Annotated in this window: 51 protein-coding genes and 1 pseudogene (2 of these 52 cut by a window edge); 30 read left to right on the forward strand and 22 right to left on the reverse strand. The window is 73.7% G+C overall.

Features of this window, described 5'->3' with window-relative positions:
* The 3 genes in view from IF01_RS44155 to IF01_RS0122020 are tightly spaced (at most 49 nt apart) and all read left to right on the forward strand, a layout consistent with a single transcriptional unit that may run on beyond the window.
* Positions 1-1,889 carry the 3' portion of a glycoside hydrolase family 36 protein gene (locus tag IF01_RS44155; protein WP_051755869.1) on the forward strand. 79 nt of this gene lie to the left of the window's left edge, so 1,889 of the gene's 1,968 nt are visible here — the last part of the coding sequence; the start codon falls outside the window, past its left edge; it ends in the stop codon at positions 1,887-1,889.
* 49 nt (positions 1,890-1,938) lie between these two features.
* Positions 1,939-2,958, forward strand: a complete 1,020-nt coding sequence (locus IF01_RS0122015) for a LacI family DNA-binding transcriptional regulator (RefSeq protein WP_030395207.1) — start codon at positions 1,939-1,941, stop codon at positions 2,956-2,958.
* A gap of 43 nt (positions 2,959-3,001) precedes the next feature.
* Entirely contained in the window at positions 3,002-5,422 is a 2,421-nt protein-coding gene (locus IF01_RS0122020; protein WP_051755870.1) for an RICIN domain-containing protein, read from the forward strand.
* A gap of 198 nt (positions 5,423-5,620) precedes the next feature.
* Here IF01_RS0122020 and IF01_RS0122025 read toward each other — a convergent pair whose 3' ends face one another.
* Positions 5,621-6,190: a TetR/AcrR family transcriptional regulator gene (locus IF01_RS0122025; protein WP_030395209.1), complete on the reverse strand. Its 570-nt coding sequence runs from the start codon at positions 6,188-6,190 to the stop codon at positions 5,621-5,623.
* A 71-nt stretch (positions 6,191-6,261) separates the two neighbouring features.
* On the opposite strand from IF01_RS0122025, the gene IF01_RS0122030 reads away from it, so the two are divergent.
* The 3 genes from IF01_RS0122030 to IF01_RS0122040 all read left to right on the forward strand — a co-directional run bounded on the left by IF01_RS0122030 (position 6,262) and on the right by IF01_RS0122040 (position 8,804).
* Complete coding sequence (locus IF01_RS0122030) at positions 6,262-6,747, forward strand: FBP domain-containing protein (RefSeq protein WP_030395210.1); 486 nt, start codon at positions 6,262-6,264, stop codon at positions 6,745-6,747.
* 227 nt (positions 6,748-6,974) lie between these two features.
* On the forward strand, positions 6,975-8,231 hold the full coding sequence (locus IF01_RS0122035; protein WP_030395211.1) for a tetratricopeptide repeat protein: 1,257 nt from the start codon (positions 6,975-6,977) through the stop codon (positions 8,229-8,231).
* A 78-nt stretch (positions 8,232-8,309) separates the two neighbouring features.
* Positions 8,310-8,804 carry a hypothetical protein gene (locus tag IF01_RS0122040; RefSeq protein WP_030395212.1) on the forward strand — a complete coding sequence of 165 codons (495 nt, stop codon included), beginning with the start codon at positions 8,310-8,312 and terminating at the stop codon, positions 8,802-8,804.
* A 61-nt stretch (positions 8,805-8,865) separates the two neighbouring features.
* On the opposite strand, the gene IF01_RS0122045 is transcribed toward IF01_RS0122040, so the two are convergent.
* A complete protein-coding gene (locus IF01_RS0122045; protein ID WP_078880183.1) occupies positions 8,866-10,185 on the reverse strand; it encodes a YncE family protein in 1,320 nt (439 codons plus the stop codon).
* 239 nt (positions 10,186-10,424) lie between these two features.
* Here IF01_RS0122045 and IF01_RS0122050 point away from each other — a divergent pair, with 239 nt between their 5' ends.
* Positions 10,425-11,090 carry a hypothetical protein gene (locus IF01_RS0122050; protein WP_030395214.1) on the forward strand — a complete coding sequence of 222 codons (666 nt, stop codon included), beginning with the start codon at positions 10,425-10,427 and terminating at the stop codon, positions 11,088-11,090.
* 97 nt (positions 11,091-11,187) lie between these two features.
* On the opposite strand, the gene IF01_RS0122055 is transcribed toward IF01_RS0122050, so the two are convergent.
* The 3 genes from IF01_RS0122055 to IF01_RS48400 form a co-directional block, all read right to left on the reverse strand.
* Positions 11,188-12,168: a hypothetical protein gene (locus tag IF01_RS0122055; protein WP_030395215.1), complete on the reverse strand. Its 981-nt coding sequence runs from the start codon at positions 12,166-12,168 to the stop codon at positions 11,188-11,190.
* A gap of 149 nt (positions 12,169-12,317) precedes the next feature.
* On the reverse strand, positions 12,318-12,740 hold the full coding sequence (locus IF01_RS0122060) for a hypothetical protein (RefSeq protein ID WP_030395216.1): 423 nt from the start codon (positions 12,738-12,740) through the stop codon (positions 12,318-12,320).
* A 162-nt stretch (positions 12,741-12,902) separates the two neighbouring features.
* Entirely contained in the window at positions 12,903-13,184 is a 282-nt protein-coding gene (locus IF01_RS48400) for a hypothetical protein (RefSeq protein ID WP_157855308.1), read from the reverse strand.
* A 32-nt stretch (positions 13,185-13,216) separates the two neighbouring features.
* On the opposite strand from IF01_RS48400, the gene IF01_RS0122065 reads away from it, so the two are divergent.
* Entirely contained in the window at positions 13,217-13,573 is a 357-nt protein-coding gene (locus IF01_RS0122065) for a VOC family protein (protein WP_030395217.1), read from the forward strand.
* 125 nt (positions 13,574-13,698) lie between these two features.
* Here IF01_RS0122065 and IF01_RS0122070 read toward each other — a convergent pair whose 3' ends face one another.
* The 3 genes and pseudogenes from IF01_RS0122070 to IF01_RS0122080 all read right to left on the reverse strand — a co-directional run bounded on the left by IF01_RS0122070 (position 13,699) and on the right by IF01_RS0122080 (position 16,929).
* Entirely contained in the window at positions 13,699-14,769 is a 1,071-nt protein-coding gene (locus tag IF01_RS0122070; protein ID WP_078880184.1) for a methyltransferase, read from the reverse strand.
* A 165-nt stretch (positions 14,770-14,934) separates the two neighbouring features.
* Positions 14,935-15,390: pseudogene (locus IF01_RS0122075) on the reverse strand (GDSL-type esterase/lipase family protein); the annotation flags it as partial.
* Positions 15,391-15,471: 81 nt separating this feature from the next.
* Positions 15,472-16,929 (reverse strand): MDR family MFS transporter, encoded by a 1,458-nt coding sequence (locus IF01_RS0122080; RefSeq protein ID WP_244215590.1) that lies wholly within the window; start codon positions 16,927-16,929, stop codon positions 15,472-15,474.
* A gap of 196 nt (positions 16,930-17,125) precedes the next feature.
* Between IF01_RS0122080 and IF01_RS0122085 the strand changes: the two genes are divergently transcribed.
* Both IF01_RS0122085 and IF01_RS0122090 read left to right on the forward strand, forming a co-directional pair.
* Positions 17,126-17,698, forward strand: a complete 573-nt coding sequence (locus IF01_RS0122085) for a TetR/AcrR family transcriptional regulator (RefSeq protein WP_030395221.1) — start codon at positions 17,126-17,128, stop codon at positions 17,696-17,698.
* A 141-nt stretch (positions 17,699-17,839) separates the two neighbouring features.
* Positions 17,840-18,274 (forward strand): VOC family protein, encoded by a 435-nt coding sequence (locus IF01_RS0122090; RefSeq protein WP_030395222.1) that lies wholly within the window; start codon positions 17,840-17,842, stop codon positions 18,272-18,274.
* Positions 18,275-18,357: 83 nt separating this feature from the next.
* Here IF01_RS0122090 and cspE read toward each other — a convergent pair whose 3' ends face one another.
* Positions 18,358-18,570: a transcription antiterminator/RNA stability regulator CspE gene (cspE, locus tag IF01_RS0122095; protein WP_030395223.1), complete on the reverse strand. Its 213-nt coding sequence runs from the start codon at positions 18,568-18,570 to the stop codon at positions 18,358-18,360.
* Positions 18,571-18,841: 271 nt separating this feature from the next.
* Between cspE and IF01_RS0122100 the strand changes: the two genes are divergently transcribed.
* Positions 18,842-19,336, forward strand: coding sequence for a DUF4232 domain-containing protein (locus IF01_RS0122100; protein ID WP_030395224.1), 495 nt, complete (start codon positions 18,842-18,844; stop codon positions 19,334-19,336).
* Positions 19,337-19,458: 122 nt separating this feature from the next.
* The gene (ligA, locus tag IF01_RS0122105) at positions 19,459-21,528 is read left to right on the forward strand and encodes an NAD-dependent DNA ligase LigA (protein ID WP_030395225.1); all 2,070 of its coding nucleotides are present in this window, start codon (positions 19,459-19,461) and stop codon (positions 21,526-21,528) included.
* Positions 21,529-21,537: 9 nt separating this feature from the next.
* On the opposite strand, the gene IF01_RS0122110 is transcribed toward ligA, so the two are convergent.
* The 3 genes from IF01_RS0122110 to IF01_RS0122120 all read right to left on the reverse strand — a co-directional run bounded on the left by IF01_RS0122110 (position 21,538) and on the right by IF01_RS0122120 (position 27,473).
* Entirely contained in the window at positions 21,538-22,440 is a 903-nt protein-coding gene (locus tag IF01_RS0122110; RefSeq protein ID WP_037780646.1) for a phosphatidylinositol-specific phospholipase C, read from the reverse strand.
* A gap of 248 nt (positions 22,441-22,688) precedes the next feature.
* The gene (locus tag IF01_RS46940) at positions 22,689-24,941 is read right to left on the reverse strand and encodes a glycoside hydrolase domain-containing protein (RefSeq protein ID WP_051755877.1); all 2,253 of its coding nucleotides are present in this window, start codon (positions 24,939-24,941) and stop codon (positions 22,689-22,691) included.
* A gap of 339 nt (positions 24,942-25,280) precedes the next feature.
* Complete coding sequence (locus IF01_RS0122120) at positions 25,281-27,473, reverse strand: protease pro-enzyme activation domain-containing protein (RefSeq protein ID WP_051755879.1); 2,193 nt, start codon at positions 27,471-27,473, stop codon at positions 25,281-25,283.
* A 174-nt stretch (positions 27,474-27,647) separates the two neighbouring features.
* Here IF01_RS0122120 and IF01_RS0122125 point away from each other — a divergent pair, with 174 nt between their 5' ends.
* Entirely contained in the window at positions 27,648-28,529 is an 882-nt protein-coding gene (locus IF01_RS0122125) for a class I SAM-dependent methyltransferase (protein ID WP_078880185.1), read from the forward strand.
* Between the two features lie 107 nt (positions 28,530-28,636).
* Entirely contained in the window at positions 28,637-29,422 is a 786-nt protein-coding gene (locus IF01_RS0122130; protein ID WP_030395230.1) for a VOC family protein, read from the forward strand.
* Positions 29,423-29,484: 62 nt separating this feature from the next.
* On the opposite strand, the gene IF01_RS0122135 is transcribed toward IF01_RS0122130, so the two are convergent.
* The 4 genes from IF01_RS0122135 to IF01_RS0122150 all read right to left on the reverse strand — a co-directional run bounded on the left by IF01_RS0122135 (position 29,485) and on the right by IF01_RS0122150 (position 32,287).
* Entirely contained in the window at positions 29,485-30,021 is a 537-nt protein-coding gene (locus tag IF01_RS0122135; protein ID WP_030395231.1) for a hypothetical protein, read from the reverse strand.
* A 41-nt stretch (positions 30,022-30,062) separates the two neighbouring features.
* Positions 30,063-30,863: a class I SAM-dependent methyltransferase gene (locus tag IF01_RS0122140; RefSeq protein ID WP_051755881.1), complete on the reverse strand. Its 801-nt coding sequence runs from the start codon at positions 30,861-30,863 to the stop codon at positions 30,063-30,065.
* Positions 30,864-30,985: 122 nt separating this feature from the next.
* A complete protein-coding gene (locus IF01_RS0122145) occupies positions 30,986-31,546 on the reverse strand; it encodes an RICIN domain-containing protein (RefSeq protein ID WP_030395233.1) in 561 nt (186 codons plus the stop codon).
* 81 nt (positions 31,547-31,627) lie between these two features.
* Positions 31,628-32,287: a hypothetical protein gene (locus tag IF01_RS0122150; RefSeq protein WP_030395234.1), complete on the reverse strand. Its 660-nt coding sequence runs from the start codon at positions 32,285-32,287 to the stop codon at positions 31,628-31,630.
* Between the two features lie 395 nt (positions 32,288-32,682).
* Between IF01_RS0122150 and IF01_RS0122155 the strand changes: the two genes are divergently transcribed.
* The 4 genes from IF01_RS0122155 (at position 32,683) to IF01_RS0122175 (ending at position 37,473) form a co-directional block, all read left to right on the forward strand.
* Positions 32,683-35,601, forward strand: a complete 2,919-nt coding sequence (locus IF01_RS0122155; protein ID WP_051755883.1) for an AfsR/SARP family transcriptional regulator — start codon at positions 32,683-32,685, stop codon at positions 35,599-35,601.
* A gap of 71 nt (positions 35,602-35,672) precedes the next feature.
* Positions 35,673-36,323: a suppressor of fused domain protein gene (locus IF01_RS0122160; RefSeq protein ID WP_078880192.1), complete on the forward strand. Its 651-nt coding sequence runs from the start codon at positions 35,673-35,675 to the stop codon at positions 36,321-36,323.
* On the forward strand, positions 36,302-36,739 hold the full coding sequence (locus tag IF01_RS0122165; RefSeq protein WP_051740253.1) for a VOC family protein: 438 nt from the start codon (positions 36,302-36,304) through the stop codon (positions 36,737-36,739). The genes IF01_RS0122160 and IF01_RS0122165 overlap by 22 nt, the downstream gene beginning before the upstream one ends.
* Before the next feature lie 434 nt (positions 36,740-37,173).
* Positions 37,174-37,473: a DUF4193 domain-containing protein gene (locus IF01_RS0122175; RefSeq protein ID WP_030395238.1), complete on the forward strand. Its 300-nt coding sequence runs from the start codon at positions 37,174-37,176 to the stop codon at positions 37,471-37,473.
* Between the two features lie 75 nt (positions 37,474-37,548).
* Here the strand turns inward: IF01_RS0122175 and IF01_RS0122180 are convergent, their stop codons facing one another.
* Positions 37,549-38,298 (reverse strand): FadR/GntR family transcriptional regulator, encoded by a 750-nt coding sequence (locus IF01_RS0122180; RefSeq protein ID WP_233290013.1) that lies wholly within the window; start codon positions 38,296-38,298, stop codon positions 37,549-37,551.
* A gap of 225 nt (positions 38,299-38,523) precedes the next feature.
* Here IF01_RS0122180 and IF01_RS0122185 point away from each other — a divergent pair, with 225 nt between their 5' ends.
* Genes IF01_RS0122185 through IF01_RS0122205 form a run of 5 tightly spaced genes read left to right on the forward strand, consistent with a single transcriptional unit; the run spans position 38,524 to position 44,414 of the window.
* Positions 38,524-40,146 (forward strand): amino acid permease, encoded by a 1,623-nt coding sequence (locus tag IF01_RS0122185; protein WP_369826042.1) that lies wholly within the window; start codon positions 38,524-38,526, stop codon positions 40,144-40,146.
* Positions 40,143-41,501 carry a glutamine synthetase family protein gene (locus IF01_RS0122190; RefSeq protein WP_030395241.1) on the forward strand — a complete coding sequence of 453 codons (1,359 nt, stop codon included), beginning with the start codon at positions 40,143-40,145 and terminating at the stop codon, positions 41,499-41,501. The genes IF01_RS0122185 and IF01_RS0122190 overlap by 4 nt, the downstream gene beginning before the upstream one ends.
* The gene (locus IF01_RS0122195) at positions 41,498-42,271 is read left to right on the forward strand and encodes a gamma-glutamyl-gamma-aminobutyrate hydrolase family protein (RefSeq protein ID WP_233290012.1); all 774 of its coding nucleotides are present in this window, start codon (positions 41,498-41,500) and stop codon (positions 42,269-42,271) included. The genes IF01_RS0122190 and IF01_RS0122195 overlap by 4 nt, the downstream gene beginning before the upstream one ends.
* Positions 42,268-43,641, forward strand: a complete 1,374-nt coding sequence (locus IF01_RS0122200) for an aldehyde dehydrogenase family protein (protein WP_030395243.1) — start codon at positions 42,268-42,270, stop codon at positions 43,639-43,641. The genes IF01_RS0122195 and IF01_RS0122200 overlap by 4 nt, the downstream gene beginning before the upstream one ends.
* 5 nt (positions 43,642-43,646) lie before the next feature.
* On the forward strand, positions 43,647-44,414 hold the full coding sequence (locus tag IF01_RS0122205) for a 3-oxoacyl-ACP reductase (protein ID WP_030395244.1): 768 nt from the start codon (positions 43,647-43,649) through the stop codon (positions 44,412-44,414).
* Positions 44,415-44,585: 171 nt separating this feature from the next.
* Here the strand turns inward: IF01_RS0122205 and IF01_RS0122210 are convergent, their stop codons facing one another.
* Complete coding sequence (locus tag IF01_RS0122210; protein WP_030395245.1) at positions 44,586-44,954, reverse strand: gamma-glutamylcyclotransferase family protein; 369 nt, start codon at positions 44,952-44,954, stop codon at positions 44,586-44,588.
* A gap of 263 nt (positions 44,955-45,217) precedes the next feature.
* On the opposite strand from IF01_RS0122210, the gene IF01_RS0122215 reads away from it, so the two are divergent.
* The 3 genes from IF01_RS0122215 to IF01_RS0122225 all read left to right on the forward strand — a co-directional run bounded on the left by IF01_RS0122215 (position 45,218) and on the right by IF01_RS0122225 (position 47,660).
* Entirely contained in the window at positions 45,218-45,994 is a 777-nt protein-coding gene (locus tag IF01_RS0122215) for a class I SAM-dependent methyltransferase (RefSeq protein ID WP_030395246.1), read from the forward strand.
* A gap of 139 nt (positions 45,995-46,133) precedes the next feature.
* The gene (locus tag IF01_RS0122220; protein WP_030395247.1) at positions 46,134-46,820 is read left to right on the forward strand and encodes a M24 family metallopeptidase; all 687 of its coding nucleotides are present in this window, start codon (positions 46,134-46,136) and stop codon (positions 46,818-46,820) included.
* A gap of 51 nt (positions 46,821-46,871) precedes the next feature.
* Positions 46,872-47,660 carry an HAD hydrolase family protein gene (locus tag IF01_RS0122225; RefSeq protein ID WP_037780648.1) on the forward strand — a complete coding sequence of 263 codons (789 nt, stop codon included), beginning with the start codon at positions 46,872-46,874 and terminating at the stop codon, positions 47,658-47,660.
* 28 nt (positions 47,661-47,688) lie between these two features.
* Here IF01_RS0122225 and IF01_RS0122230 read toward each other — a convergent pair whose 3' ends face one another.
* The 3 genes from IF01_RS0122230 to IF01_RS0122240 all read right to left on the reverse strand — a co-directional run bounded on the left by IF01_RS0122230 (position 47,689) and on the right by IF01_RS0122240 (position 50,258).
* Positions 47,689-48,135, reverse strand: a complete 447-nt coding sequence (locus IF01_RS0122230) for a hypothetical protein (protein ID WP_030395249.1) — start codon at positions 48,133-48,135, stop codon at positions 47,689-47,691.
* A gap of 370 nt (positions 48,136-48,505) precedes the next feature.
* Positions 48,506-49,405 (reverse strand): GNAT family N-acetyltransferase, encoded by a 900-nt coding sequence (locus tag IF01_RS0122235; RefSeq protein ID WP_030395250.1) that lies wholly within the window; start codon positions 49,403-49,405, stop codon positions 48,506-48,508.
* A gap of 202 nt (positions 49,406-49,607) precedes the next feature.
* A complete protein-coding gene (locus tag IF01_RS0122240) occupies positions 49,608-50,258 on the reverse strand; it encodes a nitroreductase family protein (RefSeq protein ID WP_030395251.1) in 651 nt (216 codons plus the stop codon).
* A gap of 106 nt (positions 50,259-50,364) precedes the next feature.
* On the opposite strand from IF01_RS0122240, the gene IF01_RS0122245 reads away from it, so the two are divergent.
* Together IF01_RS0122245 and IF01_RS0122250 are read left to right on the forward strand one after the other, a co-directional pair.
* Positions 50,365-51,048: an IclR family transcriptional regulator gene (locus tag IF01_RS0122245; protein ID WP_030395252.1), complete on the forward strand. Its 684-nt coding sequence runs from the start codon at positions 50,365-50,367 to the stop codon at positions 51,046-51,048.
* A gap of 162 nt (positions 51,049-51,210) precedes the next feature.
* Complete coding sequence (locus IF01_RS0122250) at positions 51,211-52,308, forward strand: baeRF3 domain-containing protein (RefSeq protein WP_030395253.1); 1,098 nt, start codon at positions 51,211-51,213, stop codon at positions 52,306-52,308.
* Between the two features lie 95 nt (positions 52,309-52,403).
* On the opposite strand, the gene IF01_RS0122255 is transcribed toward IF01_RS0122250, so the two are convergent.
* Positions 52,404-53,768 (reverse strand): MFS transporter, encoded by a 1,365-nt coding sequence (locus IF01_RS0122255; protein WP_063764271.1) that lies wholly within the window; start codon positions 53,766-53,768, stop codon positions 52,404-52,406.
* A gap of 26 nt (positions 53,769-53,794) precedes the next feature.
* Between IF01_RS0122255 and IF01_RS0122260 the strand changes: the two genes are divergently transcribed.
* Together IF01_RS0122260 and IF01_RS45755 are read left to right on the forward strand one after the other, a co-directional pair.
* Positions 53,795-54,322 (forward strand): CGNR zinc finger domain-containing protein, encoded by a 528-nt coding sequence (locus IF01_RS0122260; protein ID WP_030395255.1) that lies wholly within the window; start codon positions 53,795-53,797, stop codon positions 54,320-54,322.
* Between the two features lie 265 nt (positions 54,323-54,587).
* Positions 54,588-55,917, forward strand: the 5' portion of a protein-coding gene (locus IF01_RS45755; protein WP_078880188.1) for a dihydrofolate reductase family protein. The gene runs 209 nt beyond the window's last position; 1,330 of the gene's 1,539 nt are visible here — the first part of the coding sequence; its start codon is at positions 54,588-54,590; its stop codon lies off the right edge, out of view.

The following is a 55,917-nucleotide window of genomic DNA, read 5'->3' on the forward strand; positions in this document are numbered from 1 at the left end:
CCGACACCCCCGGCACCGCCGGTACCACTCCCGACCCGACCCCGACCCCGACCCCGACCCGAGAGAGGCCCGCCGTGCAGACCGGCTCCATCGACCTCGCCGCGCTGCCCACCTTCACCCCGGACCAGTGGGAGGGCGGCACGCACGAACTGCTGTTGCTCGGCGCCCGGATCACCGTCCAGGCCGAGCCCGGCACCGTCGACACGGCCCACGCGGCCGACGACACCGCCTGGGACAGCGCCGGGATCACCGCCACCGCCGACACCGAGGTGACCGTCCGCCTGGACGTCCCGCTCGGCGACGCGGCCGGCTACTGGCACCCCAACGCCGGCTGGGAGCGCACCCTGCCCGCCGACTGGTCGCCCTGGCGCCCGGTCTCCCTGGTGGACTCCGCCCCGGTGGGCTGCCTGTACGACACCGCCGGGCGCACCATGCTCGCCTTCGCCGCCGACCGCACCGTCCGGCAGACCGCCGTGCGCTTCGGGGTCAGCGAGGAGCACAAGCGCTTCGGCGTCTGGTTGCGCTTCCCGCTCGCTGCGGGGGAGACCGTCCGGCTGCGGCTCGCCGCGCCCGGCGCGAGCCTGGCCGCCGCCCTGCGCGACCTGCGGGAGTGGTTCGCCGCCCTGCCCGGCGGCACCCCGATGCCCACGCCCGACTTCGGCCGCACCCCGGTCTACTCCACCTGGTACGCCTTCGCCCAGGACGTCACCGCCGCCGGCGTCGAGCGGGAGGCCGCGCTCGCGGCCGAACTCGGCTGCGGGCAGCTGTTCCTGGACGACGGCTGGCAGCTGCACGGCGACGGCCGGGGCTACGCCGGCTGCGGCGACTGGACCGCCGACCCGGTCAAGTTCCCCGACCTGCGCGCCCACGTCGAGACCGTCCGGGCGGCCGGGCTGCGCTACACCGCCTGGATCGCCCCGCTGCTGCTCGGCGAGCGCGCCGAGGCCCACCGCACCTGGGCCCGGTTCGCCCCGCACTACGTGCACCGGCTGGACTGCCGCATCCTCGACCCGCGCCACGCCGAGGTTCGCGAGCACGTCGTCCGGGTCTGCCGCGACGCCGTCGACGACTACGGCCTGGACGGGCTGAAGATCGACTTCCTGGACGAGGCCGTGGCCTACGGCGCGGCCCCCGCGCCCGAGGACGCCGGCCCGGGCTTCGTCGCCGACGTCGGCGAGGCGATGGCCCTGCTGCTCGGCCTGCTGCGCGAGGAGCTCAGGGAACTGCGCGGCGACGAGTTCGTGATCGAGCTGCGCCAGCGCTACACCGGCCCGGCCATGACCGCCTACGGCAACCTGCTGCGCGCGATCGACTGCCCGGCCGACGCCGTCGCCAACCGGGTCCGCACCCTGGACATCGCCATGCTCGCCCCCGGCGGCGCCGTCCACTCCGACATGCTGATGTGGGACCCGCAGGGCGCGCCCGAGGTGCTCGCCCGGCAGGTCCACGGCGCGCTCCACTCGGTGCCGCAGATCTCCGCCCGGCTCACCGAACTCCCCGCGCCGCACCGGGAGGCGCTGGCGTTCTGGCTGGCCGCCTGGCGCCGGCTCGCACCCGCCCTGACCGGCGGCCACTACGAGCCCGGCCGTCCGGACGAGCTGTACCCGCAGGTCACCGCCCGGCACGGGGAGCAGTGGGTGGTCACCGCCTACGACGAGCGGCCGGTCACCCTGCCCACCGGCCCCTGGCAGGCCCTCACCCTGGTGAACGCCTCGACCACCGGCCGCCTGCTGCTGGAGGTCGAGGGACCCGCCCGCCGGGTCCGGATCGAGCCCTACGACGCGGCCGGCCGCCCCGGCTCCGAGCTGCTGCTCGACCTCGCGGAGGGCCTGCACTCGGTCGCCGTCCCGGCCGGCGGCCTGTGCGACGTCACCGAGGCCACGGGATGACATAGTTACGGCCGACCGGCCAAACGATCAACGCATTGGGGGCAGGGAAATGGAGCACGAGAAAATCGGGATCACCGAAGTCGCGCAGCACGCCGGTGTCAGCGTGGCCACCGTCAGTCGAGTGCTCAACCGCAAGGCCGGCGTGTCGCAGAAGACCCGTCAGCTGGTCGAGCGCGCCATGGAGGAGGTCGGCTACGAGCGCGGCGCCGCCTCCGGCGGCATCGTCGGGGTGATCACCCCGGGGCTGTCGATCCCGATCTTCGGCGTGATGGCGGAGCGGATCGGCCTCGCGCTGGCCCCGCACGGCCTGCGGGCCGTGGTCTGCCCCGCGCTGCCGGGCGGCGTGCAGGAGCGCGACTTCCTGAAGTCCCTGCTGGACCTCGGTGCCAGCGGGATAGTGTTCTGCTCCGCCAGCAACACCCTGGAGAACTTCGACCCCGAGGTCCTCCAACTGCTGGAACACCGCCCCGTCCCCTATGTCTGCATCAACGGCCGGTTCGAGGACAGCTCCTCCGTCGCCTTCTCCACCGACGACGCCTACGCGGCCGAACTGTCGGTGCGCCATCTGCACGGCCTCGGCCACCGCCGGATCGCGATGGCGGCCGGCCCGGTCGGCAACCGCCCCACCGACCGGAGGGTGGCCGGCTACCGGGCCGCGATGACGGCGCTCGGCCTCGGCGAGGACGAGCAGCTCGTGGTGCACCAGACCTACTCGGTCGAGGGCGGCCAGTTCGCCGCCGAGCAGCTGCTCGCCCAGGGCGTCACCGGAGTCATCGCCGCCAGCGACCAGATGGCGCTCGGCGCGATCCGGGCGATCCGCCGGCAGGGGCTGTCCGTCCCCGAGGACATCTCCGTGATCGGCTACGACGACGGCCCGCTCATGGAGTTCACCGATCCCCCACTGACCACGGTGCGCCAGCCCGTCGACCGGCTGGCCGCCGAGGTCGCCCGGGCCCTGGTCGGCCTGCTCTCGGGCCACCAGGTCCCGGTCGGCGAACTGATGTTCCAGCCGGAGGTGGTCGTGCGCGGCACGACCGCCCCCTACCACCCCCGACGGCCGCCGGCCTGAGGCCGCCGGGGGCGCCCCTTCCACAACGATGTCGGAGGATACGTTGCCCCACCCCGTTCCCCGCCGCAGCGCGCGGCGCGTCCACGCCCACCTGGGCCTGGTCTCCCTCGCCGCGAGCGCCCTGACCCTGCTCCCCGCCGGCGCGGCCCGTGCCGCCGGCGAGCCGGTGGCCGCCGGAGCCGCCTACACCGTCGCCTCCGTTGCCGGCGGCCAGTGCCTGGGCGGCCTGTGGGCCGCCGGCACCGACCGCACCCCGGTCGTGCAGCAGCCCTGCCAGGGCGTCCTGGGCCAGCGCTGGCAGTTCACCCTCAACGGCCGCGGCGGTTACCGGATAGCCGACCGCTCCGCCCCGCAGTCCTGTCTCAACGTCGAGGGCGCCTCCACCGCCCCCGGCGCCGCGCTGATCGAGTACGCCTGCGACGACTCGGCCAACGAGCAGTTCACCCTGGAGAGCGCGGCCGACGGCGCCTTCCTGGTCCACCCCGCCAACAGCGCGCTCTGCCTCGACCTGCCGAACGGCGCCCCCACGCCGAACGCGCGGATCCAGCAGTACACGTGCCACGGCGGCGTCAACCAGCAGTGGCTGCTGACCCGGGCCGACCCGCTGGCCTTCGGCGACCCGGGCCTCGAACAGAACGGCAGCGGCTGGACGTTCGGCGCCCACACCGGCACCGCCGGGAACAACGCGCACCGCGGCTCGCGGGCCGCGTACCTGGACGCCGGCACCGGCTACCGGATCAGCCGGAGCACCACCGCGCCGCAGGCCGGCGGCTACGACATCGGCGCCTGGATCGCCTCCGGTGCGGCCGGAGGCACCCTGACCGTGCAGGTCAACGGCACCACCGCAGGCACCGTGACGATCCCCTCGCAGCGCGTCTACGCCCAGTACACGGTGTCCGGCGTGCGGGTGGCGGCGGGCGACACCGTCACCGTGGCCGTCGACTCGGCGCCCGGCGGCTGGGTCAACGTCGACGACGTCACCGTGGCCCCCGCCGCCCCCAACGCGCCGCGGATCACCTCCTCCGACGCCACCGTCACGGCGATGTTCGAGTGGGCCCGGGCCAAGGCCAACTCCTTCAGCTCCCAGCCCGGCGCCACCGGCGCCCTCAACGCGGACGAGGGCAACAGCGGAGGCCGCGGCCAGGGCGTCTACGCCGCCTCCTACTGGGCCGGCTACCCGTACCGCTCCGGCTTCTACTCGCGGGACTTCGCCCACCAGGTGGTCGGCGCCCACCTGCTCGGCCTCGACGGCGCCACCAAGACGATGCTCCGCTCCTTCGCCTCCTCGGCGGCCGGCGCCCCGGACCACATGCCGTACTGGGCGGTCAACTTCGACGCGAAGACCCCGCTGTCGATCGACTACCGCAGCCCGACCTCGTTCGTCCGCGAGCTGCCCGCCGCCTTCGAGCTCGCCCAGAAGATCAACGAGGCGTACAGCTGGACCGGTGACACCGACTACCTGAACGACCCGGCGATGTCCGGCTTCGTCGCGAGCACCGTCGGCCCGTACATCACCGGCCACACCGGCCCGATCGACAACGGCGGCGTCCCCGTCGCCCAGGCCACCAGCGGCGACATCTTCAAGGGCGTCGCCAGCTACAACGAGAACGGTGCCACGCTCGCCGAGTCCGGCGACGCCATCGCCTCCCAGTACCGGGCCTACCTGTCCGCCGCCGCGCTGGCCACCGCCAAGGGCGACACCGCCGCGGCCGCCGGGCTGAACGACAGGGCCGCCACCCTGAAGTCCTACTTCAACTCCACCTGGAGCGTGGACCCGAGGAACCCCGGGCGGGTGGTGCGCGCCTACGACGTCAACGGCACCGCGTACAGCGACTGGGGCAAGGAGAACTCCTGGTTCGTCCCGCTCAAGGGGATCATGGACCCGGGTGCCCGGCAGAACGACTACCTGGCCTGGATCGACGCCCAGGCCTCCGGCAGCGGCGCGCCCGAGAACCTGGAGGCCGCCACCTACCTGCCCGACGTCTTCTTCGCCCACAACCAGCCCGCGAACGGCTGGAAGTGGATGCGCTACGTCTACGACCGGGCCGGCGCCCTCCACAGCACCGGGCGCTTCCTCAACGGCGACTACCCCGAGATCGCCTTCACCCTGCTCGGCCAGACCGTCCAGGGCCTGCTGGGCGTCCAGCCCGACGCCGCCGGCCGGGCGCTGACCACCGCCTCCGGCCTGCCCGCCGACATGGGCTGGCTGCAGCTCAGCTCCGTCCCCGTCGGCACCGGCACGGTGACCCTGCGCCACGACGGCGGCACCCGGTCGACGCTGACCAACACCTCCGCCGCCGGGAACCTGACCTGGACCGCCCGGTTCACCGGCGCCCACAGCGGCATCACGGTCGACGGCGCCGCGCAGACCGCCCGCACCGTCACGGTCGACGGGACCGTGTACACCTACGCCACCGTCACCGTCCCGGCCGGTCGGACCTCGGTCGTCGAGGTCACCGGCTGACAGACCCCCGGCCGGGGCGCGGGATTCCCCCACGCCCGCGCCCCGGCCGGGCCCCCGCGGCCCGTACCCGCCGCCTCGGAGCGGAGCGGGGGCGGGCCCGCGGACGACAGGGCTCCACCGGCCTGCGCCGGGTGGAGCCCGTCGTCGTTACCCTGCCTCGGTTCGGTTCGGCTCGCCTCGCCTCGCCTAGGGTCGCGGTCAGGCGGCGGGCCAGGCCCGCAGCAGCGCGTCCAGCGCGTCCAGGATCCGGGTCCAGCTGTCCTCGGCCGTGCGGGGGGTGTGCTGGAACCCGCCGGAGCGTTCGAGGGCGACATAGCCGTGGAAGGTGCTGCCGAGCAGCCGGACGGCGTCCGTCTCGTCGGGCTCGGCGAGCCGGTAGCCGCGCAGGATGGCCCGGGTCATCTGCGAGTGCCGGACGGCCGCGCTGGCGCGGGCCGTCTCCGGGTCGAGGTCCAGCTGCGCGGCGGCGTAGCGGCCGGGGTGCTCGTGCGCGTAGTCCCGGTAGGCGTTGGCGAAGGCGGTCAGGGCGTCCTTGCCGGCCCGGCCCGCCAGCGCGGCGGCGGCACGGTCGGCGAGTTCCTCCAGGGCCAGCAGGGCGATCCTGGTCTTGAGGTCCTGGGAGTTCTTGACGTGGGAGTAGAGGCTCGCGTCCTTGACGCCGAAGCGCCGCGCGAGCGCGGAAACGGTCACCTTGTCGAAGCCGACCTCGTCGGCGAGTTCCGCCCCCGCCGCCGTCAGGCGCTCGGTGTTCAGTCCCACGCGTGCCATGCCCGTCCTCTCGCTCACCTGGGGCAATAATACATTTGCCTAGGACGCCTAGGTAATTTACGTTGCTTCCTATGAAGCCATTGACCGAACCCGAGATCCGCGCCGCCTTCGTCAACTGCACCAAGGGTGAGGCCTCGCGCCTGAACGTCCCCCGCGACCTGGCCGAGCAGCCCTGGGACGACCTGGACTTCCTCGGCTGGCGCGACCCGCAGGCCCCCGACCGGGCCTACCTCGCCGCCGTGCTCGACGGCCGCCCGGTCGCGGTCGCGCTGCGCTCCTCCGGCGCCGCCTCCTGGCAGGCCCGCCGCAGCCTCTGCTCGCTGTGCGTCACCACGCACACCGGGGGCGTCTCGCTGCTGGTGGCGCCCCGCGCCGGGAAGGCCGGCAAGCAGGGCAACTCCGTCGGCGCGTACATGTGCGCCGACCTCGCCTGCTCGCTGTACGTCCGCGGCAAGAAGGAGGTCGGCACCAAGCTGCACGAGTCGCTCACGCTGGAGGAGAAGATCGAGCGCACGGTCGCCAACCTCGCCGCCTTCGTCGCCAAGGTGATGGCGTGACCCTCCCCGGCGCCGTCGCCGGGGTGGCGGCGTGACGCTCCCCGCCGCCGCCCCCGCCGGTGCGCGCCGGTGGCCGGAGTCGGCCGTTCGACGGTACGGGGGCGGCCCGGCCGGGCATACTGAGGAGACCGCCGGGCCCGCCCGGCGGTGATCCGACGAACCGTCAGTTCCCCTCAGCGAGCGGCGGTTCGAGTACCCGGCGGCCGCTCCCGAACCCAGGGAGGGCCATGTCCGAGGAGATACCGGGCGCCGAGCAGCCGCCACCGCAGGACGGACCGTCCGACGCCGTCGCCGGATCCTCCGACCACGTCGCACCGTCCGGCACCGCCCAGGCCGCCTTCGAACGGTGCGCCCGGCTGGTGCTCGCCGGCCGCTACGAGGAAGCCCTGACGGCGACCGAGGAGACGGCCGCGCTCCTCCGCGGGCACACCGCCGGCAGCCGCCCCGCGAACCGGGAGGCGGCGGCCGCACTCGCCTACGTCCTGGTGCTCCGCTGCGAGGCGCTGGCCAAACTCGGCCGCTGGGACGAGTGCCTGCGCACCGCCTCCGAGGCGGTCGACCTGGGGCGCGGACAGGCCGTGACCGCGCCGTTCACCGCCCCGCTCGGCGCCACCCTGCTCGGCCTCGGCACCGCGCTGTGGGGCCTCGGGCGCCCGCAGGAGGCGGTCGCCGTGACCCGGGAGTCCGTCGACCTGCACCGGCAGCTCGCCCGCGCCGACCACGCCTTCCGGCCGCAGCTCGCCAACGCGCTCAGCCAGCTCGGTGTGGTGCTGTCCCGGCTCGGTCGGCACGCCGAGGCCCTGGACGTCACCAAGGAATCGGTGACCCTCTACCGCCGGCTGGTCGCGGTGGACCAGGCCGTCCACACCCACGGACTCGCCCAGGCGGTCAACAACCTGGCCCGCCGCCAGTCGGCGCGCAACCAGCACCGCCGGGCGCTCAGGAGCATCCAGGAGGCCGTGGCGCTCTACCGCCGGCTGGCCGCGGCCAATCCGGCGGTCCACCGCCGGGACCTCGCGATGGCGCTGGGCAACGCGGCCCGGATGCACAACGGCCGGGCCGAGTCGCTGGCCGCCGTGGCGGAGGCGGTCGCCATCCTGGAGGAACTGGACCGGGCCGAACCGGGCGTCCACGGCGGGCTGTTCGCCGACTCGCTGTCCCTGCACGCGGCGGCGCTCGCCGACCTGGGGCGGTTCCGGGAGGCGGCCGAGGTCACCACCAGGGCGGTAGCGATGATGCGGGAGCAGGCCGCGCTCAACCCGGTGGCGCGGCGCGGCGACCTGGGCCTGGCGCTGGCGTTCCACGCCCGGGTCCGGGCCGAGGCCGGCCTCGACCTGGCCGGCGGTCTGGCCGCGGCGACGGAGGCGGTCGCGCTGATGCGCGTCCTCGCGGCCGAGATCCCGGCCCTCTACACGTCCCCGCTCGCCGAGGTCGTCGCCCTGGAGAGCCGGCTGCGCGCGGCCGTACCGCGGGACACGCCCTGAGCGTCCTCCCGCGAGATGCCCCGCCCGACCACCCGGGCGGGGCCGCGTCGGATCGGCGGCCGGCTCGTTGGACCGGGCATGGCGGACGACACGGACGAGACGGACGGCCCGGGTGACGGTGGCTCGGTGCCGATGGTGTGGGCCCTGGCAGTGCGTGCGGTGGAGCTCGGACCACCCTTCGCCGAACTGATCGTGGAGATCGGCCCCGCCCTGTTCGCGGCCTTCGTCGACAACGCGGTGGACAGCGGGTTCGTCCTGGCCGCGGGGGAGCCGCCCGCCACCACCGCCGTGGTGGAACTGGCGGGGAACGCCCTGGTCCGGCTGGTCATGGTGGGCGGCCGGCAGGCCTGGGAGCCGGCCTCCGACGTGCTGGCCTCGCCCGGCTGGCTGACGGCCGCCGCCGGACGGCGCGCCGTCGTGGTGCTCGTCGTGCCGCCCGGCACCTGGCCGCCGGGCCTGATGGATCTCGACCCGGCGGCCGGTGCCGAGCTGCTGACCCGCAGCCTGGAGTCGGCCCGGGCGGCCGGAGCGGTGCTGCACGGCACCGCCGGCTACCGGCGGCAGGACGACTGACCGGCCCCCGCCCGGGGCAGGGCGGGGCAGCGCAGGGACCGGCGGGTGGCGGTCGGCGGCGTCAGTGCGCCGCCGGGCCGCTCCACCCGGCGGGTACGTGGCCGAGCCGGACGCGCTGCGGGTGGTCGCCGACATCGACCGAGGAGGTGCGCTGCCCGGTGGCGAAGTCGATGGCGCTGACCCGGTCGGCCCCGGCCTCGGACACGATGCAGGAAGTCCCGTCGCCGTTGACGGTCGCCCAGTAGGGCTTGACGGCGGGCACCAGCGGCCCCTCCTGGAGGGTCGTCCGGTCGACCACGGTGGCGTAGTCGTCCACGGTGCCCGCGACGCAGAGCTTGTCCCCGGCGGGGCTCATCGCCAGGCCGTGGTGGCGGGAGTCGTTGACCCAGGTGGTGCGGTCCTCGTTGGTCGCGGGGTTGGTGGGGAGGGTCCTGATCCGGGTGATCCGGTCGGTGGCGACGTCGTACTCGACCAGGCCGTTGAAGAAGGAGACCTGGAAGTACAGCGTCGAACCGTCCGGACTGAACGCGGCGGGGCGGACGGCGTCGGACAGGTCGGGGCGGCCGAAGGCGTCCAGCCGCTCCCGCATGTCGATCACCCGCACGGTGCGGAAGGTCGTCGCGTCGGCCACGGTGATCCGGCGGTCGCCCTTGGTCCAGTCCAGCCAGGGGGCGTCGAGGGCGGTGGTGACGTCGCCGATCGACATGTTCCAGATGTACCGGCCGCCGTCGGTGAAGAGGTTCTCGTGCGGCTTGTCGCCGGTCCGGAACGAGCCGAGCTGGCGGCCGGTGGCGATGTCGAGGACGTGCACGGTGTTGGCGGTGGAGGCGGAGACCACGACCCGGGTGCCGTCGGGCGAGAGCGCCATGTGGTCGGCCCGGTAACCCGCGACCGGGAAGCGCCAGTTGATCCGGCCGCTGGCGAGGTCGATGGACACCACGTCGGCGAAGCTCGGCCGGGAGACGACGACGGCCGTGCCGTCCGGGGTCGAGTACATGTCGTCGACGAACTGGTCGTGGCCCTCGCCGGGGCCGAGCCTGATCCCGAGGAAGTAGCCCAGCTTGATCGGGTCGAGGTAGATCTCGGTGAGGCGCCGGTCCTTGTCGGGGACGACGTCGATCCGGCCGATCCGGGCCAGGTCGCCGCGGGAGGTGATGACGTCGGCGGTGCCGTCCCAGTTGTTGCCCACGAACATCACCTCCCGCAGTGCGGCGGCACCGGCCGGTCCGGGGCGTTCCGCCGTGCCGGCGGTCGCGGTGGCGCCCGGCAGGGTCAGGCCGAGCACGGCCGCGATGCCGAGGAGGGTGCGCAGGCGTCGGGGGTGTTGGGGGCGCCGGGTGCGCCCGGGGCGCGGGGTTCGGGGGAGGGAGGTCGAGGACATCGGGGGCTCCTTGGAGAGCGGTGCTCCGGGGGTACTCGACGGTAGGGAGCGCCCGGTGCCGCTGGCAAGAGGCGTGCGGCGTCTTGCTGACGATTCGTCAACAAGTCGCGCCAGGCTCCTTGACGGTGCATGGACACCGCTCTACAACGTAGTCAGCTCCCGGAAACCCCCACCTCCGCCCCCTGCCGGGGCTCCGGAAGCGTGCCCGCTCGCCGCCCCCCACCGAGAACGAGGCCCCCATGCGTATCCGCACCTGCCTTGCCCTGGCCGCGTCCGCCGCGACCCTGGCCGTCGGCGCCGTCCCGGCGTCAGCCGCCCCCGCCGCCGTCCCGGTACTCACCACCGGCGACGCCGCCGGCGCGGCCGTGGCCGCGGGCGACACCCTGGTGGCGTCGCTCGCCGCCGGGACCAAGGCCACCTTCTACTCGGCCACCACCGGTGCCACCGGCGTGACCTGCGGCGTCTCGCCGTTCACCGCCCGGGCCCTGACCAACCCCGACGCGCCGGGCACGGCGACCGCCTCCCTGACCGGCATGAGCTTCGGCTCCTGCACGGCCAATGTCACGGGCGTCACCTCGGTGAAGAGCCTCACGGTCGGCAACCTCGCCTACAACCTCTCGCTCGGCGGCGGCCAGCCGGTCGTCCTCGCCGCGGGTACGGCCGGCCCGATCCAGGCCTCGGCCGTGCTGAACAGCTGGTTCGGCACCCTCACCTGCACCTACCAGCTCAGCGGTGCCTTCACCGGCACCTCCGACAACGCCACCCACACCCTGAGCTTCCGCAACGAGCACTTCGTCAAGAGCGGCGGCTCGGGCCTCTGTCCGGGTGAGGGCTACTTCTCGGCGACCTACGGCCCGCTGGCCGACTCCAGCCGGGCGGGCTCCCCGGTGGTCCACGTCAACTGACGGCACCCGCCGCCGGCCCGGACACGCCGCCGGCCCGGACGCGTCGTCCCCCGACGCATCCGGGCCGGCGGTCCCGTGTCGCAGGTACGCCTGCGGCTCAGACGCCGGTGGCCGTCACCGAGGCCGCGACCGTCAGCATCGCGTCGTTGGCGCCCTTCGCACCAGTCAGCTCCGGCTGCTTCAGCCGGATCAGCTCCTGCTCGTACGCGGACTCGACGGTGAACCAGACGCCGACCACATTGACCCGCGCCTTGCAGTCGACGTCCGCGGTGGCGGTGGCGATCTCCTCGGCCGACGGGGTCGCGGTGGCGCCCCAGCGCGGGTCCTTCAGGGCGTCCCCGGGAGTGCCGTAGGAGTACCCGCGCTCGGCCATGCAGCGCGACCAGTCCTGGAAGACCGCCAGGACCCGCGGGTCCTGCCGCGAGCGCTCGAAGCCCTCGTAGTTGACCCCCACCGCGACATCGGCGTCCCGACCGGTGCCGCCGCGCGCGGTCAACTGCCGCTGCGCGTCCGCGATGCACCCGCCGGACGGCAGCTTCTTGCCCCGGTACTCGGTGGCGGTGCCGGGGGCGGGCCTGCCGTCCGGACCGAGGCCGGCACCGAGCACGGTGGTGACGTCGGGGCTGACGGACGGCGCCGCGCCCGGCTTCTTCCCGCGGTCCGGGTCGGGCGAGTGGTAGCCGTTCGCGGAGACGTCGGAGATCTCCACCGGGTCGTAGCGGTGGGAGGTCTGGGTCGTGGCGGGCGCGGTCGGCGTCGGCGCGGAGTAGTCCAGGCCGAACCCCCGGACGCACCGGGTGACCAGCACGCCCTGGGCCGTGTCGAGCTGCCGGAACTGCTCCCCGCTCAGCAGGTACGCCTCGATCGGCAGGGTCCGGTCGTCCACCCGGCTCAGCCGGGGGACGTCCCCGATCGGCGGCGGCTCCATCGGAGCGAGGGTGGCGGACGGCGGCGCGGCGGCTGCGGCGGTGTTCGTGGCGGGACCGGAGGCGCAGCCGGCGGTCAGGGCCAGGGCGGCGGTGAGAGCGGCGGTCAGCAGCAGGACCGGCAGCGGGCGGCCGCGGCGCGGGGGTGTCATGCGGGGCTCCTCGGGCACCCGCCCGCGCGGTGCCGCGGGCGGTTCGGCGGGCGGTTCGGCGGGCGGTTCGGCGGGTGGTGCGGGGGAGTGGGTGCGACCCGGGTGCCGGGCCCCGGTGATCGGGGCCCGGCACCCGGGTCGGCCGCTGGCTAGATGCCTTCCCAGCTCTGCGAGTGGTTGTTGTTGCGCATGTTGACGGAGCCGCCGTTCCACGGCACGGCGCCCAGGTTCACCCACTGGTCGTGCGGGACGAACTGGTTCGGGCCGGAGTCGCGGATGCTGAACTCGCGGTAGTGGACACGGAGGTTGTGGTAGTGGTCCATGTTCGACACCGAGGCGGCGTTGTTGATGACGGGCTGGCCGTTGCCGGCGCCGCCACCACCGAAGTTGCCGCTGTAGTTGCCGTACTCGCCCTTGCCGAACTTCGCGCCCTGGAGGTTCGGGCTGTAGTAGAGGCAGGCGTCGCCGCTGACGCAGCCGCCGCTGCTGGCGAAGGCCGGCGCGGAGGCGCCGAGCAGAACCGAGCCCAGGGTGGCGGCGGCGAGGACGCCGGCCGCGATCTTCTTCTTCACGTTCTTGCCTCTCGATCGGTGGATCGGGAATTCGGCACGCCTGCGTCGTCGAGGCGTCGGTCGATTTCCCGGATCGGTTGCGGGCTGTGCACCGCCCGGCGAGGAACGACTCTGCCGCAGCGACCGGGCCGGTTCGAGAGGGGAAGCGGGCTTTGAGACGTCTCACTCGGCCGCGAGCCCCTGAGCTGGGATTTGAGAAGTGGTCTGGACCAATCGTGAGACGCCGTCATTTCTGATCGAGGGCGATTCGTTCGATTGCTCCCCGCTTTCCGCATTCGCGGCGGCTGTTCCGTCGTGGGAGGGCTTCTGACGGAATTTCAGGTTGTCCGAAGGGGGAATTTCTTTCGATTCCAGAAGTGGAATCGAGTATTCCGAGCTCGGGGGAACGCGCCGTCGCCACCGGCCGTCGGCCGGCGGCGGTTCCACCGGTGCGAGGATGGCCACCGCCCCCACCCCGACAGAACAGGAACCGGAACATGGAACGCGTCCTCGGCATCGGCGGCTACTTCCTGCGTGCCTCCGACCCGGCCGCCCTGGCCGCCTGGTACCGCGAGAGCCTCGGTCTGGACACGGACGAGCACGGCCTGTGGCAGCAGGAGCAGGGGCCGACCGTCTTCGCGACCTTCGAGGCCGCCACCGACTACTTCGGTACGCGCAGCCAGCAGAGCATGCTGAACTTCCGCGTCCGCGACCTCGACGCGATGCTCGCCCAGCTCCGGGCCGGGGGTGCCGCGGTCGCGGAGGACGTGCAGGAGATGGAGGGCGTCGGGCGGTTCGGTTGGGTCACCGACCCGGAGGGAAACCGGATCGAGCTCTGGCAGCCCGCGGGCTGAGCCGCGCCCTGGCTGTGCCGATCCCCGCTCCGGGGTCGTCCCTGGGACGTCCCAGGGACGACCCCGGCCTTGCGTCGGAGGGGAGCGGGCCGGTAGCGGCCCACTCCCCTCCGGCTGTCTGCCCGTCAGGCCGCGACGGCCTCGACCACCGACAGCACCGTCGAGGTCGGGACCACCCGGGACAGCCGCAGACCGGCCCGCCCGAAGAGCTCCGCGAAGTCGGCCTCGGTCCGCTCCCGCCCGGTGAGCGAGGCCATCATCATCAGGTCCAGCGCCTTCGACTGGTGGGGCCCGTTGCCCGGCGGCACCACGGCGTCCAGGACCAGGATCCGGCCGCCCGGCCGCAGGGCGCGCCGGCAGTGGCCCAGCAGGGTCACGCAGCTGTCGTCGTCCCAGTCGTGGGTGATCCGCTTGAGCAGATGGATGTCGCCCGACGGCACGGAGGAGAAGAAGTCGCCGTCCTGCGGCGTCCAGCGGCCCGCGATCTCCCCGTGCGCGTGCAGCCGGTTCCCGGCGAGGACGTGCGAGCGGTCGTAGAGCACGCCCTCCAGGCCGGGGTTGCGGCGCAGCACCTCCAGCAGCAGTCCGCCGTGGCCGCCGCCGATGTCCACGACGGTGCCGCTGGCGGGGAAGTCGTAGGCGGCCGCGATCGGGGCGTTCTCCGGATCGGACATCGCCGCCATGCCGACGTGGAAGACGGCGGCGGTGCGCTCGTCCTTGGCGAAGTGGTCGAAGAACGGCATGCCGAAGAGCTTCTCGAATGCCGTGTCGCCCTCGGTCAGACAGTGCGTCAGTTCACCGGCGGGCCCCCACATGGTGCGGTCCGTCAGCATCCCGATCGCCGTCCGCGCCGAGTGCGGGACATCGCTCCGCAGCGCCTGCCCGGCCCCGGTCAGGGCGAAGCGGCCCTGCTCGTCCTCGGCCACGATGCCCCGGGTCGCGAGCAGTCGCAGGACCCGGTGCAGATTGCGGGCGTCCGTGCCGGTCGCGGCGGCGAGGTCGGCGGGGAGGGCGGGCCCGGCCGCGAGGTGGTCGGCGACCCCGACCTCGGCGGCGGCCCGGAGCGCGGCGGGGAAGAGGAATCCGAGCGCCTCGTCGACGAGGAAGGCGGCGGAGGCCCGCAGCGCCTCCTCCTGGTCGGCCGCCCCGGCCGCTCCGGCCTGCCCGCCGATCGCGCGAGCGTCGTCGTCACTCATGCTGTCCTCCTGCTGCTGTCGCTGCTGCCGTGGCCGGTGCTGTCGCGGAGGCCGGTGCCCGGCCGTCCGCCCGGGAGACTGCCCATGAGTAACCGGTCCGACACCCACCGCGACCGATCCGGCCCGGCGCCTGCCCGCCGCGCCTGCGCCGGGCCGCGCCGCTGCTCACCGGACCAGGCGCAGCCAGGCCGAGGCGAGGGCGGCATGGCCGGCCGGCGTCGGGTGCACGCCGTCGACCGACCAGTGCTCGGGCCCGGTCCGTGCCGCGAGCCCGGCGAACGTGTCGTCCGCGGCCATCAGCCGCGCGCCGTACGTGCGGGCGAGCTCGTGGACGGCCTCGATCTTCGGGTCCGGATCGGCCCGCCACAGCTTCCGCACCTGGTCGTCGACGACCGCGTGACCGGCCCGGAAGGTGCCGCCGACCGGGAGGAGGAACGGTTCGACGAGGATCAGCTGCGTGCCCGCCGCGGCCAGCGGGGCGAGCAGTCGGTCGTAGCCCGCCGCGAACTCGGCGGCGGGGATCGGACGGCCGTCGGGTGCCGTCGTCTGCCACCCCATGTCGTTGGCGCTGACGAGGACGGACACCACGTCCGGCCGCGCGTCGAGCACGTCCGTCCGCCAGCGGTGATCGTCATGACTTCTCCTTGGGTGGGGAGTGGGGGAGGCGGCTGCCCGCCAGGAACGTTGCCGGAAACGCGCGGTTCAGGCCTGGGCGGCCGACCGGGTTTCGGTCGCTCCGTCCGCTGCGGTCGCTCCGTCCGTTTCGTCCGCGGTGGCGGGCGGCACGCCACCGTCCGCCGACGCGGGGCGGCCCGGCAGCAGCAGGCAGAGCGGCACGGCCACGGCGGTGAGGGCCGTGGCCCACCGGAAGGCGGTGTCGAAGCCGTCGGCCAGCGCGTCGGGGGAGTGGGCACCGGCCGTGGCGTGCTGGAGGACGACGGCGATCAGGGCGATGCCCACCGAGCCGCCGAGCTGCTGGGCGAGGCGGGTGATCATGCTGGCGTCGGGGATCTCCCCGTGCTCCAGCCCGACGTAGGCGGCGCCCATCGGCGCGATCATGGCGGCACCCAGGGCGAGGCCGCGGACGAACAGCGCCGCCAGGAGCAGCCACTCACCGGTCCCGGCGGTGACGAAGGCGAACGGCACGGTCGTCGCGGCGACGAGCGCGAACGCGGCGACGGCGACCCGGCGGGCGCCGAGGCGGTCGGTGTACCGCCCCGCCAGGCCGCGGGCCAGTAGCGCGCCGAGGCCCTGCGGGACCAGCAGCAGTCCGGCCCCGAGCGCATCCTCGCCCCGGACATGCTGGAACCAGAGCGGCAGCAGCATCATCGAGCCGTACAGCGAGACGCCGCCGAGGAACAGCAGGGTCGCGGAGGAGGCCACCGCGCGGTGGCGGAACAGCCGGACGTCGACGACGGTGCCGCCGCCGGTGCGGGTCAGTGCCCGGGCGACGAAACCGCCGACCAGGGCGAGTCCACAGACCAGCGGGACGAGGACCCCGGCGTCGGCGAGGCCCGCGCTGCCCTCGACCCGGGAGAGGCCGTACACGAGGGCGGCGCAGCCGGGGGAGAGCAGGAGCAGGCCGAGCGCGTCCAGCGGTGCGCCGGGGCGGCCGGGGACGGGCCGGTCGTCGGGCAGGTTGCGCAGGGCGAGCCGGGCGCCGACGGCGCAGAAGGGGATGTTGACGAGGAACAGCCAGCGCCAGTCGGCCAGATGCAGGATCAGACCGCCGAGTACGGGCCCGAGGATCGGACCGAGGGCGGTGGGCACGGTGATGATCGCCATGACCTTGCCGATGTTGCGGCCCCCGGCCGCCTGCACGAGCAGTGTGGCCATCAGCGGCATCATGACGCCGGCGGCGGCACCCTGGAGGACCCGGAAGGCGATCAGGCTGGGCGCGTCCCAGGCCAGCGCGCTCAGCAGCGAGCCGAGCAGGAACCCGCCGAGGGCCGCCACCCACAGCCGACGTCCGCCGAACCGCGCCTGCGCCCAGCCGGCCAGCGGGACGGTGACGAACACGGCGAGCAGATAGCCGGTGCCCACCCACTGGACGGTGGAGAGCGGGGCGCCGAGGTCCTTGGTCAGGTCGTCGAGGGCGACGCTGACGATGGTGGTGTCCAGGACGACGGCGAGGGCGCCGACGACGAGGGTGATCGCCATCCGCCACACGGCTGGGTCCACGCGGTCGGGGTCTGTGCGACGGGGGTCGGTGCGGTCGGGGCCCGTGCGGTCGGGGCCCGTGCGGTCGGGAGTGCTCATGAGCGGCAGCCACCTTAAGATACATCGATCTATCTTACGGTGGTCAGGCTAGGCCGCTAGGATAAGAAAGGCAAGTCTTTCCAAAGGAGGAGCGCCCATGGCCGAACGACGCCGCGGACCGGCACTGGAGAAGGCACTGCTCGACGCCGCCTGGGAGGAACTCGCGGACCACGGCTACGCCCGCTTCACCATGGACGCCGTCGTCAAGCGCGCGGGCACCAGCCCGCCCGTCCTCTACCGCCGCTGGGCCAACCGCGAGGAACTCGTCCGCGCCGCCGTCGCCCACACCCTCAAGGTGTCCCCGCTCGTCCAGCCCGACACCGGGACCCTGCGGGGCGACGTCCTCGCCCTCATGCGCGAGATCAACTCCCCGACCCGGGTCCGCCTGGTCACGGTGATGAACCTGCGCCTGGCCGACTTCCACCGCGAGACCGGCACCAACCCGGCCGACCTGCGCGACCCCCTGGTGACCGGCCGCGCCGAAGCCCTCGACGAACTCTTCGCCCGCGCCGCCGCCCGCGGCGAGGTCCGGCCCGAACGCCTCACCCCGCGCCTCAAGTCGCTCCCCTTCGACCTGCTGCGCCACGACATCCTGACGACCTTCGCCCCCGTCCCCGACGACACCCTCGAAGAGATCGTCGACACGGTGTTCCTCCCCCTGGTCCGCTGACACCCCGTCGGCTGCTCCGCCCGCCGCGTCCTCGGGGAAAACCGCTTGAGCCCGGTCCGACCCTGTGGCAGGCTCGCCCGCCGTGAACGATCACCGGGGAGTGCCCCGGTGGACACCGGCAGTGTGTGAGACGGAGGACGGATGGCATCGGTCAAGCAGGTCCAGATCACCTTCGACTGCGCGGAACCCGAGCGGGTCGCGCGGTTCTGGTGCGAGGTGCTGGGCTACGTGGTCCCGCCGGCGCCGGAGGGCTTCGCCTCCTGGGCCGAGTACGACCGCAGCCTGCCGGCCGAACGCCAGGGCGCCGGATTCGTCGCACAGGACCCCGAACGCGTGGGCCCGCGCCTCTACTTCCAGCGCGTCCCCGAGGGCAAGGTCGTCAAGAACCGCCTCCACCTCGACGTCCGCGTCGGCACCGGCCTCGTCGGCGAGGAGCGCGTCGCCGCCCTCGAAGCCGAGTGCGCCCGCCTGGAGGCCCTCGGTGGCACCCGCCTCCACCTGCTGCGCGCCGACGGCTTCAACGAGTCCTGCCTGGTGATGCAGGACGTCGAGGGCAACGAGTTCTGCCTGGACTGACCTCCCCCGGGACCGCGCGGTGCCCGGGCCCCTGCCGGCCCGGGCACCGCCGCCTCACTTGTGCACGTCGGCGCGGACGGCGGTCAGACGACGGTGACGTTGGCGGCGGACGGACCCTTCTGTCCGGCCTCTATCTCGAACTGGACGTTCTGGCCCTCGACGAGGGTCTTGAAGCCGGTGCCCTGGATCGCCGAGAAGTGGACGAACACGTCCTTGCTGCCGTCCTCCGGCGTGATGAAGCCGAACCCCTTGGCCTCGTTGAACCACTTGACCTGTCCGTTCACCTTCGACGACATCCGCGTCCCCTCGATCGAGTCCCGAAGCCCTGCCCCGAAGCGGCCGGGCTTCTTCGTCGTGCCCACGCCATGGATCACGCAACCCTGGAATCACGTCAATCTGATCCAGCCACAGCGTGGCCCCGCGATCCGCCGGAGAGTGCCACGTCATAACGGTCCGTGGCGAAGGACTAACATTGCGTGGACGCACCATCGGGAATCCGCGCGGGACCGCGCTCCCCACCCTGAGCACCCCGCCGCCGGTTCCCCGCACCGTGAGGAGAGTTCCAGCATGCGCATGAACCGGACGCTCATCGCCGCCGCCACCGCCGTCCTGGCGGTCACCGCCCCGGGAACCGCCCTGGCCGCGACGGCCGACGACGCCGCGCCGTCGGCCTGCCGCCCCGCCAACCACCTCGCGAGGATCGCCCAGGACCAGTCCAGCGCGGGCCACCTCCACTTCCGGGTGACCTTGACCGCTCCCGCCGGCTACGCCCCGTGCCGGCTGGCCGGTTCGCCGACCGACGTCAGCTTCTCCGAGCACGGCAGCACGCTGCCGGTGACCGCGGGGGCGTACGGCGACCAGACCGGAGTGGTGACCTTCGGGCCGGGCCGGCCGGTGCACTTCGACATCCAGGTCCGCAACGACGGCCGCACCAGCCCGGCCGACGAGGCCTCGTTCACTCTTCGCGGACCCGACGGGGCGATCCCCGGCACCTCCGTCGCGGAGGGCGCCTTCGCCGTCTCCGAGGGCACCCTCGTCGGCCCCGTCCAGCCCGGCGCCTGAGCACCGGCCCCGGCGCCTGAGCACCGGCCCCGGCGCCCGACCACCGGCCCGGCTGCGGCGCGCCCGGCGCCTCCGGGGCGGGGGCAGCGGGCATTGTCGGTGGTGGGGGCGATGATGCTGCCATGATCGACGCAACCGCTCCGCTGCTGTCCTCGTCCGCCTATGCCGACGCCGTCACCGCTGCCGTGCGCGCGGCCGCCGCGTACTACACCGACGGGGCCACCCCGCTCGGGGACGACGAGTACGACGCCCTCGTGCGCGCCATCTCGGCCTACGAGGAGGCGCACCCGGACGAGGTGCTGCCCGACTCGCCGAGCGGGAAGGTCGCCGGCGGGGCGGTCGTCGGGGACGTGCCGCACAGCGTGCCGATGCTGTCGCTGGACAACGTGTTCTCCGGCGAGGAACTGGACGCCTGGGCGGCCGGACTGGAGCGGCGCTTGGGCCGCCCCGTGGCCGCGTGGTGCGTCGAGCCCAAGCTCGACGGGCTGGCGGTGGCCGCCCGCTACCGGGCCGGGCGGCTGCAGCAGGTCCTCACCCGGGGGGACGGGCTCGCGGGCGAGGACATCAGCCACGCCGCCGACGCCGTGCTCGGCCTGCCCGCCGCGCTGGCCGAGCCCGTCGACATCGAGCTGCGCGGCGAAGTCCTGCTCACCCAGGAGCAGTTCGAGGCCGCCAACCGGCTGCGCACCGAGCACGGCGCGGAGCCGTTCGCCCACCCCCGCAGTGGCGCGGCCGGCACCCTGCGCGCCAAGGACCGGCCCTACCGGGTCGAGCTCACCTTCTTCGCCTACGGCGCCCTCGGCCTGGACGAGGACCTCACCCACAGCGCCCTCCTGGAGCGGCTCGCCGCCCTCGGTGCCAACACCGCCGCCAGTACCGACGCCCACCCCCTGCGCTGCGCGACCACCGAGGAGGTGCAGCGGCGGATCGAGGAGATCGTCGCCCTGCGCGCCGCGCTGCCCTTCGGCATCGACGGCGTCGTGGTCAAGGCGGACGCGGCCGCGGACCAGCGCGACGCCGGTTCCGGCTCGCGCGCGCCGCGCTGGGCCGTCGCCCGCAAGCTCGCCGCCGAGCACAAGGTCACCCGGCTGCTCGATGTCGAGTGGAACGTCGGCCGCACCGGCATCATCGCCCCCCGGGCCGTGCTCGAACCCGTGGTCATCGACGGCGTCACCATCACCTACGCCACCCTCCACAACCCGGCCGACATCACCCGGCGCGGCCTCATGATCAACGATCAGGTCTTCGTGCACCGCGCCGGGGACGTCATCCCGCGGGTCGAGGCCCCGCTGACCGAGCAGCGCACCGGCGACGAGCGCCCGATCGTCTTCCCCGAGGTGTGCCCCCGCTGCGGCGACGCCATCGACACCAGCGAGCAGCGCTGGCGCTGCGCGCGCGGCCGCAACTGCCAGGCGGTCGCGTCCGTGATCTACGCGGCCGGCCGCGACCAGCTCGACATCGAGGGCCTGGGCGGCACCCGCGCCGTCCAACTGGTCGAATCCGGCCTGGTCGCCGACATCGCGGACCTCTTCACGCTCACCCGCGAGCAGCTCCTCGGTCTGGACCGGATGGGGGAGACCAGCACCGACAACCTGCTCGCCGCCCTGGAGGAGGCCCGCAACCGCCCGCTCGGCCGGGTGTTCTGCGCGCTCGGTGTGCGCGGCACCGGGCGCACCATGTCCCGGCGGATCGCCGCCCACTTCGGCTCGATGGCCGCGATCCGCGCCGCCGACGCCGACACCCTGGCCCGGGTCGACGGCATCGGCCCGGAGAAGGCCCGGCTCATCGTCTCCGAACTCACCGAGCTCGCCCCGCTCCTGGACCGGCTCGCGGCCCAGCGGGTCGGCACGGCCGTCACCGAGCCCCAGGTGCCCGCCGTCGACGCGCCCGCCGGTGACGGGTCGGGGGGCGACCCGGCGCAGGCTCCTGCGGGCGGCCCGCTCACCGGGGAGGCGGTGGTCGTCACCGGCAGCATGACCGGGCCGCTCGCCGCGCTCTCCCGCAACGAGATGAACGAACTCGTCGAGCGCGCCGGCGGCAAGGCCTCCTCGTCGGTGTCCAAGCGCACCACGCTCCTGGTCGCCGGCGAGAAGGCGGGGTCCAAGCGGGCCAAGGCGGAGGAGCTGGGCATCCGGGTCGTCGCCCCCGAGGAGTTCGCCGTCCTGGTGGCCGAGTACCTGCCGCAGGGCTGAAGGCCGCCCTCAGGCGCCGAAGTTCAGCGCGTACAGCGAGCGCACCAGCTCGGCGGTGACGAAGTCCATCGGGACGGTGCCGAGCACCGGGCGGGTGGAGCGGTCCAGGCCGCCGAGGTAGCCGCGCAGTCTGGGAGTGATGGCGTCGGCGGCCTGGCGGGGCCAGAGGCCCCAGCCGGAGCTGGAGGTGAAGGTGAGGAAGAGCCGCTGCGGGTCGGTGGCGGCCCGGGCGGCGGTCAGGTGAGCGGAGACCTCGGGCCACTTGCGCGAGTCGATGTCGAAGATCGTGCCGATGTCGTAGTCGTCCTCGATGTCGGTGCGCCCGCCGCCCCAGCGGATGCCCGGCAGGCCGGAGTTGTCCGCGAGGAGGACGACCCGGCCGCGGGCCTCGCCGAGCGCGGGGATCCGGTCCTCGGTCCGGAACAGGCCCGGCCAGCGCCGCTGGTAGTCGGCGAAGAGGGCACCGAACTCGGTGTCGGGGACGGTGGAGTACTCCTGCTTGACCCGCATCACCAGGGCCTCGCCGGGGTGGGCGGCGAGAAAGGCCTGGCACTGGTTGAGCACGTCGCCGAAGAAGATCTGCTGGAAGACCGGCCCGTGGTGGATCGCGAGCACCCCGTCGACCGCCCGGCAGCGGATGTCGAGGAACCGCACCCCGGCCGCCAGTTGATCGGGCAGCGCCAGGGTCTGCGTCTGGGTGAGCGGCCCGCCGTACAGCGAGCAGGTGTCGTGGGTGCCGGGCAGGGTGAGCCGGGCGAGCGGCAGCCGCGGGTCGACGGCGGCCAGCCAGTCGGCGCCGCCCGGCACGTCGGCGGCCCGCGCGCCCGGCGACCCGACCGCCAGCCCGCCGGCGGCGAGCGCGCCCAGCACGGCCCTGCGGGCGAAGGCCCGTCGGCTCATCGTCGTACGCATGGTCAAGGACACGGTGCGGTACCCCCGTTGGGTGGGTGGGGACAGGGGCGGAACTGGGCTGGAACAAGGGTGGACCAGGGGCGGAACGCGAGGAACGACTGGCATGCCCATTGTCGGCACCCCGCCCCGGTTTGCCCAGAGGCGGGGAGGGCCGGCTGCCGCAAGCCCGGCGCCCCGCCCCCGGAAGGTCGGGGACGGGGCGCGGGGTGGTGCGGTGTGCGGGGCTCACCCGCGGGTTCGGTCCGGGGTCAGCCGCGGGTGACCACGAGCTGGCTGGAGCCGTCCGGCAGGCCGGCGATCGCGGCGCGCTGGGCGGGGAAGACGCTCCCGCCGTACGGGCCCTGGACGGCGCCGAAGCCGGACCAGTTGCCGTTGGCGAAACGGGTCTTGTGGTAGGCGTTGCCGTCACCGCCGACGACCGCCACCTGCGAGGAGCCGTCGGGCAGGCCGGCGATGCCGACCGTGCGCGCGGCCATGGTGGGCGTGCCGTTGCCGGGCAGCGCGGCCCAGCCGGACCAGTTGCCGTCGGAGAAGCGGGTCTCGTGGTAGAGGTTGCCGTCACCGCCGATGGCCAGCACCTGGGAGGAGCCGTCCGGCAGGCCCGCGATGGCGACCCGGCCGGCCGCCATCTGCGGCGTGGTCACACCGGGGAGCGCGGCGAAGCCGGACCAGTTGCCGTCGGCGAACCGCGTCTGGTGGTAGACGTTGCCGTCGTTGCCGATGGCCAGCACCTGGGAGGAGCCGTCCGGCAACCCGGCGATGGCGACGTCCCCGGCCGACATGGTCGGGGTGCCGATCCCGGGGAGTGCGGCGAAGCCGGACCAGTTGCCGTCGGCGAACCGGGTCCGGTGGTAGACGTTGCCGTCACCGCCGATGGCCAGCACCTGCGAGGAGCCGTCCGGCAGGCCCGCGATGGCGGCCCGTCGCGCGGCCATGGTGGGGGTGCCGTTGCCGGGGAGCGCGGCGAAGCCGCCCCAGCCGCCGTTCGCGGCGCGGGTCCCGTGGTAGAGCAGGCCGTCGAGGCCGATGCCGAGCTCCTGCGAGGAGCCGCCGGGCAGCCCGGCGATCGCCACCTCGGAGCCGCGGAAGATGCCCGCCCCGCCGGTCAGCGGGTTGAAGCCGGGCCAGTTGCCCGAGCTCTGGCGCACGCCGAGGAACATCCCCGAGGACTGCGACGGCGGGGCGCCGTTCAGCTGGACGTCGAGGTAGTCCTGGTCGATCCCGATCGAATAGCCGCCCCAGCTCTCCGGGGCCTGCGGGGAAGCGTACTGGTGGGCGCGCTGGTGGTTGGACCAGTAGCCCGCCGGGATCCAGGGGTCCTCGGTGTCCTCCCGGCCGTTCCAGTTGGCGCTGAAGACGGCGTCGGGCATGGTGTAGGCGCTGTTGCCCGCGTTGGCGACGAGGTCCTTGATGCCGGACGAACTGCTGCTGTAGACGCCGGAGTTGTAGCCCCAGGCGTGCAGCTCGTTGGTCCAGGCGGTGAGGAAGGCGAGCACCGGGGCGGTGTACTGCGGCGTGGAGTAGGCCTCCATGTCGTAGTAGAGGACCGCGCCGGGGGAGAAGCCGAGGCTCTGGGCCTGGGCCGCCGCGTCGGCGGCGGCGTTGGCGCCCTCGGTGGCGGGGGCGGTGATCTTCGAAGCCTGCACGCCGACGTACAGCGGCATGAAGGCCCAGCCGGCGGACTGCTGCTGCTGGACCCAGGAGGCCGTGAGGTTCGGCTGGGCGCAGGCCCGCTTCGACCCGCCGATGTAGATGCCGACCGCCCGGTAGGGGGAGGAGGTCATCCAGGCGTTCATCGCGGCACCGGAGGGCGCCGTACAGGCGTCGAAGCCCTTGCCGGTGTAGTTGGTCGCGGACGCGGGTATCGCGGCGACGGCAGCAGGTGCGGCAGCAGGTGCAGCAGCGGGCGCGGCGGCCGGAGCCGCAGCGCGCGCGGAGTCGGCCGGTGCGGAGTCGGCCGGAGCGGCCTGGGCCGCCGAGGAGCGCGGCGCGACCGGCGTCCGGGACCCGGACCCGGCGGGCGCCGGGGTCGGCGCGGGCTGGTGCTGCGGGGCGGGGACGAGGCCGGCGCCGGTGATGATCCGCCGCACCAGCGCCTGGTCCGTGTCGTACGTACCGGTCACCGCGACGACGCCGTCGTTGGCCCGGACGGTGTGCGCGACGGGGTTGGAGCCCTCCCGGTCCGGCGCCGCCGCGGCGGCGGGCTCGACCAGCAGCGCCTCGGTGCGGCCGATCAGTCGCGGCGGGCAGACCTGCTGGTCGCCCGGGTGGCCGAGGTAGACGGCGTGCTGGTCGAAACGGACGCAGGCCTGCGGGTCGACCGCGAGGTCCACCACCGCCCAGGTCGAGGGCACTTGGAAGACGTGGCCCTGGTACGTCACCGCCTTGGTGTCCGGCCCCCCGGCAGGCGCGGCTCCGGCCGAGCCGACGCCGGGCGCCGTCATGAGGACGGCCGCCGCGACGGCTGCGGCGCTGCGGAGCGCTGTGATTCGGGACTTCACCCAGATCTCTCCTGACATGGCGTAAGACCGCGCGCCGGGAAGTCGGCGACGCGGCATCGCCCGCCACGATATCCAGCTCCGGGCCGGATGATCGACACCCTTTTCCCCCGTCCGCCCGTCGGCCGCCCAAACGCCCCTCCGTGTACACCCGTTCACGTGGGAGGAATCGTCCCCGTGCGCCACCGGGGCGCGGCCCGGGCGCCGTCGGGTGCTTCGCCGGACCGGGACGATTCGTGCACGGTCGGACATCGCCCCGCCGACAGCACCGCCGGGGCGGGCCCTGACGGCGCCGCCCCGGCGGGGGATCGGGGGGTGGTGGGGGTTGCTACCGGCTCGGGCTCAGCCGACGTTCAGCGCGACGTCGTCGACCACGAAGCTGGTCTGGAGCGAGGAGTCCTCGGTGCCGGTGAACTTGATCGTCACCGTCTGCCCGGCGAAGGAGGTGAGGTCCAGCGTCCGCTGGGTGTAGCCGGCCGCCGCGTCCGCGTTGGAGTACGTCTTCAGCGTGGTGCTGTTGGCCTGGACGGTCAGCTTGTCGTAGGCGGTGGAGCCGGTCTCGGCGGTGTCGACGTGCAGCCAGAAGGTGAGCGAGGCGGACTTGCAGCCGGCCGGGACGGAGACGGTCTGCGACATCGAGTCGGTGTGCGCCGAGCCGTAGCCGTTCATCCAGGACTTCCAGCCGCCCGAGTGGGCCGCCTGGGAGGCGCTGTTGTCGACCACGCCGCTGGAGGCGGTCCACGGGGCGGCCGAGCCGGTCTCGAAGCCGCCGTTGCCGATCAGCTGGGCGGCGGTGCAGCCCCCGGACGGCGGGGTGGTGGTGCCGCCGAGCAGGGCGGTGGTCAGGGCGTCGGCGACCGGGCTGCCCCAGCCGGTGACCTGGTCGTAGCCGGTCCGGGTGGGGAAGTCCTGGTTGGAGCCGGTGGTCACGTCGTGGAAGGTGGTGCCGTAGCTGCTGCTGTTGGCGAGCGCGTACAGCCGCGGACCGGCCTCGCCCAGGACCGGCTGCCCGGCGGCCTTGGCCTTCTGGTTGAACTGGGCCGCGTAGCCGGACCAGAGCGGGGCGGCCGCGCTGGTGCCGCCGTAGACCTGCCAGCCGCCGGCCGTGTAGATCGCGAAGCCGCTCTGCGGGTCGGCGTTGGAGGAGACGTCCGGGACGGTGCGCATGGTGCCGTTGACCCCGGTGCCGGTCTGCCAGCTCGGCTTGGCGAACACGGTGGAGACGCCGCCGCCGGCGGTGCTCCAGGCGCTCTCCGAGGAGTAGGCGTTGCCGGCGGAGACCTTGAGGTTGGTGCCGCCGACACCGGTCTGGTGCGGGCTGGAGGCCGGGAAGTCGACCGCCTTCACGGTCGATCCGCTGGTGGAGCGGGTGCAGTCGCGCGAGCCGTCGTCGCCGGAGGCGGAGAACACCGAGATGCCCTGGGCGGCGGCCTGCTTGAAGGCGTTGTCGACGGCGGTCATCGAGGCCGGGGTGGTGTCCGGCTCGCAGGAGCCCCACGAGATGGAGATGACCGAGACCCGGTTGTCGGACACGATCTTGTTGGCCATGTCGATCTCGCCCTGGTCGCTGTTGGGCGCCTCGTAGACGAGCTGGGTGGCCTTGGGCGCCGCGCCGCGGACGATCTCGCTGTCCAGCTCGACCTCGCCCTGGCCGTCGCCCGGCCGCGAGTCGTAGTTCGCGCCGTCGACCGACACGGTGGACACGGCCGGACCGGACAGGCCGTACTGCGAGTCGTAGGTGGTCAGGTTGGACTTGCTGTAGCCGTCGAACTCCCACAGCGCCACGGTGACGCCGGTGCCGTCGGCGCCGGTCCGGTTGAGGTTGTAGGCCCCGGTGTACTGGGCGGGGGACAGTCCGCTCGGGCTCGCGGCGACGGCGCCGGGGACGGCACCGGGGGTCGCGCCCGGGGCGACGTCGGAGGCGGGGGTGCCCGGCCGGACCAGGTGGGTCCGGCGGACCGGGTGGTTGTCCAGACCGCTGACGCCCTGGACGGTGGCGGCCAGCTCGGACGGGACGGAGGCGGCCGCGTCGTTGGCGAAGAAGGACCGCTGGGTCTGCGGGTCGACGTACGCGCTCTCGTGGGTGCCGAAGGCCTGCGAGACCTGGGCGGTGGTGCCGCGGGCGTTGACCACCTGGCGGTTGGCGCTCACCTCGGTGACCGTCAGGCCCTGGGCGGTCAGGTAGGCCCGGACCTGGTCGACGGAGGCCTGGGTCGGCCCGAACCGGTCGGTGAACTGCTCCGGCGTCAGATACCTGCCGAACTCCGGCGCGCCGGGCGTGCCGACCGCCGCCAGGAAGCGCTCCAGCGCGTCGGCATCGCGCAGCTTCAGGCTGACGGCCACGGATATCTGCTGCTCCGCCGGGACGTCGCCCTTCTTCTCCGAGTGGGCCACCGCCGGGTTGAGGGTGTTGGGAAGGGTGACCCGCGGGGCGGCGTGAGGGGCGGCGGCCTGTGCGGTGGAGACACCGAGCGGGACGGCGGTGAGCGGCAGCACGGCTATCGCGGCGGCGAGGGTGAGGGTACGGGGGCGCAAGGGATCCTCCTGCGGCCGGCTGTGGGGGCCGGCTTGGGGCCATGGCGTTCCGGGATCTGGGACGCTGGCTAGAACATGACAGAGGAGTCGATCGAATTGGCTCATGGTCAAGCAATTCGTTGCTAAAGAACAGTCAACTGTGTACATCGCAGCTGGCCAGGACTTATACAGTGAATGGCCGGATCCGCCGGCCCGCGCTACCGCTCTCCCGCTGTCCCGCTGTCCCGCGCCAGGGCTCTCCCGCTCTCCCCGTCGGAGGTCGACGTGGCACTCCTGCCCGACATCACCGCCTTCTACGACGACGGCGACGAGGCCGGCCGCCTCACCTCCGGGCGCACCGTCGGGACGGTCGAACTGATGCGGACCCAGGAGATCCTGCGCGCCCACCTGCCGCCCCCGCCCGCCTCCGTCCTGGACGTCGGCGGAGGGCCCGGCGTCCACGCCCGGCTGCTCGCCGACAGCGGCTACCGGGTGCTCGTGGTCGACCCGGTGGAGCGGCACGTCCGGCAGGCCCGCGCGCAGGGACTGCCGGCCGAGGTGGGCGACGCGCGCTCCCTCGACCTGGCCGACGGCTCCTTCGACGCGGTGCTGCTGCTCGGCCCCCTCTACCACCTGCCGGACGCCGCCGACCGCGCCCGCGCCTGGCGGGAGGCCCACCGGGTCGTCGCGCCCGGCGGTCCGGTCGCCGCGGCCGCGCTCAACCGCTACGCCAAGCTGCTGGACCTGCACTCGACCGCGGCGCTGGAGATCGCGGCCACCGGGCTCCGCATGCGCCGCGACGGCCCGACCACCTACTACCACGATCCGGCCGAACTCCCCGCCGAGGCCCACCGGGCAGGTCTGGAGGGTGTCTCGCTGCACGGGCTGCACGGACCGGCCTTCGAGGCGCTGCGGGCGGAGGAACGCCGGACCGGGACGAAGGACCTCGGCGAGCGGGCGCTCGAGTCCGCCCTCGCCGCAGCGCGGTTCGCGGACACCCGGCCGGAGCTGCTCGTCGCCAGCCTCCACCTGCTCGCCGTCGCCCGCCGCCCGCGTCCGGCAGGGCCGAACGGCTGACCCCGCGGGGTCGGTGCGCCGGGCGGAGCGGCGCCCGCTGCCAGGCTCGTGACAGGCTCCGCGGCCCGCTCGGCCCCGGGGGAGACCACCGACGACAGGAGTACCAGATGCTGACCTCCACGCAGCTCCCGGGCGGGCTGAACTGGCTCGACCTGGGGACGCCCGACGTCGCCGCGGCCGCCGCCTTCTACCGCGGCCTGTTCGGCTGGGAGTTCGCCTCCGCCGGGCCGGAGGCCGGGGGTTACGGCTTCCTGCGGAAGGAGGGCCGGACGGTGGCCGCTGTCGGCCCGCTGACCGAGGAGGGCGCGAGTTCCGCGTGGACGGTGTACTTCCGCACCACGGACGCCGACGCCACCACCAGGGCCGTCGAGGCGGCCGGCGGCGTCGTCCGCTTCCCGCCGGCGGAGGTCTTCACGGCCGGACGGATGGCCGGCTTCACGGACCCGACCGGTGCCGAGTTCGCCGTCTGGGAACCGCGCGACACGGACGGCCTGGATCTCGTCAACGAGCCCGGCAGCGTGAGCTGGGTCGAGCTCTACACCACCGACGGCGCGGCCGCGAGGACGTTCTACGGCGGGGTCCTGGGCTGGGAGGGCACGGACCGGCCGATGGGCGGGGGCCTCGTCTACAGCACCGTCGGGCCGGCCGGCGGCGGGGGCGCCCCGCACGGCGGCATCCTGCAGCTGCAGCAGGTCCACCTGGACGCCGGATCGACCTCCGAGTGGCACCCCTACTTCGAGGTCGAGGACTGCGACGCCGCGCTGCTCCGGGCCCAGGAGCTCGGCGCCACCGTCCTCATCCCCGCCATGGACGCCGGGGGAGTGGGGCGCCTGGCGATGTTCCTCGACCCGTTCGGGGCCCCGTTCGCCGTGCTCAGGAGCGCTGCGGGCTGACCCCGGGCCGGCCGACCCCGGGCTGCCGCCCAGTTCCGGCGGGTCGGGGTCGGCGGACGGGCCTACGGGAGCACGGCGACGTGCTCCCGCAGGAAGGCGCCGGCATGGGCGGCGGCCTCCTCCTTCGTCGCGTACCAGGTGCCGTCCTCGGCGGCGCCGCGCGTTCCGTCCGCGCCTTCGGCCTTCCAGGCCCAGCCGCCGGACAGCTGGTCCTGCGTCAGTTCCGCGCTCCCGCCGAACAGTTCGAGCGACGAGCCGCCCCGCGCTCCGGCGGCCGCGGGGCGGGGAACCGCGTCCGGCCACTTCTTGCGCGCGCCCTGGCGGGTCATGCCCCAGACCGCGCCCAGTTGCTCGTAGGTCGCGCCGTAGGAGCCGGCTGTCGCGGCCGCGAGCGCCGTCAGTTCCTTGACCTCGGTGTCGACCACCTTCCAGGCGGCGAGGACGGACAGCGTCACCTCGAGCGGGTCCGCGTCCCACATCCGGGCCGGGGACAGGCCCGACTGGCGGGAGCGAATGGCCGCCGCGAGGGGGGTGAGGGCGTCGGTGAGGGCCTTGGCCAGCTCGGCCCGCTCTTCGGGAGTGATCTCGATAGAAGCCATGCGACAACTCTAGTTACCAAAATCCATCTCGACAACCTTTGTTACCATCTGGATCGAGTATCGGACGGTTCACCGGCTCGGTCGGACCGGCGCCGTGCGAGGTGGACGACGATGTCGGCGTCGATCCCGACCGTCCCGGGCAGGGCCCGCTCGATCGCCTCGAAGGCCCGTCGGCGGTCCGCCTGCGGCAGTTGGAGGTACGCCGAGACCGTCGACAGATAGCCGAGGTAGTCGGCGGCGCTCATGCTCCACCGCCGCTCGACGACGGCCTGCCGGACGTCCTCGAACAACGGGGACCGTTCCAGCTCCGTGCCCGGCCACTGCATCGCCGCGTCCGGCGCGGTGCCGTCGGGGGACGGAACGTCGTCGCTCTCCAGGAACGGCGCGCGGGCCGCCCGCACGGCCTCCTCGACAGCCGGGTCCGCGAGTTGGACCGGGCCGCCGAACGAGGCGAACACCCCGCCCGGCTCCAGCAGCGCGGCCACGCGCGGCCACCGGCCGTCCGGGCGGGTCCAGTGCAGGGCCGCCGCCGCGTAGACCAGGCCGTACGTCCCGCCCGGCCGCAGGTCCTCGAACGCGGCCCGTACGGTCGTCACATTCGCGGGCGCCGTTCGGTCCAGCTCGGCGAGCATCCCGGCGTCGGGCTCCGTGGCCGTGACCGTGATGCCGTGCCCGGCGAACAGCCGGGTCGCCTTGCCCGTCCCCGCGCCGATCTCCAGCGCCGTCCGGACCGGTCGGCCCGCGTACGCCGTCACCAGGTCGACGAGTTCCTCGGGGTACCCCGGCCGGAACCTTTCGTAGGCCTCCGCGACGACGCCGAAACCCAGTGCGCGAGCAGTCATGGCGAGCATCCTGGCACGGCCGGGGCCGTGGCGGTGCCGGAATTGCCCGCAGCCGCGCCCGGTCCCCGTCCGGGGGTGCGGGGGCCCGGGACGGGATGCCGGCCGCGGCGGCGGCGGTTCGGTCAGGCGAGTTCCAGCACCCACAGGTCGGGCGTGTCGCTGAGGACGACCTGGCTGCCGTTGGTGTCGAAGCTCTGGGCGGCCAGCCACTTGCCCGAGCTGACCGTCCGGATCGCGGTGTAGTTGGTGTTGGGTACGTTGAGAAGCGTGAACTTCTGCTTGTCGGGCACGTAGTTGTCGTCGCAGCCGACCGTGATCAGCCAGACGCCGGGGTCCCTCCCGTCGCGGTCGACGTCCGCACACCAGTGGCGCCAGGCGTCGCGGAAGACCACCTGCTGGGTGCCGTCGGACATGGGCTTGCGGCAGACCTGCCACTTCTGGTTGGACTCGCCGCTCCACTGGTACTGGATCACCGAACCGTGGTTCCCCCGGGACAGGGCGACGGTCAGGGCCAGCTCGTTGAAGACCGGGCGGTTGGCGGCCTTGATGCGGTAGAGGATCGGGTCGCAGGTGTAGTTGCTGCCCGTGTCCCAGGCCGAGGCGGGCGGGGCCGCGGCGAGGGTCAGGGCGCCGAGGATCGCGGTGGTGCCGAGCGCGGTCAGTCGGCGGATCGATACGGACATCGTGAACTCGCTTTCACAGCTGGGGGGTGGGGAAGGGTGCGCGGCGTCCGGATGTGTCCGGTCCGGTCCTGGAGCGTGCGGTCAGCAGGCGAGCCGCTGCCGGGCGGCGTTGCGCAGCGTCCCGGCCGCCTCCGGGGAGGCGCACGACACGGTGCCCTCCTCGGGGTACCCGAAGGTGGTGAAGGTGCCCTTGCCGTTCGGGGTCGTGTTCAGCCAGAAGCCGATGGCGCCGGCGCGGGCGCAGGTGTACTCCACGTACTCGCCGGAGACCTTCTGCGTGCCCCGGTAGAGGCCGTAGTAGCCGGGCTGGTTGAAGTTCCAGGTGTTGGAGGCGGTGGTGGTCGTGGTGGACGAGGTGGTCGTCTGCACGGAGAAGCCGACCGTGGCGGACACCTTGAAGAACAGGAAGCTGGCGGAGGCCGAGATCTCGGTGTTCCGGTTGACCGTGGTGGTCACGGTGTCGACCCGGGTCAGGGTCTGGTAGCGCTGACCGGTGGTGCCGGGAGCGACGTTGATCGCCGAGAAGTCGGTGACGACGGCTTCGACCTTGCTGTTGAGGATGTCCTGCACGGGCTTGTCCACGGCCGGATTGCAGACGCCGCTCGGCGCTGCCGACGGGGTCGCGGCCGCCGCACCGGTGGCGTTGACCAGGCCGAGCGAACCGACGGCGGCGAGGACGGCGGCGGTCGACGCCATCGCCCGGAGGAGTGTGCGCGGACGGGGGGTCGGGTTCGGGTTCATGGGGGCTCCCTCTCTGGACTCTCCGGAACTGAGTCGGCCGGGTGCGGCGCCCGTCGAGGTGCTGGGCGGATTTTGTCCGGCTCGGAGAGAACCCTGCTTCAGTCCGTCACGATTTCGTCATCAGCTGATCACGGTGGACACATCACGGGTACCTGGCGCGCCATGGACACCGCCCGGCGTCCGGGTGAGGATGGCCCTGCCGGGCCGTCGGGTGTACGAACCTGACGCTCGGTGCGCGACCCGTGGCCGCGTACGCGGGCCGGGCAAAGGCGGGGCAAAGGCCGAGTGAGGGTCGGTCGAGGGGCGCCGGGCGAGGGCGAGGGGCGAGGGCGAGAGTGAGGTCGAGGGGCGAGGGTCGAGCGAGGGCGGACGGACGATCCGGCGGAGGGGCGGGAGTGGAGTTCAGGATCCTGGGAGCACTGGAGGTCCGGGCCCCGGACTCCACCGTGCTCGCCGTCGGCGGCCGACGCCAACAGGCCCTGCTGGCCTGTCTGGTGGCCCATCCCGGCCGGATCGTCTCGGTCTCCCGGCTGGTCGACGCGATCTGGGACGACTCCCCGCCGGCCACCGCCGACCGCCAGGTCCGGAACATGGTCGGCGCGCTGCGCCGCGTCCTCGGCGGTGGCTCCGGCGTTGGCCCCGGAGTGGTGTCGCCGATCCGCACCGACGGACCGGGTTACCTCTTCACCGGAGCCGGACCCGAAGTCCGCGTCGACGTCCAGCAGTTCACCGCCCTGGTGGACGCGGCGGCGCAGCCGGGCGCCGACCGGGTCGCGCGCCTGCGCGAGGCCCTGGCGCTCTGGCGCGGACCCGCCCTGGACGGCCTGCCGGGCCGGGCCCTCTCGGCTGTCGCGGCCGGCCTGGAGGAGCGCCGGATGGCCGCCCTGGAGCGGCTCTACGAGGCCGAGTCGGCGGCCGGCCGGGACGAGCTGGCGATCGCCGAACTCACCGAGCTGGTGGTCACGTTCCCGCTGCGCGACGGCCTGGTGCGGCACCTGCTGACCGCCCTGGCGCGGTGCGGCCGGCACGTGGAGGGGCTGGCCGCCTACCGCCGGTACGCCGACCGCCTCGCGGAGGAGCTCGGTCTCGACCCCTCGCCCCGGCTGCGGGCCCTCCAGGGGGAGTTGCTGGGCGCGGCCGGCGAGGCCCGGGGCGAGCCCCGTCCCGCGGACCCGCCCGCCCGGATGGCGTCCGCCCGAGTGCTGCCCGCACCGCCGCGGCCGTGTCCGCGCCCGGCCCAACTGCCCTGGGACCTCCCCTCCTTCATCGGCCGAACCGCCCAACTCCTGGCCATGGACCGCCACCTGGCCGCGCCCGCCGTCACGGGCGACCCGCCCCCGACGTCCGTTCTTGTGATCACCGGCATCCCCGGCGGCGGCAAGTCGGCCCTGGCGGTGCGCTGGTCGCACCGCGCCCGGGAGCACTTCCCCGACGGCCAGCTCTTCGCCGACCTGCACGGCTGGTCGCCCGCCGGCCCGCAGGACCCGCACGCCGTCCTCGGCGCGTTCCTGCGGGCACTGGGCGTCCCGGCCGAGGACGTACCCGGTCGGCTCGACGAGGCGGCCGCGCTCTACCGCACCACGCTGGCCGGCCGACGGGTCCTGATCGTGCTCGACAACGCGCTCGACGCCGAACAGGTCCGCCCGCTGCTGCCCGGCACGGCGGGCTGCGCGGTGGTCGTGACCAGCCGCGACCGGCTCACCGGCCTCGTCGTCCGCGAAGGGGCCGAGCGGATCGAACTCGTCGACTTCAGCCCGGCCGAGGGGCGGGCACTGCTGCACCGGGTCCTCGGCGCCGAACGGGTCGCGGCCCACGAACACGCCGTCACCCGGCTGCTCGACGCCTGCGGCCACCTCCCGCTGGCCGTCGGCCTCGCCGCCGCCCGGCTGCGCGACCGTCCGCACCACGATCTCACCGGCCTCGCAGCCGAGTTGGCGGCCGAGGGCACCCGTCTGGACGTCCTCGACGCCGACGGCGACGGCCCGTCCGTCCGGCTGCGCACGGTCTTCGCGCTCTCCTACCGGGCGCTCGACGAGCCCGCCGCACGGCTGTTCCGGCTGCTCGCGCTGAGCCCCGCGGTCGTCCTCTCGGCGCCCGTCGCCGAGGTCGTCGGCGAGGTGGTCGGCGGCCAGGACGCCGCCGAGTGCGCGCGCATCCTGCGCCGCCTGGCGAACTCCCACCTCCTCACCGAACACGCCGCCGGCCACTACCGCTTCCACGACCTGGTCCGGCTGTTCGCCGCCGAGCGGGGCGCCGACCAGGAGAGCGAGCGCTCCCGCGCCGGTGCCCGGGACCGCTGGTACGCCTGGTGCCTTCACCAGAGTGCGGCCGCCACCGCTCCGCTGCTCGCCCCGCGCCGCCCCCGGGTGCCCCTGCCGCCGCCCCCCGAGGGCCTGCGCACCACGGCCTTCGACGGCGCGGAGGAGGCACTGCTCTGGTACGACGGACAGCGCGCCAACCTGCTCGCCACCGTCGGCCACGCCTTCGCGCACCGCAACGACGAAGTCGCCTGGCAGCTCCCCGCCCTGGTGTGGCCCTACCTCCACCGTTCCGGCCGGCACGCCGAACGCCTCGCCCTCGGCCGCACCGCGCTCGCCGCCGCCCGCCGCCTCGACGACCCCCTCGCCACCGGCCGCACCCTCAACGACCAGGGCCACGCCTGGAGCACCGTCGGCGACCTGCCCCGGGCGCTCCGGCACTACGAACAGGCCCTCGACCACGTCCGCGCGGCCGGATCCCCGGCCGTCGAGGGCCAGGTGCAGGCCAACCTCGGCGCGTTCCGCTTCTTCTCCGGCGACTACGCCGAGGCCGCCGACCACTTCGAGGACGCCCTGCGGCTCCTCCCCGCCGAGGGACCGGACGCCGACGACTGGACCGTCCGCCTGTGCGAGGTCAGCCTCGCCTCGGTCCACGCCTTCCTCGGCCGCTTCGACGCCGCCCGGGCCCGAGCCGAGCGGCTGCTCGCCCCCGAACTCGGCCTCCACGACGGCATCCTGGGCTGCTCCCTGCGGAACGTCGTCGGTATCGCCCACTACGCCGCCGGCCGCCCCGACGAGGCCCTGCGTTACTTCGCCCGCTCCCTGGCCGTCAGCCGGCGCACCACCGGCTTCCCGGACCAGCAGGCCAACTCCCTCGCCGGCCTCGCCGCCGCCCAGCAGACCCTCGGCCGCCCCGCCGCCGCCCGCCGCTCCTGGACCGCCGCCCTCGACCTCTACCGCCGACTCCCCGCCCACTACCGGGCCCCGGTGACCCTCCTGACCTCCCTCGGCTTCACCCCACCCGACATCCCGAGCGATGTTCTACCGAAGCTGTGACCCCGACGGTTGCGCCCCTGCCCGGGCCTGTCCGCCGAGCGGTGTTTCGGAGCCGTGAGATCATCGAAGGCATGTTCGAAGTCAAGCGCAGGGGCGAGGCCGTGGCGGCCGTCGAGTCGCACGTTCGGGGCTTCTTCGCGGGTCACGAGGTTCAGGCCCATGACTACGATCCCGGGCCCGGCCGCCAGGACGAGGTGCCCGGCCTCCGCATCATCGCGGTCGGTCCGGGGCCGCGCGGCAACTGCTGGACATACCTCACGGCCGGTTGTTGGTCCGCTGTGGAGAACCATGGGCACGGACTGGAGTTCGTCCTGACCGCTCCGGCGAAGGACGAGAGCTTCGTCGAGCTTCTCGCGAGGATCGCGTACTACCACGCCGGACACCGTCTCGACCTCGGGCACAGCCTGCCGATCGGCGAGCCGTGGATTCCGGGGTCCCACTGCAACCATCTGCTCGTCAGTCTGCCCTACCTCCATGGGCCGGAGCTCGAACGCTGCCCACTGCCGGACGGCCACGCGCGTATCCTCTGGACTCTCCCGGTGACGGCGGACGAGATGGCATTCCGGCGCGAACACGGCCTCGAAGCACTTGAGCAGCTCTTCGACGTACACGGGATCGACCCGGTGGATCCCGAGCGGGCTTCCGCGGTCCGACCGGCTTCCGGCCCGCCCGTCGGTACGCCGAGCCTTCCGGCCGGGGCATGCTCGGCGGTGGGGGCGTGAAGAGGCCCGTCAGCGGGATGCTGCACCACGTCGAGCTCTGGGTTCCCGACCTGGAGCGTGCCACGGCCTCGTTCGGGTGGTTGTTGGAGGCCCTCGGGTACTCGGTGTTCCAGGACTGGAGCAGGGGGCGCAGTTGGCGCCTCGGAGCGACCTACCTGGTCGTCGAAGAGTCGCCGGCCCTCACCGCCGACCGGCACGACCGCTGCCGGCCGGGTCTGAACCACCTGGCGTTCCACGTCGACGGGCCGGACACGGTGGAGGAGTTGGCCTCGGAGGCCCGTCGGCACGGCTGGCACCTGATGTTCCCCGATCGCCACCCGCACGCCGGCGGTGAGGAGGTCCATGCCGCCTACCTGGAGAACGACGACGGCTTCGAGGTCGAACTCGTCGCGATGAGTGCGTCGGAAGCGGACTGATCACTACGGGACCGGGTGGCGCCCTGCTGAACGCCGTCGAGAGTCCGGGGTCGAAGGGTATGGTGGACGGAGCCCGATCCTCGGCAGGCCGGTGGCGATGCTCCTGTTCGCGGGGATGTCGACCTCGGGAGCGTCCGGGGTCGGCCTGATCACCTTCGTCCCGGGCGGTGCCGGGCCGACGACGGTCGCCGTTCGGCTCGCACAGGCGGTCGAGGCGGGGCGTCGGGGCGTGCGGTCCTGACCCCGGATTCGGCGGTCGGGTCGGCCGATGGGTGGATCATGGGTGGGGCTTCGCGCGTCCCGCGGTGCGGCGGATGAGATGGTGGGGCGCCACGGGTGGGATCGGCCGCGCTTTTGCGTGCGGCGGATGCTCCGTGGGCCGGCAGATGGCACGATGCGATGCCGGAAGCGACGCTCAAGGAGAAGACAGCACCATGGCAACCGACTACGACGCCCCGCGCGACACCGGCGACGAGGGACGCGACGACAGTATCGAGGCTCTGAAGAACAAGCGGGACGACAAGCAGAGCTCCTCGGTGGACGTGGAGCCCGAGGCCGTGGAGGGCCTTGAGCTGCCGGGTGCCGACCTGTCCGGTGAGGAGCTCACCGTGCGTGTCGTGCCGCTCCAGGCGGACGAGTTCACCTGTATGACCTGCTTCCTGGTGCACCACCGCGCGCAGCTCGCGGGTGAGGACAAGAACGGCCGGCCGATCTGCCGGGAGTGCGCTTCCTGACCTGGGCGCAATGTCCGGGCCGGCCGGGACCTCAGGGTCGCGCGGCCGGCCCGGGCCCGGTCCGGGGCGGGAGCCTCAGGCCAGGAAGCCCCGCAGCAGTGCGGCCGTCGCGGCGAGGTGTTCCTCGGTGGCGCGGCGGGCCGCGTCGCCGTCTCCGGTGAGGATCGCCCGGACCATGGCGCGGTGCTGTTCGGCGGCGTGCTCGATGTTCCGCTCCAGCATGGGGATCGCGTTGAGGAGGTCGTTGAGGCGCATTCTGGCCTCGGCGATGGCCGCGGCCAGTGTGGGGGAGCCGGTGAGTTCGCCGATGGCGAGGTGGAAGCGCGAGTCGAGCTGGCGGTAGCGGTCCGGCGGGGCGTCCTCCAGGTCGTCGAGGCGGCGCTCCAGGTGGGCCCGCTGGTCGGCGGTGAGGGTGCGGCGGGCGGCTGCCTCGGCGGCGCCGGTCTCCAGGACCTGGCGGTAGGTCAGCGCGTCCTCCAGCGCGCCGCCCAGGTCCCGGGCGGCCCGGCGGAGGTCGGCGACGTCGGGTGCGGGCATCCGGTAGGTGACGAAGGTGCCGCCGTAGCGGCCCCGGCGGGGTTCGACGCAGTCGGCCTGCTGGAGGGTGCGGAGCGCCTCGCGCAGGGTCTCCCTGCTGACGCCGAGTCGTGCGGCGAGGTCCCGTTCGGCGGGCAGCCGGTCGCCGTGGCCGAAGACACCGAGTTTGATCGCCTGGAGGAGCCGTTCGACGGTCTCCTCGAAGGCGTTGCCGGTGCGGACCGGGCGGAAGATCGCGCCGGCCTGCCAGTCGAGCCGTGCCTGCTCACGTGCTTGGTCCAGGTCCACGCCCGGAATCGTACCTACGGGCGGGTGTCGGACCCCGTTCCGTCCCGTTCTCGGTGTCGGCCCTTGACGTGGCCCCGGCTGAGCCGGAACGATGCTGCTCACCCACCCAATGGTCTGGTTCCAGACCATTGAAGAGCCGTCCGACCGTCGAACCCGCCCGGCCGAGCGCGCCACGCCGTCGTGGCCCTGCCCGTCCCGGCACACCCTCAACCCCCTGGGGTGCCCATGACCGACGCACGCTCACCCGAAACCCGCGCAGACGACCCGCGCGCGGGCGCCCAGCCTTCCCCCACCGTGTTTCCGGAAAGCACCACCGCCGTTTCCGACGACGAACAACGCCTCCGCGAGCTGGGCTACACCCAGGAACTGGCCCGCTCGATGTCAGGCTTCTCCAACTTCGCCGTCTCCTTCTCCATCGTCTCGATCCTCTCCGGCTGCCTGACCCTCTACGGCACGGGCATGAAGACCGGAGGCCCGGCCCTGATCGTCTGGGGCTGGCCGGTGGTCGGCCTGTTCACCCTCTGCGTCGGGCTGGCCATGGCCGAGATCTGCTCCAGCTACCCGACGGCCGGCGGGCTCTACTACTGGGCCGCCAAGCTCAGCCGCAGCCGGGGCGCCGCGTGGAGCTGGTTCACCGGCTGGTTCAACTTCCTCGGCCAGGTCGCGGTCACCGCCGGCGTCGACTTCGGCGCCGCGTTCTTCACCAACGCCTTCCTCACCCTGCGCTTCGGTTTCGAGGCCAGCCCCGTGCACACCATCGAGATCTTCGCCGTCATCCTGCTGCTGCACGGCCTGCTCAACACCCGCGGCGTGCGCCTCGTCGCCCTCCTCAACAGCGTGTCCGTGTGGTGGCACCTGGTGGGCGTCGCGGTCATCGTCGGCGCGCTCGCCGTGCTCCCGGACCAGCACGCCCCGGCCTCCTTCGTCCTCACCGAGTTCGTCAACGGGACCGGCTTCCGGAACCAGTTCTACGTCGCGATGATCGGCCTGCTGATGGCCCAGTACACCCTCACCGGGTACGACGCCTCCGCACACATGACCGAGGAGACCCGCGACGCCGCCCGCTCCGGCCCCCGCGGCATCGTCAACGCCATCACCGTCTCCCTGGTCGCGGGCTGGGTCCTGCTGCTCGGCATCACCTTCGCGATCCGCGACTACGACGGCGCGCTCAACAGCGACACCGGAGTCCCGCCCGCCCAGATCTTCATCGACGCGATCGGCTCCGGCGGCGCCCAGTTCCTGCTGCTGGTCGTGATCGGCGCCCAGTTCTTCTGCGGAATGGCCTCCGTCACCGCCAACTCCCGCATGATCTACGCGTTCTCCCGGGACGGCGCCCTGCCCGGCTCCCGGCTGTGGCACCGCATCGACCCGCGCACCCAGACCCCCACCAACGCGGTCTGGCTGGCGACCGGCGGCGCGCTGCTGCTCGGCCTGCCCGCGCTCTGGAACTCCACCGCCTACACCGCCGTGACCTCCATCTCCGTCATCGGCCTGTACATCTCCTACGTCATTCCGGTGTACCTGAGGCTGCGCCAGGGCGAGGACTTCGCCCCCGGCCCCTGGAACCTGGGACGGTGGAGCCGGCCGATCGGCATCCTCGCGGTCGGCTGGACAGCGGTGATCACCGTGCTGTTCATGCTCCCCACCGCCTCCCCGATCACCGCCGAGAGCTTCAACTACACCCCCGTCGCCGTGGCCGTCGTGGTCGGCTTCGCCGGAGTGTGGTGGCTGGTCTCGGCCCGGCACTGGTTCACCGGACCCCAGGTCCACCCCCTGCCGGCCGGAACCGACGCCGGGGACACGCCGCCCGGACCCGACGCACACGACACCGAACTGGAGGTCCGATGACCAGCCCCCGGCTCACCCTCGACGAACTGCGCGCCCGCGTCGCCGACGGGTCCGTCGACACCGTCGTGCTCGCCATGACCGACATGCAGGGCCGCCTCCAGGGCAAGCGCCTGGCCGCCGAGCACTTCCTCGCCGACGTGGTGCCCGGCGCCGCTGAGGGCTGCGGCTACCTGCTCGCCGTCGACATCGACATGAACACCGTCGACGGCTACGAGATCTCCTCCTGGGAGAACGGCTACGGCGACCTGACGCTGCGCCCCGACCTCGCCACCCTGCGGACCGTGCCCTGGCACCCCGCCACCGCCATGGTCCAGTGCGACGTCCTCCACCACGACGGCACCCCGGTCGCCGTCTCCCCGCGCCAGATCCTGCAACGCCAGCTGGATCGCCTGGCCGGCCACGGCTGGCACGCGCAGGCCGCCACCGAACTGGAGTTCATCGTCTTCCGGGACAGCTACGAACAGGCCTGGGACAAGGACTACGCCAGGCTCACCCCGGCCAACCAGTACAACGTGGACTACTCCGTGCTCGGCACCGGCCGGATCGAACCCCTGCTGCGCCGGATCCGCAATGGGATGGCCGGCGCGGGCCTGTCCGTCGAGTCCGCCAAGGGCGAGTGCAACCTCGGCCAGCACGAGATCGCCTTCAAGTACGCCGACGCCCTCACCACCTGCGACAACCACGTCGTCTACAAGACCGGCGCCAAGGAGATCGCCGCCCAGGAGGGCTGCAGCCTGACCTTCATGGCGAAGTACGACGAACGCGAGGGCAACTCCTGCCACATCCACCTCAGCCTGCGCGACGAGCAGGGCGCACCCGTGTTCGCCGGTGACCGGCCGCACGGCTTCTCCCGCACCATGGAGCACTTCCTCGCCGGACAGCTCGCCTGCCTCGCCGACTTCGCCCTGCTGCTCGCCCCCACCGTCAACTCCTACAAGCGCTACGTGCCCGGCAGCTTCGCGCCCACCGCCGTCGCCTGGGGCCGCGACAACCGCACCTGCGCCCTGCGGGTGGTCGGCCACGGCCCGTCGCTGCGGTTCGAGAACCGCGTCCCCGGCGGCGACGTCAACCCCTACCTCGCGGTCGCCGCGCTGATCGCGGCCGGACTGCACGGCATCGACCAACAGCTCGAACTCGAACCGGAGTTCACCGGCAACGCCTACGCCTCCGACGCTCCCAGGGTGCCCGCCAACCTGCGCGACGCGGTCGACGCCTTCGAGCGCAGCGCCGTCGCCACCGAGGCCTTCGGCAAGGACGTCGTCCGGCACTACACCCACGCCGGACGCACCGAACTCGCGGCCTACGAGCGGGCGGTGACCGACTGGGAGCGGCGCCGCGGATTCGAGCGGCTGTGACCGGCACGGCTGTGACCCCGGCGGACCCGCGCCGACCGCTGATCGGCATCACCACCTACCAGGACGACGCGGCCTGGTCCGTCTGGCACCAGCGCGCCTCCCTGGTGCCCCAGACCTATGTGGACGCCGTCGTCCGCGCGGGCGGCACCCCGGTCCTGCTGCCCCCGCAACCCGGCGGGGCCGAACACCTCCTCCACGCGCTCGACGGCCTCGTCCTCGCCGGCGGACCGGACCTCGACCCGGCCAGGTACGCGGCGGCCGCCGACCCGCGCACCGGCCCGCCCCACCACGCCCGGGACGAGTGGGAGAGCACCCTGCTGCGCTCCGCCCTGGCCCGGGACCTCCCGCTGCTCGGCGTCTGCCGCGGCATGCAGCTGCTCAACGTCGAACTCGGCGGCACCCTCCTGCAGCACCTGCCCGACGGGAGCCACCAGAGGGTCCCCGCGCAGTTCGTCCGGCACCGGGTCGAGGTGGCCGAAGGCAGCCGGCTCGCCGGTGTCCTGGGGCCGGACGCCGAGGTCTCCTGCTACCACCACCAGGCCGTCGACCGCCTCGGCCGCGGGCTGCGGCCCACCGCCCGCGGCGCCGACGGCACCGTCGAGGCACTCGAACTCGACGGCCACCGCTTCGCCCTCGGCGTCCAGTGGCACCCCGAGACCGACCCCGACGACCTGCGACTGTTCCGAGCCCTGATCGCCGGAGCCGTGACCGCCGGAGCGCTGACCGCCAGAGCCCTCACCACCGCCAGCCACCGGGAGACGAGCCCATGACCGAACCGGACCTCTTCGAGGTCGTCAACCCCGCCACCGAGGAGGTGATCACCACCGTCGAACTCGCCGGCCTCGCCGAGACCGACGCCGCCGTCGCCCGCGCCCGCGCCGCCTTCGACACCTGGCGCCGGGTGGCCCCCGCCGACCGGGCCCGGCTGCTGCGCGCCTTCGCCGCCGCCGTCGACGCCGACCGCGAGCACCTCGCCGCCCTGGAGGTCGCCAACGCCGGCCACACCATCGGCAACGCGCGCTGGGAGGCCGGCAACGCCCGCGACGTCATCGACTACTACGCCGCCGCCCCGGAACGGCTGTTCGGCCGGCAGATCCCCGTCGCCGGCGGCGTCGACATCACCTTCCAGGAACCGATCGGCGTGGTCGGCGTCATCGTGCCGTGGAACTTCCCGATGCCGATCGCCGCCTGGGCCCTGGCCCCGGCCCTCGCCGCCGGCAACACCGTGATCGTCAAACCGGCCGAGCTCACCCCGCTCACCGCCCTGCGCCTCGGCGAACTCGCTCTGAGCGCCGGGATCCCGGAGGGCGTGCTGCAGATCCTGCCCGGCCGGGGCCCGGTGGTCGGACAGAGCTTCGTCACCCACCCGGACGTGCGCAAGGTCGTCTTCACCGGCTCGACCCGGGTCGGCAAGGAGATCATGGCGGGCTGCGCCGCCCAGGTGAAGCCCGTCACCCTCGAACTCGGCGGCAAGAGCGCCAACATCGTCTTCGCCGACGCCGACCTCGCCAAGGCCGCCGCGACCGCCCCCTACGCCGTGTTCGACAACGCCGGCCAGGACTGCTGCGCCCGGTCCCGGATCCTGGTCGAGGCCTCGGTGTTCGAGGACTTCCTGGCGCTGCTGGAGCCGGCCGTCCGCGGAGTGCGGGTCGGCGACCCGGCCGACGAGAAGACCGAGATGGGTCCGCTGATCTCGGCCGCCCACCGGGCCCGGGTCGCCTCCTACGTGCCGGACGGGGCGGCGGTGGCCTTCCGCGGCGCCGCCCCCGAGGGGCCCGGTTTCTGGTACCCGCCGACCGTGCTCGCCCCCGTCCGGCACGACGACCGCGCCTTCACCGAGGAGATCTTCGGCCCGGTGGTCGCGGTGGTGCCGTTCCGCGACGAACAGGACGCCCTGCGGATCGCCAACGCCACCGAGTACGGGCTGTCCGGCTCCGTCTGGACCAGGGACGTCGGACGCGCCCTGCGGGTCGCGCGCGGCGTCGAGGCCGGCAACCTCTCCGTCAACTCGCACTCCTCGGTGCGCTACACCACGCCGTTCGGCGGCTTCAAGCAGTCCGGGCTGGGCCGCGAACTCGGCCCGGACGCCCTCGACGCCTTCACCCAGACCAAGAACGTCTTCATCTCCACGGAGGAGTGATCAGCATGACCCAGCGACTCGACGGCCGGGTGGCCGTCATCACCGGCGCCGGCAGCGGCATCGGCCTCGCGACCGCCCGCCGCTTCGCCGCCGAGGGGGCCAAGGTGGTCTGCGTCGACCTCGACGCGGAGACCGGCGCCAAGGCGGCCAACGAGGTCGGCGGACTGTTCGTCCAGGCGGACGTGACGGACGAGGCCGCGGTCCGCGACCTCTTCCAGCGGGCCGTCGACGAGTACGGCCGGCTCGACATCGCCTTCAACAACGCGGGCATCTCGCCGCCGGACGACGACTCCATCCTCACCACCGGTCTGGACGCCTGGAAGCGCGTCCAGGAGGTCAACCTCACCAGCGTCTACCTGTGCTGCAAGTACGCGATCCCGCACATGCAGCGCCAGGGCAAGGGCTCGATCATCAACACCGCCTCCTTCGTCGCGGTGATGGGCGCGGCCACCTCGCAAATCTCCTACAGCGCCTCCAAGGGCGGGGTGCTGGCGATGTCCCGCGAGCTGGGCGTGCAGTTCGCCCGCGAGGGGATCCGGGTCAACGCGCTGTGCCCCGGCCCGGTGAACACCCCGCTGCTGCAGGAGCTCTTCGCCAAGGACCCGGAGCGCGCCGCCCGCCGTCTGGTGCACATTCCGCTCGGGCGCTTCGCCGAGCCCGAGGAGATCGCCGCCGCGGTGGCCTTCCTGGCCTCCGACGACTCCTCCTTCATGACCGCCAACACCTTCCTGGTGGACGGTGGCATCTCCGGCGCCTACGTCACCCCGCAGTAGCACCGGAAATCCGACGGCCCGGCCGCCCCGCACCGGGGGCGGCCGGGCCGTCGCCGGTTACGTGGCCGGGCTGGTCCGCTCCGGCTCCGGCTCCGCAGGTGCCGGTGAAGGTGTCCGCGGTGGCGGTGGCGGTGGCGGTGGCGGGGCGGGGTCGCCGGGGTCCGCCTGGGGTCAGCCTCCGGCGGGGCTGTACGCGGCGGAGAGGTACACCCACGCCCTGGTACCGGAGGCGAGCACCACCTCGTGGCGGGCGTAGTCGTCGACCTCGTACTCGTCCGCGGCGGCGAGCTCCTCGTCCGTGATCGCGAAGACCGTGCCCTCGACGGCGTCCCCCGCCTCGGCCGACGGCAGTACCAGGGGGTGCCGGTCGGTGCCGCTGGCGGCGATCACCTCGGGGTCGGTGATCTCGATCATGGTCAGCCGGAAACCGGGCAGGGCGTCGGCCCGCCCGTCCAGCGGCCGGCCGAAGTTGCTGAGCTGAACCTGCTCCAACTGCAGCGTGCCGTAGGAGAAGAGACGCTGGGTTGCCGTTCCGGCCATGGGTGCGCGACCTCCGGTTGTGCGGGCGGGCCTCGATCCTGGCCACGCCCGTCGGAGCCGGTCCGCCCCGGGGGGTTCGGAGGGCCGCACGATTCAAGCCAGTCGTATCTGCCAGTCATTTGGTCGAAATGACAAGCATCTGCCAGGTGTTTTACTTATCGACCCTGGCGGATGCAAAATCCTCCCACGGGGTCGGTGAAGCCGGGGGAGAATTGCCCCGGGCCGACGCGGCACCCGGTCACGACCCAAGGAGGGCTGGACCCATGAACGCACGCACCCGGGACGGCAGCGCCGGAGACGTCGACTACGGCGCCATCGGCTCCGGCTACTCCTCCTTCCGCCGGCCCGACAGCCGGGTGGCGCAGGTCATCGCCGAGGCCCTCGGCGGCGCGCTGACCGTGCTCAACGTCGGCGCCGGTACCGGTTCCTACGAGAGTGCCGCCCGGGTCGTGACGCCGGTCGAGCCGTCGGCGTCCATGCGGGCCGGCCGCCCGGCCCACCTCGCCCCGGCCGTCGACGCCGTCGCCGGGGACCTGCCGTTCGGGGACGCGGCGTTCGACGCCGCCATGACGCTGTTCAGCGTGCACCAGTGGGAGGACGTCGGGGCGGGCCTGCGCGAGATGCGGCGCGTCACCCGCGGCCCGGTCGTCGTGCTGACCTGCGACCCGCGGCTGGTGCGCGACTTCTGGCTGTACGAGTACGCGCCCGAGGTGCTGGACACCGAGGCCCGCCGCTACCCCCCGATCGACGAACTGGCCGCCGCCCTGGGCGGCGACGTCACCGTCCGGCCGGTCCCGATCCCGCTCGACTGCACCGACGGCTTCAACGAGGCGTACTACGGCCGCCCCGAGATGCTGCTCGACCCCGCCGCCCGGCAGGCCTGTTCGGCCTGGAGCTTCGTCGACGACGGCGCGCGCGAACGCTTCGACCGCGGGCTCCGCCGGGACCTGGAGTCCGGCGAGTGGGAGCGCCGCTACGGCCACCTGCGCACGCGGGCCGCCTACGAAGGGTCGCTCGTCCTCGTGCGCGCGACTCCGTGAGCCCGTGACCCGTGAGCCCGTGACCCGTGACCCCGAGAGCCCGTGACTCCGTGAGCCCGTGACTTCGTGGGCCTTTGGGCCCGACCCCGTGACACCCGGCCCCAGCAACAGGAGCGGCACCGTGGGAGAACCCGACCGGATGGACGAGCAACTGCGCGCCCTGGGGCTCGTCCAGGCCCAGGCCAAGGCCGAACGCCTCTTCGCCGAGGTCGAGGCGCGCGGCCTGGTGGCACCCGGTCGCGGCGAACGCGAGGTCAGCGACCTGGTCCGGGACCTCGCGAACGAGATGTTCGGCACCACCAAGCACTGGCACAAGCGCATCGTCCGCTCCGGCCCGCACACACTGTTCCCCTACCAGGAGAACCCGCCGGACCGGCTCATCGGCGAGGACGACATCGCCTTCGCCGACTTCGGCCCGATCTTCGAGGAGTACGAGGCGGACTTCGGCCGCACCTTCGTCCTCGGCGAGGACCCGCACAAGCACCGCCTGCGCGACGACCTGGCCGCGGTCTTCGACGGCGGCCGCGCGGCCTTCCACGCGGACCCGCAGATGACGGGCCGTCAACTGCACGCCCACGTCGAGCGGCTCGCCGCCGAACGGGGCTGGGTCCTGGGCGGCTGGCACGCGGGCCACCTGGTGGGGGAGTTCCCGCACGAGAGCGTCGACGGGGCCAAGGCCGAGTCCTACATCACCCCGGACAACGAGCACCCGCTGCGCCGCACCGACCGGGCCGGTTGGCGCTGCCACTGGATCCTGGAGGTCCACCTCGTCGACGAGCGGCGCGGCTTCGGCGGCTTCTACGAGCAACTCCTCGACCTCGCCTGACCTCCGACGGCGCGGCACTGGCCGCCCGGTTCGTCCGGATATGATCCGATCATGATCAATCTTCACGCCCGTACGGTGGTCTTCGACATCGACGGCACGCTCTGCTTCGACGGCCGGACGATCGACCGGCGGATCCTCGCGGCGATCGACGCCTGCGAACGCGCCGGCCACCGGCTGGTGTTCGCGTCCGCGCGGCCCGTCCGGGACGTGCTGCCCGTCCTCGACGGAGCCTTCCCGGCCGCAACCCTGATCGGCGGGAACGGCAGCCTGGTCTCGGTCGGCGGCCAGGTCCGGGCCCGGGCCGCCTTCGACGCCGCCGGGTTCGGCGCGCTGATGGACGCGGTCGCGCGCTACGGGGCGAGTTACCTCGCGGACGGCCCCTGGGACTACGCCTACACCGGGCCCGAGGACCACCCGATCCGCGGCCGGGTCGACCAGGGCCGGCTCGCCCGGCGGGTCGGCCTCGCCGAACTCCCGGAGGTGGTGAAGTTCCTCGTCGTCGGCGCCTCCGACCCGGCGGCGCTCGCCGAGGCCGGTCGAGGGCTGGGACTGACCGTCAACCACCACCTCGACGAGGCGATCGTCGACTTCGCGCCGGGCTCGACCACGAAGTGGGAGGCCCTGACGTCGATGGGGATCACCGAGTACGTCGCCTTCGGCAACGACATCAACGACTTCGACCTGCTGCGGAACGCCGAGCGGGCCGTCCGCGTCGGCTCCCACCCGGGCCTGGACACCGTCGCCCGGATCACCGTCCCCGCCGACCCGGAGGCCGTCGCGGCCGAGATCTCCCTGCTGGCCGAGGCCGCCCGGCCCACCGCCGGCCCGACCGGCCACTGACCGCCTGGCCTCTGCCCCGCCCTGGCCTCTATGCGACGCGGGGCGCCTTCCGGCGGCCGAGCAGCCAGCCGACCAGCGCGAGGATCCCGGCGAGCGGGCCCAGGAACGGGGCGGGCGTGGTGCGGAAGACGGTACTGCCGAGCACACCTGCCAGCTGCCAGCCGCAGGTGAGCACGGCCGCCAGCGACAGCCAGTGCCACCGGTCGTGCCGCGCCACCGTGAACGGCAGGACGAGCACGGCCACGGTCTGCACCAGGTACCCGTACTGGAACCAGCTGAAGTAGACGGAGTCCCACCAGGTCACGGGCGGGGGCCCGTCCGTGAACTCCCGGCGGAACTCCAGAAAGGTCGGGTCCGAGAAGCCGGAGGGCCACCACGGCCACAGGTAGAGGCCGATCAGCGTGAGCACCAAAGCGCCCACCGCGAGCCCGACGGGGGCTCCCTTGCCGGGAGGAGCGGGGTCGATCAGCGGCATCGTGGTCCTGTTCCGTAGGGCCGGAGTACTGTCGGTGGCCGGGCCGACGAGGCGCGCCCGGATTTCGCTGGTGGACGCCGCCGAGGTACCGGATCGTGTGGTCCGGATGCAGGAGGAGGTCGACCAGCACGGCGGCGGGCAGGACGAGATGGCTGTAGAGGCTCCCGGTCAATGCACCTCGCAGCAGGCGAATCCTGCGCCACCCACCCGGACCCCCGCACACACCCCAGCATGCCGTCCCGCCCGAAGCCCCGGAACACAACTGACGGGTAGTCATCGAACCGTGACCGCACCCACGGAGCGACCCATCCCGGCGTGCGGTCCGGGCGCGGGAGTCGGGCCCGGACCGCACGCCCTCTACTACTCCTCGTCAGGCCGTTCGGTCCGCCGGGTGGAAGTTGATGCGTTCGCGGACGACGGGGAAGCCGGCCTTGGTGAAGTTCGCGGCCATGGGATGGTTGGTGCGGTCGGTGGCTCCGGTGATGGATTCGGCGCCGTGGTCGACCAGGGTGTGGGTGCACTCGGCGAGGAGGTCGTAGGCGTAGCCGTGGCCGCGGTGCTGGGGGAGGACGCCGATGAAGCCGATGGTCGGGCCGGAGGGGTTGTGGGCGGGGATGTGGATGCCGGCGAGGTCGCCGTCGGGGGTGCGGGCGGTCTGCCACCACTCCCGCGGGGACGGGCACCAGTGGAAGAAGTCGAGCTCCTCCTGGGCGGCCTGGTCGACGCCGCCCTCCGCGACGGCGCGGAGGGCGTGGGCGTCCAGGGTGGCGGAGTGGATGCGGCGCAGGGCGTCGAGGAAGACGGCGTCGTCGGGTTCGGCCTCGAAGCGCAGGCGTCCGGGACGCTCGGGCAGGCCGCGCTCCGAGGTCCAGCGGTACAGGAAGCGCTCCACCAGGAGTTCGTACCCGGCGGCCCGGGCGGCGGTGAAGCGCGCCTCGGCGGCGGCGCGCAGCTCGGGCCGGTCCCGCCAGTCGCCGGGCAGGTTGATCTCGAGTTCGACCTGCCAGGGGGCGGAGCGCAGGAGTTCGGCCCCGGCCTCCTCCTCGCCCTCGGCCACGTCGAACCAGTTGATGTTGACGGGCTCCGCGTCCTCGGGGCCGCCCCACCAGGCGCCGCGCGCGACGACCTCGCCGTCGCGCAGGGCGACGCGCTGCCAGTCGGGGCGGAACGCGGTGCGCCGGTGGCCCTCGCGGGCGCCCAGGGGGTCGGGGTGTGCGTCGAACAGGTGGGCGTCGCTCGCGGAAAGCGTGCGGATGACCGTGTCGGTCATGGATTCCTCCGGGATACAGGCTGCTTGGAGCGCTCCCGGTCAGGACTGGTGAAGCACGCCGGGACAGCGGAAGAGGGAGCGCTGGAAAGGTATGGACTGCACGGCACTCGCCTCCTTCCGTTCGTCTCAAGGCGTGGCGCCACCGTACGCGGTCCTCCGGCGATCCGTCCACGGATTTTCGCGCCCCGGTGGCGCGGCCCCGTCACCAGCCGTCCCAGTGCAGCACCTGCTCGCGCGGGATCCGGCGGGCGGGGCGGAAGTCGGTGCCGAGGGTGTACGCGACCGGGATGAACGCGGCCTGCATGACGTCGGGGTAGGGGATGCCGAGGGCTTGCGCGAACTCCCGTTCCAGGGGCAGGTTCCCGGTCGTCCACACGGTGCCGAGGCCGCGTTCGCGGGCGGCCAGCATGAAGCTCCACGCGGCGGGCAGGATCGATCCCCAGGTGCCGGCCTGGTGGGTGACGGAGAGGCCCTCGGTGCGTCCCTCGACACAGGGGATGACGTAGGCGGGCACCTCGTGCAGGTGCCGGTACAGGTGGTCGACGCCCGTGTACACCCGCTCCATCACGCCCGGCGCGACCTCGGCCCGGCGCACGTCCCGGTCGGGCAGCGGCTGGTGGGCCTCCGGGACGGCCAGGCCCGCCCGCCACAGGTCCGCGAGCAGGGCCCGGCGGGCCGGGTCGGTGACGACGACGAAGTGCCAGCGCTGCCGGTTGCGTCCGGTCGGCGCCTGTACGGCGAGGTCGACGCACTCCTCCAGGAGCGCGCGCGGCACCGGCCGGGTCAGGTCGAGCCGGTGGCGCACGGCCCGGGTGGTGGAGAGCAGGGTGTCGGAAGCGAGACCGAGGTTCATGCGTTGAGCCTCGTACGACCCGGACTGCCGGGGGAAGGCCGGACTTCCACTGAGTGGAACGAGTGGAATCCGACGAGGGGACAGGGGGCGGGAGTTGGGCGGGAGCGTGGCGGGTCGGCTCTTCTCGGTACTGGACGCGTTCGAGGGCGGAGGCGGGGGCGAGGGTCCGCCGGTGCTGCGGCTCACCGACATCGCGGCGCGCACCGGGCTCCCGGCGCCGACGGCCCTGCGCCTGGTGCGGGAGCTGGTGGCGTGGGGCGGTCTGGAGCGGGGCGCGGACGGCGGGTACCGGCTCGGGCTCCGGCTGCGGGTGCTGGGCGCGGCGGCGCCCTGCCCGCGCGGGCTGCTCGACGCGGCGCTCCCGGCCCTGCGGGCGCTGGGCGCCAGGACCGGTGGGCACGCCGACCTGGCGGTGCTCGCCGGGCCCTCGGCGGACGGGGTGCTGTGCCTGGTGAGCGGGGACCGGCCGCCGCCGCACGCGACGGCGTACGGGAAGGTGCTGCTCACCGCGCCGCCGGCCGAGCTGCCCCGGCACACCCGGCACACGGTGGTGTCCCCGGGTGTGCTCGCCGGACAGCTGGCCCGGGTCCGGGCGGCGGGCCTCGCGGTCTGCGCGGAGGAGTTCCGACTGGGCGAGGTGACGGTGGCCGCGCCGGTGCGGGCCGGGGGCGGCGGCGCCACGGTCGGCGCGCTGGGCGTCACCGTCTCCACGGTGGTGCCGCTGGACCGGGTGGTGGCGGCGGTCCGGGCGGCTGCCGCGCAGGTCCGGCCCCCTGAGCCGGCCCCTTAGCCGCCGCCCTGACCCGGCGGGCGGCGGAGGTCCTGCGGCGGCACGGGCGCGCGAGGTCCCACAACCCGGTCCACCAATGGGTAAATTGGTGACGATTGGGACAAAATCCATGATGTGTGCGTCCACCCGCAGAAGGCCGAACCACCTTCGGAAAGGGCCCCCATGTACCCCGCTCTCACCCCCGACGTCCTCACCGAGCTGCGCCGCCCTAGGCCGTATCCGGCCGTGTCGATCCTGATGCCCACGCACCGCCGGGAGCCCGACAACGCGCAGGACCCGGTCCGGCTGCGCACCCTCGCGGCCGCGGCGAGGAAGCGGATCGAGGAGGATCCCGAGGTCTCCCGCGCCGTCCGGATCGATGTGCTGGAGCAGCTCGACCGGGCGCTCGCCGAGGTCGACCTGGTGCACGCCGAGGACGGCCTGGCGCTCCTGGTAGCGCCGGGTGAGCACCACGTCTGGTCGCTGGGCCGTACCGCGCCCGCCCGGGTGGTGCTGTCCGACACCTTCCTGACCCGCAACCTGGTCGCCGCCCAGGCGGCCGAGCGGCCGCACTGGGTGCTCGCGCTCGCCGCCGACCGGGTGCTGCTGTGGGGCGGCAACAGCGAGCGGGTCGCGGAGGACACCCGGCACGGCTTCCCGCTGGTGCGTCAGTACGAGAACCCCGACCCGGAGCGGCAGGAGCGGATCGGAGACAAGCCCAGCACCTTCCAGGACGAGGAGACCAAGATCTTCCTGCGGCAGGCGGAGAACGAGCTCGGCAAGGTGCTGGCGGCCGACCCGCGCCCGCTGTACGTGGTCGGCGAGGCGGCGGCCCTCGCCCTGCTGGACGGCGCCGGCCCGATCGTCCGCGGCGCCACCGCGCAGATCCCGCACGGCGGCCTCGCCCAGGCGGACGCCGAGACGGTCCGCAAGGTGGTCGAGCCCGCCGTCCGCGCGCATGCGGACGCCGGGATCTCCGACGCCCTCGCCCGGCTGGACAAGGCCCGGGGCCGCCAGGCGTTCGCGGCCGGACTGGACGAGGTCTGGCAGACCGCCGCCGAGGGGCGGATCGCCCAGCTGGTGGTGGAGGAGAACTTCCGGGTCACCGTCCGCGACGAGGGCGACCACCTGGTGCCCGCCGAGGCCGAGCAGTCGGGCGCGCGCGAGGACATCGTCGACGAGGTGATCGAGCGCGCCCTCGACACCGGCGCCCAGGTCTCCTTCGTGCCCGACGGCACCCTCTCGGACGCCGGCCGGATCGCCGCCGACCTGCGGTACTGACCCGGCCCCGGTGCCCCGGCCTCTCCTCGGTTCGTTCGCCGCAGCTCCGAGGGGAGGCCCGGAGCCGGGCGGGTCGGCCCGTGCGGTTCGGGGCCTCAGGCCGCCGAGGGCGCCGATGCCGTCGCACCGACGAGGCTCGCATCGGCGCCGGCGCCGGCGGCGGCGTCGGCGTCGTCGGCGCCCGCTCCGCGCCGCTTCCCCCCTCGGGCCGTGACCGCCACCGTCCCGGCCGTCGCCACGGCAAGGGCGCTCCAGGCGGCGGTGTAGCCGCCGGTGGTGTCCCGCAGCAGGCCGAGCGCGGGCGGGGCGAGGATCACGGCCACCTGGTTGACGGCCATCACGAGCCCGAGCGCGAAGCCGGTCCGGCCGGGCGGGGCGGCCTCGGCCAGGTGCGCGACCCAGGGTCCGTACCAGCCGATCCCGAAGAAGCCGAGCCAGGCGAAGAGCACGGCGGCCGCGAGCGGATGCCCGCCCAGCGGGGTCGCCAGTGCCACCAGCGCGGCCGCCGCCGCGACCATGCTCGCCAGGACCGGCCGGTAGCGGCCCGCGCGGCTGCGGTCGCTCCACGCCGCGAGGCCGATCCGCCCGAGCATGCCCGCCAGCTGGGCCGCGACCAGGACGGTACCTGCCGCACCGGCACCGAGACCGGTCACGTCGTGCAGGTACAGCGCGCCGAGGACGCCGATGCCGCTGTGCACCGAGACCATGGCCGTGCCCGACAGCAGCGCCTTCGCCATCGCGGGCTCGCGCAACAGCCGGAGCCGGTCCATCAACGGTGCTGACCTCGGTGCCGACCTAGGTACCGGCACGGGGGCCGCTGCGGCCGGGGCCGCCGACCGCTTCGCCACCGTCCCGGGCGGGCGACGGTAGAGCACCGTGAAGGCGACCGCCCCCGCCAGCGCGACCAGCCCGCCCACCAGTACGGCGACCCGCCACCCCGACGCGGCGGCTACCAGCGGCAGCACGGCCACCGCGACCGCCCCGCCCAGCGGCAGTCCGGCCTGCCGCACGCCCATCGCGAACCCGAGCCGGGAGGGCTCGAACCAGGCCGCCATCGACTTGCTGCCGCCGGGCTGGATCGCGCTGTACCCCGCCCCGACGACCAGCAGCACCACGAGCAGCGACGCGTACCCCTGGGCCAGGCTCCCCGCCAGCAGGCCCGCGGCGACCACCCCGGCCCCGATGCCGACGACCCACCGTTCGCCGTACCGGTCCAGCAGCTCACCGGCCACCAGCAGGCCGACCAGTGGCACCAGTTGGGAGGCCGAGAGCAGTAACCCCAGCTGCGCCGTGCTGAGGTCGAGCGCGTTCTGCAGGGGCACCGCCATCGCCCCGATGCCCTGGACGAAGAAGCAGGCGGCGGCCTGGGTGAAGGTGGCGACCCCGAGGATCGTCCAGCGGTACGGCAGCGGGGACGGCCAGCCCGGGACGTCGGTCGGGACGTCGGTGTGATGACTCATGCCGATCAGACTGCTGTAATGGTCTTATGCACCTCAACCCTTACGGCGAGGACGCCGTCAACCTGGCCGCCGAGTTGGCGAACGAGCGGCCGAGGAGCGTCGACGAACTCGTGGACCGCTGCCGCGCGGCCGGGCTGGTGGTCGAGGGACCGTTCGCGGCCGACGACCTGCCGCACGTCCACGCGGTGCTGGACGCCTGGGAGGCCGTCGTCGACGCCGCCGACGAGCGCGAGCGGGCCGCCAGGCTGAACCTGATGCTCGCCGCCGGCACGGCCCACCCCCGGCTCACCGACCACACCGGCGACGGCTGGCACCTGCACTACCGCGACGACGGCCTGCCGCTCGGCGCCCTGCTGTTCTCGCTGATCGGCGTCGGCACCGCGCTGCACCTGGTGGGACGCGGCATGCACCGCCTCGGCCGGTGCGCCGTCGCGGAGTGCGACACGATCTTCGCCGACACCACCCGGACCGGCCGCCGCCGCTACTGCTCCCAGCGCTGCGCCAACCGCGACGCCGTCCGCCGCCACCGCGCGAACCACCCGTCCGCCGCCTGAGCGCACCAGCCGCCCGGGGTGCTGAACAGCGCCCCATCCGTCAGGTCGTCGCACCCGTCCGGTGCGCGGGCGGGCTCGGCACCGGCTCACGCTCCGACAGCCGAAGGCGCAGCCGTCCCGCGCGGGCGTCGCGTGCGGGGCCCGCGACCGTGGTCGGCCCGGTCGGCGACCGGTCACATTACGTCGGCATGACTGAAGCCGGTCGTCCGGCGGCCGACCTAGTGTCAGTGACGTCACCCCAGCACCGAGAACGAAAGCAGGCCGCGTGCGCCAGCTCACCTACTACGTCGGTACCACCCTCGACGGCTTCGTCGCGGGGCCCGACGGCAAGTCCGACTTCCTCCCCTTCGAGGGCGACCTCGCCGCCGCACGGCTGGCCGAGTACCCCGAGACCGTCCCGGTCCACGGCAGTGGGGCTCCGAACCCCACCGCCGGCCGGCGCTTCGACACCGTCCTGATGGACCGCGCCGGCTACGAGTCCGGCCGCGCCGCCGAGGGCACCAGCCCCTACCCGCACCTCACCCAGTACCTCTTCTCCGACACCCTGGACTTCTCCGGCACCCTCGACGGCGTCGACCCCGCCGTGGAGCTCGTCCCGGGAGATCCGGTGGCCTTCGTCCGCGCGCTCAAGGCCCGCGACGGCGCCGGCATCTGGCTGCGCGGCGGCGCGGACCTCGCCGGACAGCTGATCGAGGAGATCGACGAACTGGTCGTCGAGCGCCACCCGGTGGCCACCGGCTCCGGCATCCCGCTGTTCCGCGCCCCGTTCCGGCCCACCGCCTTCACCCTCACCGACTCCCGGGTCTTCAGCTCCGGCGTCACCCTCACCACCTACACCAAGGAGAACCGTATGCAGCTGCGCCCCACCACCGAGGCCGACCTCGAGCTGGTCACCGCCGTCACGGTGGACGAGCCGGTCGGCTGGATCGAGGCCGACCGCTACCTGGAGGAACTGAAGGAGGGCATGTACCGGCCGGAGTGGACCTGGATCGCCGAACAGGACGGCCGGGTCCTGGCCCGCGCCCTGTGGTGGGGCCACGCCACCGGCGAACACCCGCTCGCCCTGGACTGCCTGTACGTCGACCCCTCGGTGGAGGACCGCGCCGCGCTCGGCGCCGAACTGGTCCGGGCCGGCCTGCGGGCCTTCGCCGAGCAGGGCGCGGCCAAGCTCCCGCTCTACAACCTGACGCTCCCGCAGGGCTGGCGCGAGGACCCCGCCGCCGTCGCGGCCACCGACTGGCGGCGCGACGCCGCGCTGGCCGCCGGGCTCACCGACGTGGTGGAACGGCTGCGCCTGGAGTGGACGCCCGACGCCGGACTGCCCGCCTCCAGCGGGCGGCTGACCTTCACCGAGGGCACGGACGAGGAGTTCCTCGACGTCTTCCGGCGGATCGCGGAGGGCAGCCTGGACGGCGAGACCCGCCGCAATGTCGCCCTGATGGGGGTCGAGGCCGCCGCCCAGGAGGAGGTGGACTTCTACCTCGGCTGCCCGGGGGAGCGCTCCTGGTGGCGGATCGCCCGCACCCCCGACGGCGAGGTGGCGGGTCTGGCCCTGCCGTCGGCGACCCCGTACAACCGCAACGTCGGCTACCTCG

The organism is Kitasatospora purpeofusca (genome assembly GCF_000718025.1).
In the GTDB taxonomy this organism is placed as follows: Bacteria; Actinomycetota; Actinomycetes; order Streptomycetales; family Streptomycetaceae; genus Kitasatospora; species Kitasatospora purpeofusca.

Coding starts and splice junctions, on each gene's coding strand:
- IF01_RS0122015 (WP_030395207.1), top strand. CDS start 1,939: ATGGAGCACGAGAAAATCGGGATCACCGAAGTCGCGCAGCACGCCGGT.
- IF01_RS0122025 (WP_030395209.1), bottom strand. CDS start 6,190: ATGGCACGCGTGGGACTGAACACCGAGCGCCTGACGGCGGCGGGGGCG.
- IF01_RS0122030 (WP_030395210.1), top strand. CDS start 6,262: ATGAAGCCATTGACCGAACCCGAGATCCGCGCCGCCTTCGTCAACTGC.
- IF01_RS0122035 (WP_030395211.1), top strand. CDS start 6,975: ATGTCCGAGGAGATACCGGGCGCCGAGCAGCCGCCACCGCAGGACGGA.
- IF01_RS0122040 (WP_030395212.1), top strand. CDS start 8,310: ATGGCGGACGACACGGACGAGACGGACGGCCCGGGTGACGGTGGCTCG.
- IF01_RS0122045 (WP_078880183.1), bottom strand. CDS start 10,185: ATGTCCTCGACCTCCCTCCCCCGAACCCCGCGCCCCGGGCGCACCCGG.
- IF01_RS0122050 (WP_030395214.1), top strand. CDS start 10,425: ATGCGTATCCGCACCTGCCTTGCCCTGGCCGCGTCCGCCGCGACCCTG.
- IF01_RS0122055 (WP_030395215.1), bottom strand. CDS start 12,168: ATGACACCCCCGCGCCGCGGCCGCCCGCTGCCGGTCCTGCTGCTGACC.
- IF01_RS0122065 (WP_030395217.1), top strand. CDS start 13,217: ATGGAACGCGTCCTCGGCATCGGCGGCTACTTCCTGCGTGCCTCCGAC.
- IF01_RS0122070 (WP_078880184.1), bottom strand. CDS start 14,769: ATGAGTGACGACGACGCTCGCGCGATCGGCGGGCAGGCCGGAGCGGCC.
- IF01_RS0122080 (WP_244215590.1), bottom strand. CDS start 16,929: ATGGCGATCACCCTCGTCGTCGGCGCCCTCGCCGTCGTCCTGGACACC.
- IF01_RS0122085 (WP_030395221.1), top strand. CDS start 17,126: ATGGCCGAACGACGCCGCGGACCGGCACTGGAGAAGGCACTGCTCGAC.
- IF01_RS0122090 (WP_030395222.1), top strand. CDS start 17,840: ATGGCATCGGTCAAGCAGGTCCAGATCACCTTCGACTGCGCGGAACCC.
- cspE (WP_030395223.1), bottom strand. CDS start 18,570: ATGTCGTCGAAGGTGAACGGACAGGTCAAGTGGTTCAACGAGGCCAAG.
- IF01_RS0122100 (WP_030395224.1), top strand. CDS start 18,842: ATGCGCATGAACCGGACGCTCATCGCCGCCGCCACCGCCGTCCTGGCG.
- ligA (WP_030395225.1), top strand. CDS start 19,459: ATGATCGACGCAACCGCTCCGCTGCTGTCCTCGTCCGCCTATGCCGAC.
- IF01_RS0122110 (WP_037780646.1), bottom strand. CDS start 22,440: ATGCGTACGACGATGAGCCGACGGGCCTTCGCCCGCAGGGCCGTGCTG.
- IF01_RS0122125 (WP_078880185.1), top strand. CDS start 27,648: ATGGCCGGATCCGCCGGCCCGCGCTACCGCTCTCCCGCTGTCCCGCTG.
- IF01_RS0122130 (WP_030395230.1), top strand. CDS start 28,637: ATGCTGACCTCCACGCAGCTCCCGGGCGGGCTGAACTGGCTCGACCTG.
- IF01_RS0122135 (WP_030395231.1), bottom strand. CDS start 30,021: ATGGCTTCTATCGAGATCACTCCCGAAGAGCGGGCCGAGCTGGCCAAG.
- IF01_RS0122140 (WP_051755881.1), bottom strand. CDS start 30,863: ATGACTGCTCGCGCACTGGGTTTCGGCGTCGTCGCGGAGGCCTACGAA.
- IF01_RS0122145 (WP_030395233.1), bottom strand. CDS start 31,546: ATGTCCGTATCGATCCGCCGACTGACCGCGCTCGGCACCACCGCGATC.
- IF01_RS0122150 (WP_030395234.1), bottom strand. CDS start 32,287: ATGAACCCGAACCCGACCCCCCGTCCGCGCACACTCCTCCGGGCGATG.
- IF01_RS0122160 (WP_078880192.1), top strand. CDS start 35,673: ATGTTCGAAGTCAAGCGCAGGGGCGAGGCCGTGGCGGCCGTCGAGTCG.
- IF01_RS0122165 (WP_051740253.1), top strand. CDS start 36,302: ATGCTCGGCGGTGGGGGCGTGAAGAGGCCCGTCAGCGGGATGCTGCAC.
- IF01_RS0122175 (WP_030395238.1), top strand. CDS start 37,174: ATGGCAACCGACTACGACGCCCCGCGCGACACCGGCGACGAGGGACGC.
- IF01_RS0122185 (WP_369826042.1), top strand. CDS start 38,524: ATGACCGACGCACGCTCACCCGAAACCCGCGCAGACGACCCGCGCGCG.
- IF01_RS0122190 (WP_030395241.1), top strand. CDS start 40,143: ATGACCAGCCCCCGGCTCACCCTCGACGAACTGCGCGCCCGCGTCGCC.
- IF01_RS0122200 (WP_030395243.1), top strand. CDS start 42,268: ATGACCGAACCGGACCTCTTCGAGGTCGTCAACCCCGCCACCGAGGAG.
- IF01_RS0122205 (WP_030395244.1), top strand. CDS start 43,647: ATGACCCAGCGACTCGACGGCCGGGTGGCCGTCATCACCGGCGCCGGC.
- IF01_RS0122210 (WP_030395245.1), bottom strand. CDS start 44,954: ATGGCCGGAACGGCAACCCAGCGTCTCTTCTCCTACGGCACGCTGCAG.
- IF01_RS0122215 (WP_030395246.1), top strand. CDS start 45,218: ATGAACGCACGCACCCGGGACGGCAGCGCCGGAGACGTCGACTACGGC.
- IF01_RS0122220 (WP_030395247.1), top strand. CDS start 46,134: ATGGACGAGCAACTGCGCGCCCTGGGGCTCGTCCAGGCCCAGGCCAAG.
- IF01_RS0122225 (WP_037780648.1), top strand. CDS start 46,872: ATGATCAATCTTCACGCCCGTACGGTGGTCTTCGACATCGACGGCACG.
- IF01_RS0122230 (WP_030395249.1), bottom strand. CDS start 48,135: ATGCCGCTGATCGACCCCGCTCCTCCCGGCAAGGGAGCCCCCGTCGGG.
- IF01_RS0122235 (WP_030395250.1), bottom strand. CDS start 49,405: ATGACCGACACGGTCATCCGCACGCTTTCCGCGAGCGACGCCCACCTG.
- IF01_RS0122240 (WP_030395251.1), bottom strand. CDS start 50,258: ATGAACCTCGGTCTCGCTTCCGACACCCTGCTCTCCACCACCCGGGCC.
- IF01_RS0122250 (WP_030395253.1), top strand. CDS start 51,211: ATGTACCCCGCTCTCACCCCCGACGTCCTCACCGAGCTGCGCCGCCCT.
- IF01_RS0122255 (WP_063764271.1), bottom strand. CDS start 53,768: ATGAGTCATCACACCGACGTCCCGACCGACGTCCCGGGCTGGCCGTCC.
- IF01_RS0122260 (WP_030395255.1), top strand. CDS start 53,795: ATGCACCTCAACCCTTACGGCGAGGACGCCGTCAACCTGGCCGCCGAG.